Origin of the sequence: Methanolobus sp. ZRKC4 (assembly GCF_045291305.1) — an archaeon.
GTDB lineage: Archaea > Halobacteriota > Methanosarcinia > Methanosarcinales > Methanosarcinaceae > Methanolobus.
The window spans coordinates 748,040-804,756 of record NZ_CP146983.1 but is presented as its reverse complement, the minus strand read 5'-3'; the positions used below and the strand labels follow the sequence as shown (position 1 = coordinate 804,756).

The 56,717-nt window shown below is 42.0% G+C and carries 62 protein-coding genes (1 of these 62 cut by a window edge); 30 read left to right on the top strand and 32 right to left on the bottom strand.

What is annotated here, in order from left to right:
* Positions 1–265: 265 nt before the first annotated feature.
* From V7O67_RS04205 to V7O67_RS04190, 4 genes are all read right to left on the bottom strand, one after another.
* Complete coding sequence (locus V7O67_RS04205) at positions 266–1,378, bottom strand: ORC1-type DNA replication protein (protein WP_342306060.1); 1,113 nt, start codon at positions 1,376–1,378, stop codon at positions 266–268.
* Between the two features lie 174 nt (positions 1,379–1,552).
* Positions 1,553–2,731, bottom strand: coding sequence for a cysteine desulfurase (locus V7O67_RS04200; RefSeq protein ID WP_342306061.1), 1,179 nt, complete (start codon positions 2,729–2,731; stop codon positions 1,553–1,555).
* Between the two features lie 41 nt (positions 2,732–2,772).
* Positions 2,773–2,916, bottom strand: a complete 144-nt coding sequence (locus V7O67_RS04195) for a hypothetical protein (RefSeq protein WP_342306062.1) — start codon at positions 2,914–2,916, stop codon at positions 2,773–2,775.
* A 200-nt stretch (positions 2,917–3,116) separates the two neighbouring features.
* Entirely contained in the window at positions 3,117–3,674 is a 558-nt protein-coding gene (locus V7O67_RS04190) for a cytochrome P460 family protein (RefSeq protein WP_342306063.1), read from the bottom strand.
* A 105-nt stretch (positions 3,675–3,779) separates the two neighbouring features.
* On the opposite strand from V7O67_RS04190, the gene V7O67_RS04185 reads away from it, so the two are divergent.
* Together V7O67_RS04185 and V7O67_RS04180 are read left to right on the top strand one after the other, a co-directional pair.
* Positions 3,780–5,057: a YcaO-related McrA-glycine thioamidation protein gene (locus tag V7O67_RS04185; RefSeq protein ID WP_406670991.1), complete on the top strand. Its 1,278-nt coding sequence runs from the start codon at positions 3,780–3,782 to the stop codon at positions 5,055–5,057.
* Positions 5,054–5,728, top strand: coding sequence for a TfuA-related McrA-glycine thioamidation protein (locus V7O67_RS04180; protein WP_406670989.1), 675 nt, complete (start codon positions 5,054–5,056; stop codon positions 5,726–5,728). The genes V7O67_RS04185 and V7O67_RS04180 overlap by 4 nt, the downstream gene beginning before the upstream one ends.
* On the opposite strand, the gene V7O67_RS04175 is transcribed toward V7O67_RS04180, so the two are convergent.
* From V7O67_RS04175 to V7O67_RS04160, 4 genes are all read right to left on the bottom strand, one after another.
* The gene (locus tag V7O67_RS04175; protein WP_406670988.1) at positions 5,729–6,544 is read right to left on the bottom strand and encodes a metal ABC transporter permease; all 816 of its coding nucleotides are present in this window, start codon (positions 6,542–6,544) and stop codon (positions 5,729–5,731) included.
* A gap of 12 nt (positions 6,545–6,556) precedes the next feature.
* The gene (locus V7O67_RS04170) at positions 6,557–7,306 is read right to left on the bottom strand and encodes a metal ABC transporter ATP-binding protein (protein WP_406656501.1); all 750 of its coding nucleotides are present in this window, start codon (positions 7,304–7,306) and stop codon (positions 6,557–6,559) included.
* A gap of 1 nt (position 7,307) precedes the next feature.
* Positions 7,308–8,264, bottom strand: a complete 957-nt coding sequence (locus V7O67_RS04165) for a metal ABC transporter solute-binding protein, Zn/Mn family (RefSeq protein WP_406670987.1) — start codon at positions 8,262–8,264, stop codon at positions 7,308–7,310.
* A 77-nt stretch (positions 8,265–8,341) separates the two neighbouring features.
* Positions 8,342–8,773 (bottom strand): metal-dependent transcriptional regulator, encoded by a 432-nt coding sequence (locus tag V7O67_RS04160; protein ID WP_406670985.1) that lies wholly within the window; start codon positions 8,771–8,773, stop codon positions 8,342–8,344.
* 189 nt (positions 8,774–8,962) lie between these two features.
* Here V7O67_RS04160 and V7O67_RS04155 point away from each other — a divergent pair, with 189 nt between their 5' ends.
* Positions 8,963–10,372 (top strand): MBL fold metallo-hydrolase, encoded by a 1,410-nt coding sequence (locus tag V7O67_RS04155; protein ID WP_342306069.1) that lies wholly within the window; start codon positions 8,963–8,965, stop codon positions 10,370–10,372.
* A 2-nt stretch (positions 10,373–10,374) separates the two neighbouring features.
* Here the strand turns inward: V7O67_RS04155 and V7O67_RS04150 are convergent, their stop codons facing one another.
* The 5 genes from V7O67_RS04150 to V7O67_RS04130 form a co-directional block, all read right to left on the bottom strand.
* Positions 10,375–10,560, bottom strand: coding sequence for a hypothetical protein (locus V7O67_RS04150; RefSeq protein WP_342306070.1), 186 nt, complete (start codon positions 10,558–10,560; stop codon positions 10,375–10,377).
* 152 nt (positions 10,561–10,712) lie between these two features.
* Positions 10,713–11,579: an ATP-binding protein gene (locus V7O67_RS04145; protein WP_342306071.1), complete on the bottom strand. Its 867-nt coding sequence runs from the start codon at positions 11,577–11,579 to the stop codon at positions 10,713–10,715.
* Positions 11,573–12,433: an ATP-binding protein gene (locus V7O67_RS04140; protein ID WP_342306072.1), complete on the bottom strand. Its 861-nt coding sequence runs from the start codon at positions 12,431–12,433 to the stop codon at positions 11,573–11,575. The genes V7O67_RS04145 and V7O67_RS04140 overlap by 7 nt, the downstream gene beginning before the upstream one ends.
* Positions 12,434–12,455: 22 nt before the next feature.
* The gene (locus V7O67_RS04135; protein ID WP_342306073.1) at positions 12,456–12,839 is read right to left on the bottom strand and encodes a NifB/NifX family molybdenum-iron cluster-binding protein; all 384 of its coding nucleotides are present in this window, start codon (positions 12,837–12,839) and stop codon (positions 12,456–12,458) included.
* 76 nt (positions 12,840–12,915) lie between these two features.
* Positions 12,916–13,278: a NifB/NifX family molybdenum-iron cluster-binding protein gene (locus V7O67_RS04130; protein ID WP_342306074.1), complete on the bottom strand. Its 363-nt coding sequence runs from the start codon at positions 13,276–13,278 to the stop codon at positions 12,916–12,918.
* A 155-nt stretch (positions 13,279–13,433) separates the two neighbouring features.
* Between V7O67_RS04130 and V7O67_RS04125 the strand changes: the two genes are divergently transcribed.
* The 4 genes from V7O67_RS04125 (at position 13,434) to V7O67_RS04110 (ending at position 16,430) form a co-directional block, all read left to right on the top strand.
* The gene (locus V7O67_RS04125) at positions 13,434–14,231 is read left to right on the top strand and encodes an undecaprenyl-diphosphate phosphatase (protein WP_342306076.1); all 798 of its coding nucleotides are present in this window, start codon (positions 13,434–13,436) and stop codon (positions 14,229–14,231) included.
* Between the two features lie 87 nt (positions 14,232–14,318).
* Complete coding sequence (locus tag V7O67_RS04120; RefSeq protein WP_342306407.1) at positions 14,319–14,627, top strand: DUF134 domain-containing protein; 309 nt, start codon at positions 14,319–14,321, stop codon at positions 14,625–14,627.
* Between the two features lie 67 nt (positions 14,628–14,694).
* The gene (locus V7O67_RS04115) at positions 14,695–15,528 is read left to right on the top strand and encodes an Mrp/NBP35 family ATP-binding protein (protein WP_342306077.1); all 834 of its coding nucleotides are present in this window, start codon (positions 14,695–14,697) and stop codon (positions 15,526–15,528) included.
* A 203-nt stretch (positions 15,529–15,731) separates the two neighbouring features.
* The gene (locus V7O67_RS04110) at positions 15,732–16,430 is read left to right on the top strand and encodes a hypothetical protein (protein WP_342306078.1); all 699 of its coding nucleotides are present in this window, start codon (positions 15,732–15,734) and stop codon (positions 16,428–16,430) included.
* A 4-nt stretch (positions 16,431–16,434) separates the two neighbouring features.
* Here the strand turns inward: V7O67_RS04110 and V7O67_RS04105 are convergent, their stop codons facing one another.
* On the bottom strand, positions 16,435–18,423 hold the full coding sequence (locus V7O67_RS04105) for a PAS domain S-box protein (protein ID WP_406670982.1): 1,989 nt from the start codon (positions 18,421–18,423) through the stop codon (positions 16,435–16,437).
* A gap of 243 nt (positions 18,424–18,666) precedes the next feature.
* Here V7O67_RS04105 and V7O67_RS04100 point away from each other — a divergent pair, with 243 nt between their 5' ends.
* A complete protein-coding gene (locus tag V7O67_RS04100; protein ID WP_342306080.1) occupies positions 18,667–19,098 on the top strand; it encodes a polymer-forming cytoskeletal protein in 432 nt (143 codons plus the stop codon).
* A gap of 12 nt (positions 19,099–19,110) precedes the next feature.
* On the opposite strand, the gene V7O67_RS04095 is transcribed toward V7O67_RS04100, so the two are convergent.
* The 3 genes from V7O67_RS04095 to V7O67_RS04085 all read right to left on the bottom strand — a co-directional run bounded on the left by V7O67_RS04095 (position 19,111) and on the right by V7O67_RS04085 (position 21,810).
* The gene (locus tag V7O67_RS04095) at positions 19,111–19,869 is read right to left on the bottom strand and encodes an ABC transporter ATP-binding protein (protein ID WP_342306408.1); all 759 of its coding nucleotides are present in this window, start codon (positions 19,867–19,869) and stop codon (positions 19,111–19,113) included.
* Positions 19,869–20,696 carry an ABC transporter permease gene (locus V7O67_RS04090; RefSeq protein WP_342306081.1) on the bottom strand — a complete coding sequence of 276 codons (828 nt, stop codon included), beginning with the start codon at positions 20,694–20,696 and terminating at the stop codon, positions 19,869–19,871. The genes V7O67_RS04095 and V7O67_RS04090 overlap by 1 nt, the downstream gene beginning before the upstream one ends.
* Positions 20,697–20,787: 91 nt before the next feature.
* The gene (locus tag V7O67_RS04085) at positions 20,788–21,810 is read right to left on the bottom strand and encodes an ABC transporter substrate-binding protein (RefSeq protein ID WP_406670980.1); all 1,023 of its coding nucleotides are present in this window, start codon (positions 21,808–21,810) and stop codon (positions 20,788–20,790) included.
* Positions 21,811–21,961: 151 nt separating this feature from the next.
* On the opposite strand from V7O67_RS04085, the gene V7O67_RS04080 reads away from it, so the two are divergent.
* Positions 21,962–22,483: a helix-turn-helix domain-containing protein gene (locus tag V7O67_RS04080; protein WP_342306083.1), complete on the top strand. Its 522-nt coding sequence runs from the start codon at positions 21,962–21,964 to the stop codon at positions 22,481–22,483.
* Between the two features lie 17 nt (positions 22,484–22,500).
* Here the strand turns inward: V7O67_RS04080 and V7O67_RS04075 are convergent, their stop codons facing one another.
* The 6 genes from V7O67_RS04075 to V7O67_RS04050 all read right to left on the bottom strand — a co-directional run bounded on the left by V7O67_RS04075 (position 22,501) and on the right by V7O67_RS04050 (position 31,825).
* Positions 22,501–26,172 (bottom strand): S-layer protein domain-containing protein, encoded by a 3,672-nt coding sequence (locus tag V7O67_RS04075; RefSeq protein WP_406670978.1) that lies wholly within the window; start codon positions 26,170–26,172, stop codon positions 22,501–22,503.
* A 106-nt stretch (positions 26,173–26,278) separates the two neighbouring features.
* A complete protein-coding gene (gene thiL, locus V7O67_RS04070; RefSeq protein WP_406670977.1) occupies positions 26,279–27,271 on the bottom strand; it encodes a thiamine-phosphate kinase in 993 nt (330 codons plus the stop codon).
* Between the two features lie 157 nt (positions 27,272–27,428).
* Positions 27,429–28,289 (bottom strand): DUF4349 domain-containing protein, encoded by an 861-nt coding sequence (locus tag V7O67_RS04065; RefSeq protein WP_342306086.1) that lies wholly within the window; start codon positions 28,287–28,289, stop codon positions 27,429–27,431.
* Between the two features lie 66 nt (positions 28,290–28,355).
* Entirely contained in the window at positions 28,356–29,144 is a 789-nt protein-coding gene (locus tag V7O67_RS04060; RefSeq protein ID WP_406670975.1) for an anaerobic ribonucleoside-triphosphate reductase activating protein, read from the bottom strand.
* 4 nt (positions 29,145–29,148) lie between these two features.
* A complete protein-coding gene (gene nrdD, locus V7O67_RS04055) occupies positions 29,149–31,548 on the bottom strand; it encodes an anaerobic ribonucleoside-triphosphate reductase (protein WP_406671420.1) in 2,400 nt (799 codons plus the stop codon).
* Positions 31,549–31,573: 25 nt separating this feature from the next.
* Positions 31,574–31,825 (bottom strand): glutaredoxin family protein, encoded by a 252-nt coding sequence (locus V7O67_RS04050; RefSeq protein ID WP_406670973.1) that lies wholly within the window; start codon positions 31,823–31,825, stop codon positions 31,574–31,576.
* 418 nt (positions 31,826–32,243) lie between these two features.
* Between V7O67_RS04050 and radB the strand changes: the two genes are divergently transcribed.
* Entirely contained in the window at positions 32,244–32,912 is a 669-nt protein-coding gene (gene radB / locus V7O67_RS04045) for a DNA repair and recombination protein RadB (protein ID WP_406658293.1), read from the top strand.
* 8 nt (positions 32,913–32,920) lie between these two features.
* Here the strand turns inward: radB and V7O67_RS04040 are convergent, their stop codons facing one another.
* Positions 32,921–33,652 (bottom strand): tRNA (adenine-N1)-methyltransferase, encoded by a 732-nt coding sequence (locus V7O67_RS04040; RefSeq protein WP_406670971.1) that lies wholly within the window; start codon positions 33,650–33,652, stop codon positions 32,921–32,923.
* Between the two features lie 21 nt (positions 33,653–33,673).
* Positions 33,674–35,518: an HD domain-containing protein gene (locus V7O67_RS04035; RefSeq protein ID WP_406670969.1), complete on the bottom strand. Its 1,845-nt coding sequence runs from the start codon at positions 35,516–35,518 to the stop codon at positions 33,674–33,676.
* Positions 35,519–35,811: 293 nt separating this feature from the next.
* Here V7O67_RS04035 and V7O67_RS04030 point away from each other — a divergent pair, with 293 nt between their 5' ends.
* From V7O67_RS04030 to V7O67_RS04020, 3 genes are all read left to right on the top strand, one after another.
* On the top strand, positions 35,812–36,543 hold the full coding sequence (locus V7O67_RS04030) for a restriction endonuclease (RefSeq protein WP_406670967.1): 732 nt from the start codon (positions 35,812–35,814) through the stop codon (positions 36,541–36,543).
* A 49-nt stretch (positions 36,544–36,592) separates the two neighbouring features.
* Entirely contained in the window at positions 36,593–37,636 is a 1,044-nt protein-coding gene (locus V7O67_RS04025; RefSeq protein WP_406670966.1) for an S-methyl-5-thioribose-1-phosphate isomerase, read from the top strand.
* 94 nt (positions 37,637–37,730) lie between these two features.
* Positions 37,731–37,910 carry a preprotein translocase subunit Sec61beta gene (locus V7O67_RS04020; RefSeq protein WP_406670964.1) on the top strand — a complete coding sequence of 60 codons (180 nt, stop codon included), beginning with the start codon at positions 37,731–37,733 and terminating at the stop codon, positions 37,908–37,910.
* A gap of 44 nt (positions 37,911–37,954) precedes the next feature.
* Here V7O67_RS04020 and V7O67_RS04015 read toward each other — a convergent pair whose 3' ends face one another.
* A complete protein-coding gene (locus V7O67_RS04015; protein WP_342306094.1) occupies positions 37,955–38,266 on the bottom strand; it encodes a signal recognition particle protein Srp19 in 312 nt (103 codons plus the stop codon).
* Between the two features lie 318 nt (positions 38,267–38,584).
* On the opposite strand from V7O67_RS04015, the gene V7O67_RS04010 reads away from it, so the two are divergent.
* Together V7O67_RS04010 and V7O67_RS04005 are read left to right on the top strand one after the other, a co-directional pair.
* Positions 38,585–39,267 (top strand): IS1 family transposase gene (locus V7O67_RS04010; RefSeq protein WP_406669886.1). Its coding sequence is split into 2 segments (ribosomal slippage): positions 38,585–38,945 and positions 38,945–39,267, totalling 684 coding nucleotides; the frame shifts between segments, so codons are not numbered across the junction.
* Positions 39,268–39,478: 211 nt separating this feature from the next.
* The gene (locus V7O67_RS04005) at positions 39,479–39,754 is read left to right on the top strand and encodes a hypothetical protein (RefSeq protein WP_342306095.1); all 276 of its coding nucleotides are present in this window, start codon (positions 39,479–39,481) and stop codon (positions 39,752–39,754) included.
* Here V7O67_RS04005 and V7O67_RS04000 read toward each other — a convergent pair.
* On the bottom strand, positions 39,751–40,218 hold the full coding sequence (locus V7O67_RS04000) for a DUF5806 family protein (RefSeq protein ID WP_342306096.1): 468 nt from the start codon (positions 40,216–40,218) through the stop codon (positions 39,751–39,753). The two genes, V7O67_RS04005 and V7O67_RS04000, sit on opposite strands and share 4 nt — an antisense overlap.
* Positions 40,219–40,325: 107 nt before the next feature.
* Between V7O67_RS04000 and V7O67_RS03995 the strand changes: the two genes are divergently transcribed.
* Positions 40,326–40,736, top strand: a complete 411-nt coding sequence (locus V7O67_RS03995) for a universal stress protein (protein ID WP_342306097.1) — start codon at positions 40,326–40,328, stop codon at positions 40,734–40,736.
* Positions 40,737–40,789: 53 nt separating this feature from the next.
* Here V7O67_RS03995 and V7O67_RS03990 read toward each other — a convergent pair whose 3' ends face one another.
* A complete protein-coding gene (locus V7O67_RS03990) occupies positions 40,790–41,602 on the bottom strand; it encodes a sugar phosphate isomerase/epimerase family protein (RefSeq protein ID WP_406670962.1) in 813 nt (270 codons plus the stop codon).
* 86 nt (positions 41,603–41,688) lie between these two features.
* Between V7O67_RS03990 and V7O67_RS03985 the strand changes: the two genes are divergently transcribed.
* The 11 genes from V7O67_RS03985 (at position 41,689) to V7O67_RS03935 (ending at position 49,081) form a co-directional block, all read left to right on the top strand.
* A complete protein-coding gene (locus V7O67_RS03985) occupies positions 41,689–42,720 on the top strand; it encodes a U32 family peptidase (protein ID WP_406670960.1) in 1,032 nt (343 codons plus the stop codon).
* On the top strand, positions 42,720–43,106 hold the full coding sequence (locus V7O67_RS03980) for a DUF5402 family protein (protein ID WP_406670959.1): 387 nt from the start codon (positions 42,720–42,722) through the stop codon (positions 43,104–43,106). Before V7O67_RS03985 ends, V7O67_RS03980 begins: the two co-directional genes overlap by 1 nt.
* A gap of 256 nt (positions 43,107–43,362) precedes the next feature.
* A complete protein-coding gene (gene mtrE, locus V7O67_RS03975; protein ID WP_406656445.1) occupies positions 43,363–44,274 on the top strand; it encodes a tetrahydromethanopterin S-methyltransferase subunit E in 912 nt (303 codons plus the stop codon).
* A 5-nt stretch (positions 44,275–44,279) separates the two neighbouring features.
* Positions 44,280–44,990 (top strand): tetrahydromethanopterin S-methyltransferase subunit D, encoded by a 711-nt coding sequence (mtrD, locus tag V7O67_RS03970; RefSeq protein ID WP_406658291.1) that lies wholly within the window; start codon positions 44,280–44,282, stop codon positions 44,988–44,990.
* 1 nt (position 44,991) lies between these two features.
* Positions 44,992–45,804 (top strand): tetrahydromethanopterin S-methyltransferase subunit MtrC, encoded by an 813-nt coding sequence (mtrC, locus tag V7O67_RS03965; protein ID WP_406670957.1) that lies wholly within the window; start codon positions 44,992–44,994, stop codon positions 45,802–45,804.
* A complete protein-coding gene (locus V7O67_RS03960; RefSeq protein ID WP_406656443.1) occupies positions 45,801–46,115 on the top strand; it encodes a tetrahydromethanopterin S-methyltransferase subunit B in 315 nt (104 codons plus the stop codon). Before mtrC ends, V7O67_RS03960 begins: the two co-directional genes overlap by 4 nt.
* A gap of 1 nt (position 46,116) precedes the next feature.
* Positions 46,117–46,845: a tetrahydromethanopterin S-methyltransferase subunit A gene (mtrA, locus tag V7O67_RS03955; RefSeq protein ID WP_406656442.1), complete on the top strand. Its 729-nt coding sequence runs from the start codon at positions 46,117–46,119 to the stop codon at positions 46,843–46,845.
* Between the two features lies 1 nt (position 46,846).
* Entirely contained in the window at positions 46,847–47,074 is a 228-nt protein-coding gene (locus V7O67_RS03950) for a tetrahydromethanopterin S-methyltransferase subunit F (protein WP_406656441.1), read from the top strand.
* A 1-nt stretch (position 47,075) separates the two neighbouring features.
* A complete protein-coding gene (gene mtrG, locus V7O67_RS03945; protein ID WP_406656440.1) occupies positions 47,076–47,306 on the top strand; it encodes a tetrahydromethanopterin S-methyltransferase subunit MtrG in 231 nt (76 codons plus the stop codon).
* A gap of 15 nt (positions 47,307–47,321) precedes the next feature.
* A complete protein-coding gene (gene mtrH, locus V7O67_RS03940) occupies positions 47,322–48,278 on the top strand; it encodes a tetrahydromethanopterin S-methyltransferase subunit H (protein WP_406656439.1) in 957 nt (318 codons plus the stop codon).
* 233 nt (positions 48,279–48,511) lie between these two features.
* Positions 48,512–49,081, top strand: a complete 570-nt coding sequence (locus tag V7O67_RS03935) for a hypothetical protein (RefSeq protein ID WP_342306109.1) — start codon at positions 48,512–48,514, stop codon at positions 49,079–49,081.
* On the opposite strand, the gene V7O67_RS03930 is transcribed toward V7O67_RS03935, so the two are convergent.
* The 4 genes from V7O67_RS03930 to V7O67_RS03915 all read right to left on the bottom strand — a co-directional run bounded on the left by V7O67_RS03930 (position 49,082) and on the right by V7O67_RS03915 (position 53,118).
* Positions 49,082–49,360 carry a DUF1894 domain-containing protein gene (locus V7O67_RS03930; protein ID WP_342306110.1) on the bottom strand — a complete coding sequence of 93 codons (279 nt, stop codon included), beginning with the start codon at positions 49,358–49,360 and terminating at the stop codon, positions 49,082–49,084.
* 16 nt (positions 49,361–49,376) lie between these two features.
* Entirely contained in the window at positions 49,377–50,381 is a 1,005-nt protein-coding gene (purM, locus tag V7O67_RS03925; RefSeq protein ID WP_406670955.1) for a phosphoribosylformylglycinamidine cyclo-ligase, read from the bottom strand.
* Between the two features lie 13 nt (positions 50,382–50,394).
* Positions 50,395–51,789: an aspartate kinase gene (locus V7O67_RS03920; protein WP_406656434.1), complete on the bottom strand. Its 1,395-nt coding sequence runs from the start codon at positions 51,787–51,789 to the stop codon at positions 50,395–50,397.
* Between the two features lie 108 nt (positions 51,790–51,897).
* Complete coding sequence (locus V7O67_RS03915) at positions 51,898–53,118, bottom strand: hypothetical protein (RefSeq protein ID WP_406670954.1); 1,221 nt, start codon at positions 53,116–53,118, stop codon at positions 51,898–51,900.
* Positions 53,119–53,228: 110 nt separating this feature from the next.
* On the opposite strand from V7O67_RS03915, the gene V7O67_RS03910 reads away from it, so the two are divergent.
* The 3 genes from V7O67_RS03910 to V7O67_RS03900 form a co-directional block, all read left to right on the top strand.
* Positions 53,229–54,425 (top strand): cofactor-independent phosphoglycerate mutase, encoded by a 1,197-nt coding sequence (locus V7O67_RS03910; RefSeq protein WP_406670952.1) that lies wholly within the window; start codon positions 53,229–53,231, stop codon positions 54,423–54,425.
* 560 nt (positions 54,426–54,985) lie between these two features.
* The gene (locus V7O67_RS03905) at positions 54,986–55,771 is read left to right on the top strand and encodes a winged helix-turn-helix domain-containing protein (RefSeq protein ID WP_342306115.1); all 786 of its coding nucleotides are present in this window, start codon (positions 54,986–54,988) and stop codon (positions 55,769–55,771) included.
* 270 nt (positions 55,772–56,041) lie between these two features.
* On the top strand, positions 56,042–56,717 hold the 5' portion of the coding sequence (locus V7O67_RS03900; protein ID WP_406670950.1) for a coenzyme F420-0:L-glutamate ligase. It continues 83 nt past the right edge of the window; the window shows 676 of its 759 coding nt (coding positions 1–676); the start codon lies at positions 56,042–56,044; the stop codon falls past the right edge of the window.

Genomic DNA, 56,717 nt, shown 5'->3' with positions numbered 1-56,717 from the left:
AAATACAAACACTTGCGCAGATTTGTTTCTGCGCAAAACTTCTTTTTTTGTAACTATTCAGCCTGGCACGATTTGCCTATTGGTACTGATTTCATCGAAATAGAGATGTCTGCTCACTAACAATCAAAAAAGCAATCAATAGCAACAATCAAAATAAATGATTCTAATGAAATTTACGTTTCAACTTTTTGTCAAGATTGTTATTGATAGCGTTTTTATCAGGCTGAATAGTTACCCTTTTTTTAATCAAATTTAAGATAAAAGCTTACTCAAGACATTTGAGTATGTCCTTAGAATTATAAGCAGGTGCTACATACCGTGTTCTTCCACGCATACCCTTGCCGGAGAAATCTGCATCAATAAGTCTTGACGCATGCATTTTCTCAATAATTTCATAAAATCGGGTGTATCCAAGTCCGGTTATTTCATGGAATGATTTATAGAGCTCACCTGTCTGAATACTACTATCCTTTGCAATAAGCCCGAGCAATGTTTTTTCATTATCAGAAAGTGACTTTATATTCCGACATAAATGCAAAAGCCGGGAAGCCTCATAAGCCTTCTCAACATCTTCAGCAGCAACTGTCTTGCTAGCCCTGCGTTCTGCATTAAGACCAGAACGCTTCAGAAGATCAATACCTATCCTGAGATCACCTGTCATATCCACATAAGTGACAACCCTGTCCAAGGCCTCATCTGACACCACATCCTGATAAAAAGCATGTTTCACACGGCTGGCAATTATATCTGCGATCTCACCTATCTCATACCGCGGGAAAGCTACCTCTTCAGGTAAAAATACAGAACCGACCCGCGGGTCGAAACTGTATGGAATTCCCACATCGCTGATTATGGCTATTACAGAAATTCGGGCTCCAGGGTATTGTTCATGAGCCCTCAGCAAAGAATACATAACTTCATCTGCATGTCCTTCGGGAAAAAGATAATTGATATCATCAAGAGCTACAACCAGAGTCTTGTTAGCATCCAAAAGATACTTAATTACCTTTTCAAAAAGTCTCCTGAATGACACACCGGATGAAGGTGGAGTGATATGAACAAGTTGCTCATATATTCTTGAAACAACAGCAAACCGTGTGGAATCCATCTGACAGTTGACCTTCACAAAGACCACATTATCAGTGTATTCTTTCATCTCATTGAAAACTTTCATAACGGCAGTTGTCTTCCCTGTCCCAGGTGGACCTTTCACAAGACAATTAACCGGCCGCATACCCCTTAATGCAGGTTTCAAACTGAAGCGCAAGGCCTGCATCTGAGAGTCACGGTGTGCAAAATAGTCAGGGAGGTAATCAAATTCAAGTATCTCCCCTTTATAAAAAAGAGTCTCATCCCACAGAAGCATGTCCTTGCTCACTTTAAATTCCCCTTTTGATGATACCTAATGATAATTAGCTAAAATTATTGATGAACGATAATTGACATATGATATTCGCTGAAAGCATTCAGCCTGCAAGACTAATATAATTATCTGCGCATAATAACCTTTTGCTTTTATCTCCAAATGTAAAAATTAATTATAAGAAACCTGTTAAACAAGCGAAGTAATATCTGAAACCGTTTTAACCAGAGTTTCAACTTCAGCCTCAGTGTTGTAAAGAGCAAACGACGCCCTCACTGTGCCATTGACCCCCAGATGATCTATGCTCGGCATTGCACAATGATAACCACTCCTCACGCAGATACTGTGCGTCTGGTCAAGTATCATAGCTACATCATGAGCATTCATCCCAACTACATTGAAAGATACCACTCCAGCCCTTTCCTTTGGCCCATAGACGTCAACACCATCTATCTCACCAAGACGCAAAGCAGTTTCCCTTGCAAGAGAAAGTTCATGTTTTTCAATTGATCCCACACCAATGTTATCCACATATTCAACAGCACGTCCAAGGCCTATTATACCAGGAATATTAGGTGTTCCGGCTTCAAACTTTGCAGGGCTTGGCTCCATTTTAAAACTATCAGGAGTTACGGAACTCACCATACCACCACCTAGGTACAAAGGTTCGATAGTATCCGGCTCCTTTATGTACAATATACCAGTCCCTTGAGGTCCAAGCAAACCCTTATGCCCAGGGCATACAAAATAATCCGGGTCAACCGACTTAATATCCATTGGCATATTTCCAGCAGACTGGGAACCATCCACCAGTACCTTCACACTATTCTGCCTTGCCATGTTAATTATCCCTTCTATATCCTGTATTGAACCGAACACATTGGAAACATGGTTCACTGCTATAAGTCGAGTCCTGTCATTGATAACAGACCTGATATCTGCAGGGTCGACAACTCCATGAATATCGGGTTTGACAACAGAGAGTTCAACACCCAGCTCCTTTAATCGCATCCATGGAAGCAAATTGGAATGATGCTCAACAAGAGTCACTATGACGTGATCGCCTTTTTGCCATGGAAAACCTCGGGAAACTATATTGATACTTTCTGTTGCATTCTTTGTAAAAATGGTATTTTCAACATCCATATTAAAAAAAGATGCCACTATTTCCCGGGAATCTTCATAGTGGTTTGTGGTTTCCCTTGCAAGCCGATGGGCCCCTCGTCCATGATTTGCCGCATATTTATAGAAATAATCCAACATTGATGATATCGCCTGAACAGGCGTCTGCGTTGTAGCGGCGTTGTCCAGATATATAACATCATTTAATACGGGAAAGTCTTCCCTGATGGTAAGAACATCATACATAGGAACCAGTATGCAAAGAATATAAAAATAGGTTTTGCAGGCTATTTTGCCTGCACCCCGCCTACCATAAAGCGATAAAGCTCCATTTCCTCGGCGTCGAGTTTATCTGTTGACACTCCGCCAACTACCGTGTGGCAGCTTTTGAAGATGTCGACTCCATTTCTTTTTCTAGTTAGGTCTCTCATATTTTGCCTCCTGTCTCTCACTAATGTTTTCTTCGCCTGGCAAATTATTGTATTTTTATACACATTATGATTTTATACATATTGTAATTTTATATACATCCCAATAATATTTATTGTACTGCACAAGCTAAACTTTGATATAGTAACCCATCATATAAAAGAGTATCGATTCCTAACAGAAAAAAAAAAATAAGAAGAAATCAAGCATTCACAAAGATATAATCAGCATCTTCCTTACCTTCATGGCAACTGATACAACCGCCCACCTTTCCGTCTGCTTTAATAGCACCTTCCGAAGAGTAGGCTGCCCAGAACCAATCATTATTGTCGGGATCAAATCCTTCTGCCTTGTACATAAGATAAATCCCCGTTAGCTCTTCATCGGAATTAAAACCTTCTTTTACAACCATTGTCCCATATGGCATTGTTGCCCCACCGACTTCTACTGAAGACAGCGCATTGTCTGACACGTATATAGAAACGTAATCACCATGCACCCCAGTACCTTCCATCATTGCTTCTTTACCGGGCCATATGGACCATTCTTTATAAGTATCATTTTCAGCAAATGCGGAGAACAAAGATGATGCATCAGGTTCTGTTTCCGGCATGTCCACCTCATCAGTCACTGTTTCTTCAGACAGGATGTCATCTTCAATATCCGATGGCATCTGGTCATCCCCAGTAGGTGAATCAGTACAACCGGAAATCCCAACTATACAAATCACAATAAAAATCATTAATGCTTTAACTTTCATATAAAACCCCATTTACACACTTGCACTGCACTATATAAGATTTACTTAAGCACAGAGAACCTTTGTCGCAAGAAATATAATACATGCAAGAGACTTTGGCTAAACATGCCAGAGATAATAATCGACAGATCACTTTCATACATTGAAGGCACCCAACGTGTTTTTGACGAAGCCGAAACTCTTGAGAAAGCAAAGGAGAGCCTCAAGAAAATAGGAGTCACCAGGGTTGCCGGCATCACTGACCTTGACAGATTAGGCATACCTGTTTTTTCAACAATACGGCCAAGTGCGGCAGAAGGAGCCATTTCCGTATATTCCGGCAAGGGCATTACAGAGAACCAGGCAAGAATCTCTGCCATGATGGAGAGTTATGAAAGATGCCTTGCAGAAAGAAGCGGACTAAACAGCGATGTGGCAGAAGATATCAAAGCCCAGCATATCATTGAGAGCTTTGTAACAATGGAAGAAAGCCACCGCATAATTGATCCTAAACTCCTGCTTCTGGCTGAAAGCTACAGCCCCCAGGAATTAGTAGAGTGGATAAGCGGATGGGACCTCTTCAAAAACGAGGAGACCTTTGTCCCTGCCAATGCAGTGTATCACCCATACGATGCCCCAGGCAGAGCATTGAAGTTATTTAGAAGTAATACTAACGGACTTGCAGCAGGAAACACCATAGAAGAAGCAATACTGCACGGGCTGCTGGAAGTTATCGAGAGAGATGCCCTGAGCACAGTAGAATTCAACAGGAATCCTGAAAAAGAGATAATCCTATCTGAAGAAGATGGAGAGAACTATGAATTGCTTCGAAGGTTCATTGATAACGATGTTGATATCAAGCTCTGGCTTCTTCCACATGACACGGACATAACGACTGTTGTTGCTACTACCGACGATACCAAGCTGAAGGATCCGGCACTGCTTGTTATGGGAGCAGGATCACACCTGAAACCAGAGATAGCAATCAAGAGAGCGCTCACAGAAGCAGCACAGTCACGAGTGGTGCAGATACACGGAGCCAGGGAAGATACAGAGCGTGAAAAATTTGTCAGGGAAATCGGATATGACCGTATAAAGCGTATGAACAAGTACTGGTATGAGGATGGAGAACAAGCATCCATGCGTGACCTCAGAGACATGTCAAGGAACACACCTGCCGAAAGTATCGACATCGTACTGGAACAATTGAAGGATATTGCAGAATGCGCAATAGTGGTGGACCTTTCAAGAAAAAGTATACCAGTCCCGGTAATAAGAGTAGTCATCCCAACATTTGAAATGTACACGCTTGACAGGGAGCGTCTTGGGAACAGGGCAAAAGCAGGGAAGAAAAGAAAACTGGCACCAAAGGACAGACCATGGAGAACCGGACGCAGAAAATGAGTGACAATACAGGAACTCGCTCCAAAGTCCTTGTATTTGCAGGTACAAGCATAAGTCACGAGGATGCTGCAGAGGTCCTTGATGCAACATACTGGCCACCTATATCCAGAGGTGATATCGAGAAGGCCATGAATCAGGGATACACTGTTATAGGTATAATTGATGGCATATTTTTTAGCAGGTCGGCTGTAACTCATAAGGAAATAGTCAGGGCTATGGAAGCAGGAGTTACAGTAGTGGGAGGGTGCAGCATGGGCGCCCTGCGTGCTTCAGAGCTTGACATCCATGGCATGATAGGAGTCGGGAAGATCTATGAATGGTACCGGAGCGGAGAGATTGAAGATGATGATGAGGTAGCCGTGGCGACTAATCCGGATACTTTCGAACCGGTCTCATCACCCATGGTGAATATACGCGAGACATTCAACGCCGCGTTCGATGAAGGTATCATTGATAAAGAAAGTTGCAGGTTGCTGACAGATCTTGCTAAAAAGACACATTATGGAGAAAGAAGTTATTTCGGTATAACAAGAGAAGCTTCCAGGGAAGGGATAATTTCCGGGGAAAAAGCAAGTAAACTCCTCAAATTCTGCGCAAAGAACGAATGTGATTTAAAAAGAGAAGATGCACTCCTTGTTCTTGAAAAAATAAAACAGGTCTTAACAGAATAGTTAAGCTGCTATTTTTGGTTTCAGCCCATCATACAGAAAATGCAACATGTATACTGTTGCCATCACAAGAATGATTGTTGCACCTGAAGGAACGTCGAACAAATAGGATAATGATAATCCTACGATGCTGAAAATTATACCGAAGAATATTGCAAGGTACATCATCTTCCCAAGATCATTGGTGTAATGTCTACTCAGGGATGCTGGCATAGTAAGCAGTGCGATGATAAGAATAATACCTACTATCTTGATCAATAGTACGATTGTTAGTGCTATCATACAAAGCAGGAGCAAGTAAAGTTTCTCTACGGACAAGCCTGCAACTGTTGTAAACTCTTCGTCAAAACAAAGTGCCATGAATTGTTTATAGAAAGCATATACAACAAAGATTATAACAGCATCAAGACCCAGCATAAGGTAAATATCAGACATTGGTACCGTGAGTATGTTTCCAAAAAGATAGGACATAAGATCAGGTGCATATCCCGGAGTAAGATAAATCAGAATGATACCTATTGCCATCCCCAGCGACCATAGAATACCAATGATGGTGTCTTCAGCAACCTTAGCTCTTTTGCTGACGAGACCCATCACAATAGCTGAGAGCAGACTGAAAGGTATCAACCCGTAAAGCGGGTTTACACCAAGGTAATAGCCAATGCCGATTCCACCGAATGAGGCATGAGAGATACCACCGCTTATGAATACTATTTTCTTGACAACAACATACACACCAATGATTCCACATGCGATACTTGCAAGAATTGCCGCTATTATGGCATTCTGCATAAAACCGTACTGAAGTATTTCAAGCATCCCTAGCACCGCTCAGTGTATTTTTAAAACCCTGTGTGGTACACCGTGTGCTATAAGCTCGACAGGACACTGATATGTGGCTTCAAGATCTTCGGCACTGACTTCTTTGGAGTTGTGATAGTGCAATTTCCTGTTAAGACATGCAATCTTATCCACATAGACCGAGAGAGCACTCATATCATGAGTGACCATCAATATGGCAATCTCTGATTTAAGCCTGTTTAGAAGTTCATAGAACTCTCTCTGCCTCTTAGAATCAATACCGGTTGATGGTTCATCCAGGATAAGCAGTTTGGGCCGGGTCACAAGTGACCTTGCAATAAAAACCCTCTGTTTCTGGCCACCGGATAGTTCACCTATCTGCCGGTCCCTGAATTCAAGCATGTCTACCGTTTTAAGAGCTTCTGCTGCTGCTTTTTTGTCATCTTCATCGAATGATCTCAAAGGACCTTTATGGCTCAGGCGGCCCATTAGGACCACATCCCATACACTTATGGGAAATTCAAGATTAGAAGAAATGTACTGGGGCACATACCCCACATACTTCCGGGTCTTTCGGGGATCCTCATTAAGGAGTTTCACCGAACCCCGGTTAGGTTTGATCAATCCCAGGATAACCTTAAGAAGAGTGCTTTTGCCTCCTCCGTTAGGACCAATGATTGCAAGGAAATCCTTATCCTCAACGGCAAGATTCACTTCTTCGAGCACGGGAATATTGTCATAACTTACCCAGATATCCTTGAGATTGATCACTTCAACCATTTTAAGCCAGTCCTTTTTCAAATGCTGCTGTTACGTTTGCAAGATTGCCTATATAATCTTTTGCAAGCGGATCGACCTCTACAACCTCACCGTCGATCTCATTGGCTATTGTTTGCGCACTTGTAGTACTGAAACCTGACTGTACGAAAATTACCTTTATATTTTTCTCTTTTGCCGTATCTATCAGGCGCTGCATGTCCTGGACACTCGGCTCTTTGCCTTCTATTTCCACGGAGATTTGCTCAAGACTATACTCGTCTGCAAAATAACCCCACGCAGGGTGATAAACGATAAAACTGCTACCTTCCTTGCCTGAAAGAGTGGTCTTTATTTGTTCATCCAATGCATCGAGCTCTGCAAGATACGCATTCTTATTCTCAAAATAAGTTGCTTCATTTTCAGGATCAAGCTCTACAAGCCCTCCATAGATATTTTCGACCATTAACTTAACGTTTGCAGGAGAGGTCCATATATGAGGGTCCATACCGGTTTCTTCACCATGTTCATCCTCAGCATCATGTTCATCCTCAACATCATGTTCATCTTCATCCTCATGAGCATGAGCCTCCATTTCACTCATTGTGATACCTTCCGAACAGTCAATTATCACCATTTCAGGATTTAAATCAGCGATCTTACCAATCATATTATCTTCAATGGTTATTCCTGAGCCTACCATTGCATACAGTTTTGCATTGCTCAGATCCCTAAGCTGCCCGGGAGTAGGCTCATATGAGTGAGGATCTGCCCCTGGAGGAACCATAACAATTACTTTTACACTATCTCCTGCTATCTTTTCCACAAATTCTGCCTGTGGAAGCACACTTACAGCTACAATCATGCCACCTGAATCCGAATCAGATATCCCAGCGGAAGAATTTTGTTCGTCAACGCATCCTGCAGTCAAAACGATACAAATAGAAAAGAGCATCATCAGAGCTATCATATTTTTCTTCATATTATTACACCACATTAATTTGCACTATAACCAAATTGTTTGGTATGCACCCAACAATTAATCAGTAAAAAATCAAATCAAAGATTACCAGCAGAACCACAAGAATTATGATTAATCATGCCACAACCACTCACAGTAGGATGACCCATTGCATTACAAATAACGTCAATTGCAGGTTTGGAAACGAATGATTCAAAACGAGAAACCTCATCGCATGCTTCCTCAGATGACAGGCCATAATGACTCAACATTAGACTCAGTATATTATGCCTGTTTACAAGAAATTCAGCATACCTCCTGCCTTTTTCAGTAAGGAGTACACCACGATAAGGAACATGATCCACATAACCGGATTTTGAAAGATCGTTTATTGTCTTTGTAGTTGTGGAGGGATCAACGTTAAGCTCTGAAGATATATCCGTCGTCCTTACAAGTTCCCCCTTTTTGGAGAGGAACTTAAGATACTCCACTTTTTTAGGAGACAGTTCAAGCCCTGTGATTTCCTGCATGCTAATACATAATCAAGAAGACATATATATTTTTTTGAACATAAGTCAACTTTTAGTGTTATTTGTGGTATGCACCCAATAATTAAACTTATTTCATCAGTCCGTTGCCGCCAATATCCACAAACAAAATAGAGAAATAATCAGAAAAATATTTGTACGCATAATCAAGATATAATCAGGGGATTAAAAATGCTAATACAACAGATATTCACTGAGAAAATTGCCCATAGTTCTTACATATTGGCAGGAGATAGAACCTGTGCAGTCATCGATCCAAGAAGAGACATAGAGATATATCTGGAGCTAACAAGAGAACTTGGAGTCAAGATCACGCATATCCTTGAAACTCATTTACATGCCGATTTTATTTCAGGCCACATAGACCTTGCGCAGAGAACAGGAGCTGCAATTTATGCACCATTGTCAGCAAATTGTGATTTTGAATATGTAGCCCTCTCAGAAGGAGATTCTTTTTCCATAGAGAACATTAAGCTGGATATTCTGGAGACACCGGGGCACACACCCGAGCATATATCATACGTAGTCACTGACGCTTCAAGAGGTGAAGAACCAGTTGCACTTTTCTGTGGAGATACCATGTTTGTAGGGGATGTTGGCAGGCCGGATCTCTTCCCGGGAAAAGCAGAGGAACTTGCATCAAAATTGTATGATACTTTGCATGAGAAAATCCTTAAATTGCCCGATTTCTGTGAAATATATCCGGCACACGGAGCAGGGTCCCTTTGTGGAAGAGCCATGGCAGCCAAGAGAAGCAGCACCCTTGGCTACGAAAAGAAATACAACTATGCACTAAATATCAATGAAAGGGCAGACTTTATAAAGTCACTTACAAACAACATGCCTGATGCACCAGACCATTTCAGCCGATGCACAAACGTAAATCGTACAGGACCTGAAAGAGTGAAAGAACTTCCTATCCCCGAAGCATTGAACAATGTCCAATTCAGGGAAAAAATGAAAGATGCAATCATTCTTGACGTACGTAATTTTGAATCCTTTGGCGGACAACATATACCACAAGCTTATAATATAGACAGCAACTCGAATTTTCCCACTTACTCTGGATGGTTACTGCCCCCTGAAAAAGACATACTGATAGTTTCAGACAATTATTCACGGGCATTTGATGCATGCACTCATCTGCATAGAGTAGGACAGGACAGGATAGCAGGCTACCTTGAAGATGGCATGTACGGATGGGTAACGGATGGACTACCTACAAAACATGTCCCACAGATATCTTCTTCTGAACTGCACAGCCGAATAAATAACGGAAAAAAAATGACCCTGCTGGACGTAAGAGCTGTCTCTGAATATGATGAGTTCCACATTGATGGAGCTGTAAATATACCCGTACACGAACTGAGAGAGCGGCATGCCGAGATTAACGATGATGCTGAAACCATTCTTATATGCGGCTCAGGTCAAAGATCGAGCATGGGATGTAGCATCCTTCTACAAAATGAATTCACCAAAGTACAAAATGCCGCAGGCGGCATGACCGGATATGCGACTGCAGGATATGGGCCTGAATGTCCCATGTGTGTTCTTCCCTGGGCACCTTTCAAGAATAAGTAAAATTAACTGAAAGGCATATTCCTGAAAGTGAAAAGTTCCCTCACCATGTAGAGAAAGTCTACAATTTCATCCACAGAGACCAACAGCAGGATCAATATCAATAGTGCTATGAGCAACTCTGAGTAATCCGGCAAGGACTGTAGTATATGAGCAAATGTGCCCACATTACCGTTTGTAGCGTGAACCATAATAACACCCAAATAGAAATCTGGTGCTATGTAATAAAAACATATCCATTATTGCTAATGATTTTTTATTATAATAAGTAAAAACCATCATTCAAGTTCTAATATGAAAATAAAAAGGATTTTCTGCTACTTAGTTTTTTTTAATATGATATTCACTTTGACAGACTTGAATTGACTTCTGTCCATAAAGACCGGACCTTAGAGGAAAAATCATTATCAAAACACTCCACAACAGATTTCCCATAAATCATTGCATCAACAGGACTTTTGTCATATGGAAGCATCCCTGCAACATTTATTTCATTATTTTTACAATAAATAGAGATTGACTGTGACAAATCCATATTGATATCACATTTGTTGATACAGACTACAACAGGAATCCTGAAATGTTGTGCTACCTGAACCACCCTCTCAAGATCATGTATCCCCGATATCGTTGGCTCCGTAACAACAAGAACAAGATCAGCCCCTGTTATTGCAGCAATCACAGAGCATCCAGTCCCCGGCGGACCATCGATGATAACCACATCCTTCCCACATTCCAATGCAAGCTCTGAGGCCCTTCGCCTCACATCTGAGACTAACTTGCCACTGGCTTCCTCTCCGGCTCCGAGCTTTGCATGAACCAATGGACCGAAACGTGTGTTGGAACAGTAGTATTCACCAGCTTTTTTCTCAACCATGCATATAGCATTTTCAGGACAAACAAATTCACAGACCGCACAGCCTTCGCATTTGCACGTGTCAATAACATTAAACTTATCAATGGCATCGAACCTGCATGAACTGGCGCAGGCACCACAATCCGTGCATAATTCTTTGTTGATGTGTGCAACTTTCAGCCCATAGAAATCAGTCGTTTCAAATGTTTCAGGCTGTAAAATCAGGTGCATGTCTGCAGCATCAACGTCACAATCTGCAATTATCGCATTTTCAGCGAGTGCGGCGAAAGAAGATGTAATGGTGGTCTTACCTGTGCCACCTTTACCACTGATAACCGTGAGATGTTTTAGCATTGAGACAAACCCCTGTATGGAATAAACTCACATATATCCCGGCACATTTCCCGGAAATTTTCTTTCCATGCGGGCATATGCTCCACAAAAGGAATACCTTTTGAGTAGAGAACAGCTATTTCCCGAATGTAGGGGATCTTCATCAGGACCGGTATACTTTCAACACGGCAATATTCCTCAACCCTGTTATCCCCCAGGCCATGTCTGTTTATAATAACCCCGAAAGGAATGCCCAGTTGCCTGATAACATCCACTGCAAGAACAAGGTCATTAAGACCAAAGGGTGTTGGCTCTGTTACAAGCACACAATAATCCATGTCTGCAACAGATGCTATGACAGGACAGGCTGTTCCCGGAGGGGAATCAACAACTGCAACCGTGCTTTCATCCATGTGTGTTTGCAACTGCCTGATAACAGGCGAGGCCATGGCTTCACCAATATTAAGCGTACCTTGCAAAAGTTCAATATTAAACTGCTCGTTCGTACCTTTTTCAATAACACCTATTGAACGCTTTTTCTCCGTAATGGCTTTTTCAGGACAAACAAGGACACAGCCACCACAGCCATGGCATAATTTTGGAAAAAGCATGACACTATCAGACAATTTAGCTATCGCATTGTACTGGCAGAACTCTGCGCATTTACCGCAAAGGGAACACTTCCCGGAGTCCACCTGAGGAACTGTTATAGTAACATCTTCCTGCTTTTTAAGATCAAATCCAAGAAAAAGATTGCAATTGGGCTCTTCCACATCGCAATCCAGCAGTTGTGCATTCCCAAGAGAAAGCGCAAGATTGACGGCCACCGTCGTCTTTCCAGTCCCGCCCTTACCACTTGCGATAGCTATTTTCATGTATCATACACCTATGGAAAAATTAATGGCAGTGCACGTGGTCATCATCGTGACCATGTCCGCTGCATGAATTATCCCGTGTGGCCTTTGCAAGCTTAGAAGATTCCCAGGCATCAATAGCATTCTGAACCGTGCCAGTGGCACCACTGAATACATCAATACCAGCCTGCTCGAACATATCTACAGCTTTTTTACCAAGACCGCCACAAAGCATAATGTCTACGCCTTCCTTTGCCATGAGTTCAGGAGGCAGACCTATGCCACCGTTATGCTCACTTGTGTTTGGAAGAACTGAAGCTTCTTTTGTTTCTGTGTCGTACAAAGTGTAAAAAGGCACCTTTCCAAAGTGCTGGCCAACTGTCTCTTCAATTCCTTTCTGTCCCATTGATGGTATACATAATTTCATCTTCATACCTCTGATATCATTAACTTTAAAATGTTATAATGGTGTTATTAAAAATGATAAACACCTAAATCAGAACTTATCTTCCTTTTTTACCAGGAGAATTTGCAGCTTCGATACTATCCAGTGAATCTGATTTATAGGACTTAATAGCTTCAAGAACTGAGCCGGAAGAGAATATTTTCATTTCAACATTCTCAGATGATAGCAATGAAAAAGCATTCGGACCAACACTACCGGTGATCAATGTGTCTATACCTTTGCTAATCACCTGCTGTGCTGCCTGAACGCCTGCGCCACCGGTAGCAGAACCGTTTCCATTTTCGATAGATTCAGATTTCATTGAGTCAGAATCAACTATCACGAAGTATTTGCACCTGCCAAAATGAGGGGTAACTGATGCTTCCAAACCAGAATCGTTTGCTGTCACACATATTTTCATTGATATTCTCCTATATACCCAATCACCGAATATACACACATATGAGTACAAATATATAAAGATGACCAGTTAATTTTATATATTTACTCCCATTGGAGAAATAAAACACAAAATGACCACCCTTTATATATACAACAAAGACAAAGTGGCATTGAATGTTAACAATTTTTGAGGCAATCATACTTGGAATAGTTCAGGGAGTAGCGGAATGGCTTCCAATAAGCAGTGAGGGAATGACAACCCTTGTTATGATTAACGTGTTTAACAGAACACTTGCAGATGCCCTGCCTATAGCCATATGGTTACACACAGGAACCCTTCTTTCAGCTGCTGTCTATTTCAGGACTGATGTCAAAGAGATAATAAACGAAATACCACATTATCTTAAAAACAGGGATGTTCAGGAAAAAAAGAACAGCATAATAACATTCCTGTTAATAGCAACAGCCATAACCGGAATAATAGGATTGCCACTTATCCTCTTTGCAACTGGAATGGAAGAATTCTCCGGTAAACTTGCAACCGCTTTTATCGGAGGACTTCTTATAATCACAGGCTTGTTGCAGATATCTGCCTCAAAGAGAACAAAGAAGAGAGAACAAACGGTCATCATGGATTCTATTATTGCAGGAATTGCGCAGGGATTTGCCGCACTTCCGGGAGTAAGCAGATCAGGCATAACCGTATCAACACTGCTCCTGCGGGACATAGAAGCTTCACAGGCTCTGAGACTCAGTTTTCTAATGAGCATACCTGCAGTCCTTGCTGCAGATGTAGGAATCGGAGCAATGGGACTTCTAAGCTTTGACCTAAACTCATTACTGGCATTGTTCTTCGCATTCTTATTTGGGATACTAACCATCGATCTTTTCATTAAAGCAGCCAAAAAGTATGATTTCTCCAAATTCTGCATTGCTCTTGGAATTCTCAGTATCCTGGCATATTTCGTATGAGAATATTTCGTATTTTACCACAAACGAGAATAAATATATAAGATTTACCAGTAACGTATAAATACTACATTACTTAATGAGTGCATAATAATGACTTGCAGAGGAAGACCAAAATCACCCAGAAGAGTTGAATGTTCACCAGATGTACTCTTTTTTAAACCACGAGGAGTACCACTCAAAGAACTCGAAACAGTATCACTTGCAATAGAGGAGCTTGAAGCTCTGCGACTGGCAGACCTAGAAGGATTGCAGCAGGAAGAGGCTGCGATCAGCATGGGTATTTCGAGACGGGCTTTCTGGCAGGATCTTCAGAATGCAAGAAAAAAAGTGGCTTCTGCCCTTATTGAAGGTAAAGCCATAGAAATCGTCGGCAAAGACCCTAAAAATATAGGATAATTGCTACACCACATTTGTTAGTTCAATAAAATTGCTCAAAAGAGAATATTGCTAAAGGCGAAACAACATGACACAAAATATCCAGAGTGCAGAAGACCTTTTAAAAAAGCCAGAAGAACCAAAGCTCGTTAAGAACATGAGAGCCATCAAAAAGAAGATAATGGTTATGAGCGGCAAAGGTGGAGTCGGCAAAAGCACAGTGGCAGCAAATCTGGCTGCAAGGCTTGCAGAACGCGGACAGAAAGTAGGACTTCTGGATGCTGATATTCACGGACCAAGTATCCCAAAGATGTTTGGTATTGAAAATGAGAAACCTACGGTTGATGAGAATGGCATTGTGCCCATAAATGTCGCAGAAAACCTTACTGTGATGTCAGTAGCACTTCTTCTTGAGGATAAGGATGCACCTGTGATATGGAGAGGTCCGGCAAAGATGGCAGCCATCAAGCAGTTCCTTGAAGACGTTTCGTGGGGAAAACTCGACTATCTTATCGTAGATCTGCCACCTGGCACTGGTGATGAACCACTCAGTATTGCACAGTTGATAGAGAAAATGGAAGGTGCTGTTGTTGTAACAACCCCACAGGATGTGGCACTTATTAGTGTGAGGAAATCCATCAAATTCGCAGAGATACTCAAAATACCCGTAATTGGCATTGTTGAGAATATGAGCGGTATCGTTTGCCCCCACTGTGACGAGATAATAGACCTATTCGGTAAAGGCGGCGTCGAGAAAGCAGCATCTGACTTTAATGTTCCTGTTCTTGGCGAACTCCCTATGGACCCGAAAATTGCAGAGATAGAGGACAATGGAAAAGTTTACACAGACATCAACGAAGAGATACTCTGGGGTAAGAATTTTGCTGCAATTGTTGATTCTGTAGAACAATTCAAAAAATGATTTAAAAGACTCATAAAAAGGAAGAGAACTTCTCTTCCATTTTTTGTTTTCTTTTTTACTATATCATTTCCTTCTTTTCAATTTGCAGGAACGGACATGACTCCAGAGGAATCCAGGAAAATAAAAGAATACGAGGAACGTCACAGGTATAAGATGGATGGCATGCAGAAAGATAAATAAACGTCCGGGCCATCAGGAACAATATGGATTTTAAGAGTGAAACGTCATTCAAATGGCTGTATTCACAGAAGATATCAAAAGTAAAAGATCTTGCACGTATCGTTCAGGCAAGTTTCCTCTGGAATGAGGAAAATGACTACAAGGAGAAACTTGTAAGCTCAAAAACAGGAGATTCATGGGACTGCGACCTGCGGGATACCGCACGTGCCGCTTCAGTCCTTGCGCTTACAGGCATCGTTTTTCCAGATGTTAAAAGATGGATGCTCTCAAAACAATCCGACATATCGTGGAATAATGATGTCTATGACTCCGTATACGCACTGATATCACTTGCAGATATGGGATCATATAATCAGAAAGGATGTCAGTGGCTTGTTGATAATTACGGACCAAAATGGGAACATCCCGGAACCACTGCCCTCATAATCACTGCCCTCTTAAAACAGGTAAAACTTGAAGGTGAAGATGGCTTCAGTAATTTCATAGATGAACGTGCCAGTTGGATAATCTCGCAAAGGGAAAGTGAGGCTGCCTGGAAAACACTGGCTACAAGCAACCTTGTAATTCAATCACTTCTTCTTGCCGGGAATAAGGATGAGACAGTTGTGCCTGTCAAATGGATATTGTCACATATGAACGGCAATGGTTCATGGGGAAAAGAAGGGGGAGATATCAATACGACATCCCTGTCGCTCATTACTCTGTGGGAATACTTTAAATAAAATATTATTTTACAGGCAAGAGTATGTGAATATCCGTTCCTACTCCCTCTTTGCTCTCAGCCCACATCTGCCCATTGTGAGCCACAATTATCTTCTTGCAAATGTAGAGACCAAGGCCGTTCCCGCCATACTTGCGAGTTGATGAACCATCCACCTGATAGAATCGGTTAAATATCAGAGGAAGGTTTTCTTCAGAAATGCCTATGCCATTATCACTAACTTTTATGTGTAGCTTTTTATCTTCCTGAAGAACAACAGATACCTCTATCTTCCCATCTTCCTGCGTAAACTTTACTGAATTATCAATTACGTTTACAAATACTTCTTGAAGATATTCCAAATCGCCCTCTATTAGCGGTATGTCAGATGGAATGGACCTTTCAATTTCGTGCCTCTTACTGGCAATCTCAGGGGATCTGTCACGTATCGCTGAATCTATTACTTCAGACATCCTCAGAGGGAGGAAAGTGTAATCTACGCTGCCGCCTTCCGTTATACTTACATAAAGAAGCGAATCGATCAGTCTTTTAAGCCTTTCAGAACTAAGCATAATCTTTTCCATGGCATCATGTTGTTTTTCGCTCAGTTCTCCCAGAGCTCCGTCAAACATCAGTTCACTGTAACCTTTAATCGGAATCAGTGGTGTAGTTAGTTCATGCCTGAGATTTGAGAGGAACTCATCTTTCATCCGGTCAAGGGACTTAAGTTCCTCATTAGCCCTTGCAAGTTCCTCTGCGTACTTGTTCAGGGCTTCTTCTGCAGCCTTACGCTCGGTGAAGTCTTCGACAACGCATACACCACCCATTAATTTGCCTTCTTCGGATATCACCGGACTAAATTCAGCTTTGATGGGAATGACCTTATTTGAAAATGGAGAGTCGAAATTATCCTCGTACCTGGCAGGAATACCCGCAAGGACCTGCTGTATAGCCTTTTTGATAGATTCGTCCTTGAAGGACTCGAGCATATTGAAGCCCATTATAGCGGAGATCACTGTTTCTTCAGGAGCACCTACAATCTTCACAAAGTTCTCATTGCACTGTGTGATTACACCCCTCTCGTCAAAATGGAAAATACCAAGAGGTGATTTCTCGAATATCATACGATACTTGTTTTTGGAGATGGTCATCAGACGCTCTTTCATCTTACGTTTGGAGATGTCATTTATAAAAGCGCCGTGGAAAATCTCACCTTTTACTCTTGTTGTTGTGATTGCTAATTCTATAGGGAATTCCGTACCGTTTTTACGTAAACCGGTAACTTCAATTATTTTACCCACCACAGGTGATTTACCAATAGAGATAAGTTCATCCCAGCCTTCGTGTGCCTTACGATATCGTTTTGGCATTATAAGACTTATCGGTTTTCCGAGTACCTCACTCTTCTCATATCCAAAGAGTATGCTTGCATTCCGATTCCAGAAAGTGATCATTCCCCTATAATCTGAAAGTATCAGTGAATAAGGAATGGAATCCAGATGAGTAAATATATTAGCGACAGCAGGGAGAGAGTGTGATTCAGGCTCTTTTTGCTTTGAAATAGCCGCACAGGATAAAAGAAATGCCTTTTCAGAAGAAAAGGTATCTTTCAACAAACTTGTGTTTATACTAAAACTCTTTGAAGTTCCATCAAGACCAATTATTGATGTTTCTAAAACCTGAGATTCAACTTTACCATCAGATAAAATAGAAGAGAAAAATGAAAGGACATTTTCTTTTTCATCTTCTGGAATACATATCTCTGGAAAATTGATATTAGCGACTTCTTTATCCTCAAAGCCTAAAAAATTTCGTGCTTTTTTGTTTGCCAGAATTATGTGGCTATTTTCATCAATAAGAAGTATAAAGGAATCCAGAAGGTCAAAAAAAGTTTGTGAACGCTCAATATCTTTAAAAGGAATTTTATTGGCGAGTCCTTGTACCGAATTTTCTACATTTAGAGAGTTAACACTCCCCTCATCCGAAAAATCGAGTCTTTCTTTTTTTGTGGCCATCTATACACCTATGAACCTGGCAAACACATTGTAGAAAATCTACATTAATGGTAACCAGATACATGCAATTATATTGAATATATAATATATTATATCTAGTATTTGGTATTTTATTGTATATAAACCCTATTAAAAAAATAACAGTAAAAACTGAATTCAGACTCATAATTAAAATAGAATATTGACATTTTGGGTAGCATTTATAATCAGAAAAAACTATTGAAGTAGACAGAGTGACCCAAGATGAGTGAAAATGCGATCAAATATCATGAGGATTCTAATACTTATATTGCCGGCAAAAAGACCTTTTTTGAAGGAGACGTCAACATTGACGGAAACTTTATAGTTGGAGCAGGTTCCAATTTCTGGAAGGATTTAAATGTGAAGGGTATCCTGAAACTTGGAAAAGGAACTTTTGTGAAAGGGAATATAAAAGCAGATGAAATGATCATAGGTTCAAAATCAGAGATCAATGGCAATGTTGAAGCGTCAGGCGAACTTAGAATATTAGACTCTGTAGAAATCAACGGTTCCGCAATTGCAGGAAAAGAGATGCTTGTGCGCCCCGGTTGCAAAATCAAATTTGCAAAAGCAAACAGCACAATGGAACTTGTTGGAAAAGTCAGCATAAAAGAAATAGAATCAGGAACAAAAGTAATTGTGCGTTCCGAATGAACGCAAAAATGATTATTTTGTTTGTTCCTTCAGGAGAGATTTCAAAATCCTGTCACGAAGCACATTTGCTTCAAGACTTGTTCTGTCACGTGGCCTTGGCAAATCTACATTGATTATTTCCTTTATTTTACCGGGACGTGCACTCATCAATACGATTTTATCAGCAAGGAACACTGCCTCATCAACACTATGTGTGACAAAAAGAACAGTAATATGTTTTTTTTGCCATATATCCAAAAGTTCCTGCTGAAGAATATTGCGCGTCTGAGCATCCAGTGCACCGAAAGGTTCGTCCATAAGCAGAACTGAAGGTTCGTTTGCAAGAGCTCTTGCAATGGCTACTCTCTGCTTCATACCGCCTGACAACTCATAGGGATAACTGTCCCTGAATTGCTGGAGTCCAACCAGTTCCAGATATTTTTCAGCATCCTTAAGTGCATCTTTCTTTTTTATCCCACTCATCTGAGGACCGAATATAATATTATCGATAACTGATTTCCATGGGAACAGGGAATATTCCTGGAAAACCATTCCCCTGTCAGGACCAGGAGATTCTATTTTTTTGCCATCCAGATATACTTCACCTTCATCCGGCTTATCAAGCCCGGATATTATTCTGAGGAATGTGGTTTTTCCACAACCTGATGGACCTATGAAACATACAAAATCCTTATCGTTTACTTCAAGATTGACATTTTCCAGTGCAAGTGTAGACGTATCTTCATCTTTTGTAAATCTGCGAAAAACATTGTTTACTTTTACCTTTCCCATCATATCACAACCCCTTTACGCCATTTGAGGAGCTTTCCATCGATATAATAACGCAGCAATCTGTCAATGAATAATCCAAGGAAACCAAGTATTAACATGTAAACAAGCACAAAGTCCATGTTATGTAGATAGTAATGATGCCATATCTTGTAACCAAGTCCGTTCCTGCTCACACCGAACATTTCTGCAGCAACGAGACACATCCAGCCAACTCCCATGGCAATCCGAATACCTGCAGCAACTGAAGGAAGTGCATAGGGAAGAGCCACATATCTGATCAATTCACGATTGGTATTACAGCCCAGCACCTTTGCTGCTTCAACATAAACACGGGAAACGCTCTTAAAACCTGTAAAAGTATTTATTATAATTGGAAAGACTGCTCCGATAAATATCAGAAAGCCTGCAGCCAGTGGGTTAAGTCCAATCCATATGATAGCAAAAGGAATCCAGGCAAGTGGTGGAATAGGACGTACGAGTTCAATTAAAGGATCAACTATACGATCAACTGTACGGAACCAGCCCATTACCATTCCCAGAGGAATGCCAATTGCAAGTGCAGAAAACATACCAATCCAGAAATACAGAAGACTGTAAAGAAGGTCTACTATCAAAACCGGAAGTTGAAGATCCAAACCTATAATACTTAACTTAGCATCTTTTGCCATTATGGATATGAACGCAAGAGTCACATCCGTAAAACTTGGCAGGTAGAACTTATTCTGCACAATATAAACAGCCACAAGCTGCCAAAGAATAATTGCAGAACATATAGAGGCTATTTCCACTTTTTTTTCACTCAGGATCTGAAGATGTTTTTTTACCATGAATCCTCCGGTAACTGGAGATAAAGACCTCCGGACAGACAGTAGAAATGTCTACTTATTATTTAAATTATTATCAAAAAAGAAAAAAGGATTATTGATCTTGAGCTTCATAGAAGCTCAGATCGAATATGTCATCTTCTTCAAGTTCAGTACTGATATAACCTAATTCATACTGTACCTGGGCATAGTCCACTGTTGAATTGACTACAAGAGATGGATCAGAAACCCAGCTACCATCCCAATCAGAAATGGACGCTTTAACTACTTCAATATCCCAGTCCTGGTCATCGGCAAATACCTGTGCAGCCTCGTCCGTGTTCTCAGAAACGTACTCTGTTGAACGTGTATGGGTTTCTACGATCTGCTGTACGACCTCAGGATTCTCACGGATAAGTTCACCACTCACAGCGACAACACAGCAGGCATGATCCTCCTGTACCTCTCCAGAGGATACAACAGATCTTCCGACACCTTCCTCCTCAATGAGAGTAGGTGCGGGATGTGGCAGGAAAACTGCATCAACCTGATTGGCTGAGATTGCTGTCATTGCATCTCCGGGACCCATTGGCACAATGGTTACATCAGCATCAGGATCAACATTATTTTCTGCAAGCCAGTTCCTCAGAAGAGTATCCTGGATAGTGCCCGGGGGGAAAGTGGCGATCTTCAGACCCTTAAGGTCCTCGGGACTCTCGTATGGAAGCTCGGTGCGCAGTACGACATCAGAACCCTGTGTCTGCACTGCCGCAACTATCTTTGCATCTAGGCCACTTGCCAGTGCAGATATAACAGGAGCTGCTCCTACATATGCAACATCGATCTCACCGGAAAGCATTGCCTGCATTTCAGGAGCACCTGTGGGGAACACTTTATCATCGATGGTCTCAATTCCCAGGGGACCGAGGTCCTCAGCCCACCATCCTTTATCTTTTGCCATCAGATAAGCTACCTGATGGGTACTTGGCTGGTAGCCAAATGTGAGTTCTGTAATGGTTTCTGCTTGCTCGTCCTGCTCTGTTGTTTGCTCAGCACATCCTGAGATGAATACTGCTGCTATCAGAGCAATAACAAAAAATAAAGTGGAAGTTACTTTGATTGTCTGTTTGTAATTCACATTATCACCCTAAGTAATAATTAGATAATTTGAAGTCAGATTCCAATATATTATATATATTTCTACATTTCATGAGTTCGATTGCCTAAAAGTATTAATTATAGGTACACCTTATCCTTTATAGGATATTAAAAACTACAGGTGTATGGAGATGAGTGCTGCTGATAAAATAATAGATGCTGTTTTTGAATCTGATGATGATTTCAGGAAGATCCTTTCAAGTACCATAAAGGAAGAGCTGAATATGAATATGGCAGAATTTGCCGAAAATGCAGGCATTCCTGCAAGTACCCTTTATAAGATAATGTCTGGAAAAAGGGAACCGAATGTCAAAACATTGAGGCAGATAATAAAAACGATAAAAAAACTTGAGGGTTCAGAAAAAGGAGAGTTCATTGCCGTAATTGCTGCCAGACCGGTACTTGACAATATCAGTGAAACAAAAAGAAAGATATGTGGAAGTCTTTGCACAATAAGGGAATACTCTGCGACCTCCATGGAAGAAGCCATAATCGCTGCAATCAGGGCTGAAAGAGATGGTGCAAAAGCTCTGGTATGTGCACCAATAGTAAGTCCCACTGTTGAGAAAATATTAAGAATACCGGTTGCCACAATAATGCCAAAGAACAGTCTTTTAGAAGCTATAGAACTTGTGGCAAAAAAAATAAGTTAAAAATGTTTAAAAAGAGTTTATCGGATATTCCCGACCAACTCTTTTATTGATTCTATTGCTTCAGCTACTTTTGCCTGTGCTATTTCTACAGTCCATCCACCTGCTGTGAATAAGTAAGCAATTCCCCCTACTGCTGCCAGTGCTATTGCTCCAAGTACATAGAACAGGGTACCGGATTTTTCAAACACCTCATATGTAGTTGTAAGGTCACCAACTTTCACCTCATAGATCCCTGGCTCTTCTTCCACATGAGAGAACTCAATGGTAGTGGAATTACCAACGGAGAGGCTGATAAACTGTGAATCAAGAACCACATCATCGACCTTAAGGTCCACAGTGTAATCGCCTGCATCAGTACCAGTATTGACAACATCGACACTTATAGTAGCTTCCTTACCCTGCTTTATTTCAAGTGGAGTTATCGCAAGGTTGCTGAATTCAAATTTAGCTGCAAGTTCGTCTACCCTAAGATCGAGTTCTGCCTCAAGAAGACCTGATTTACTAGCAATGATCTTGTGTGTTCCGGCCTCTGTTGCAGTATAGCTTATAGTACCATCATTATCAGTTGTACCAATAGACTTTCCATCAAATGTGACATCTGCACCTGAAATACCATCGCCGCCAATTGCCTTTAGAACAAATATAGTCATTGATGTACCTTCATAGACTTCATCCGGTGACACCTCAACACTCATCTTTTTGGTCTCATCGTTCTTATCAATAACTTCAAGATCTTCTGAACCTGAGGCATAATCGTCCTTTTCAGCCGTTACCTCAAAAGTACCTGCTTCTGAAGGAGTGTAAGCCAGAGTACCATCAGCAGCAGTTGTTCCAATTGTTGTACCTTCTACCTTAATGGTGGCATCACCAATTGATGCGCCACGTGCATTTACGGTGATAGTTAGTTCTTCCCCTTCCACAATAGTGGACTGGCTCAGTTCAACATCCAGAGTTTCGGAAGCTGCTGTTTTTACTTCGACAAATGGATAGTATCTGAGTGTATCAGAGTCTGCTACCTTTATCCTAACATTATCCATTAGCTCGATTTCATTGTCCTTGTTAAGGGAAATCGAATTATCGTTTGACATCACAATTGAAGTACCGAAGCTATCGATTTCCATGTCTCCATAGTTATCACCACTTTCCAAGGTGATGTAATCTTCAGATATCTGGAACATTCCCTCTACAAACACGGCATTGCTTTCGCTTCCTCTGAAAACTTCATTGAAGTGTATTATGATTATAGGTACGTCATCTGCATCTCCAAGGTCCTTCTCGAACACATAATCAGCATCAGAGGACACAATATCAGTATCTACTTCATCTCCATCTTTATATAGTTCGATGAGGACACTTTCACCGTTCACGTCAACTTCCACTATCTCCAAAGTGTAACCTTCTTCAAGAACAAGTTCAGACCCAGAGAAGACTGAAGCTTTAGAATCCTCATCCACCAGTACCTTAGATAACTGACCATCGGAAATGAGATTTAATGTACTGACACCATCAATATCTGTAGCACCGGTGTACCCTGTAAAGTACTTCTCAGCCAGGAAACCGACCACGTTGAACTTACCCCAGTCAGAGTGTTCAAATTCAACGGATGCAGGAGTACTTGTGTATACAAGTTTCCCTGATGAAATTGTCCTACCTGAAATGGACTCTATTTCGAGAGTCTCAGTCTGGATGCCCTCATCGATATCATAGTAGAAGCCTTCAAAATTCAGAGGTGTCCATGTAAATGGAGTGTCCCCTACAACTACCGTACTACGCAGTTCATATGTACCCGGATCGGTCATATCGACGAACGGAGCAAACCTAAGATCATCGCTGTCGGCAACAAGGAGCTTTATCTTACCCATAAGAGTTACGGACTTTCCTTTGGAAAGGGAAACTGAACCATCATTTTCCATTTCGATAAGATCATCATCGATTCTGGTAATCTCCATATCGCCATAGGATTCACCGTCGTCAACTTCAATGTACTCATCCGATATCTGGAAAATACCTTCCACGAAAACAGCATTTGACTCGCTACCACTGAATATTTGATCAAAGTGAACGGCGAGTATTATAACATCATCAGCGTCGCCAAGATCTTCCTTATAGGTATAATCGTCGCCACCTGAGATTACAGAACTGTCAAGTTCATCCCCATCTTTGGTGAGTGTGACAAATACCTTGTCACCATCCTTATCAACCTCAACGATATTGAGCCTGTAATCCTCCTCAAGTATGATCGATGACCCTGAGTACGCAGACTCTTTTTCATCATCGTCAATAAGGATCTTTGACAACTGCCCTGAAGAAATCATACTTACTACATCAACACCATCAATTGTAGTGTTAACAGTATATCCTGCAAAGTATTTCTCTGCCATGAAACCAATAACCTGATATGAACCCCAGCCGCTATGATCAAAATCAGTATCAACTGGTGCTGTCTGATAGAGAATATCACCGTCACCAAGTGTGCGATCAATGTTGAAAATTGTCAGGTTCTCGGAACTCAGCCCTGATTCGAGGTCATAGAAGAATCCTGAGAAACTATTTGCATTCCAGGTATACTTGTCAGGTGACTGAACGGCATTCTCATCCCAGATACGGTCTCCTGTGAAGTAGGTTTTTGAGTACACATTTATCGTTTTCGTGGCTACGTCTGAACCATCACCATTGGTTGCTGTCAAAGTAACATTGAAAGCACCTGTGGAAGTATAAGTATGCACAGGATGCTGTGCAATGGAAGAACCACCATCTCCAAAGTCCCAGGACCAGGATGTTGGAGTATTACTTGAAGTGTCATTGAACGTTACTGCAAGAGAAACTGTCCCTTCAGTGACATTTGTAGTGAAAGATGCATCTGGAATAGTTGAAGCAGGAGTACTGACAGTTATGTAAGCAGCTCTTGTTTTCACGTCACTTGCAGTTCCATTTACTGCAGTGAGGACAACAGTATATGTACCGTCAGAAGTATAGTTGAAAATTGGATTCTGTTCTGTGGAATCATTAGTGCCATCATTATCAAAGTCCCAGTACCACTCTGTAGCATTTGTAGAACTATCAGTGAATAAAACAGTAAGAGGATTGTCACCAGAAGTTATGTTTGCTGTGAAATCTGCAACCGGTTCAATATCAGAACTTACTGCATTAACTGTTATGTAGTCAGCTCTTGTTTTCACGTTACTTGCAGTTCCATTTACTGCAGTGAGGACAACAGTATATGTACCGTCAGAAGTATAGTTGAAAATTGGATTCTGCTCTGTGGAATCATTAGTGCCATCATTATCAAAGTCCCAGTACCACTCTGTAGCATTTGTAGAGCTATCAGTGAATAAGACAGTAAGAGGATTGTCACCAGAAGTTATGTTTGCTGTGAAATCTGCAACCGGTTCAATATCAGAACTTACTGCATTAACTACTATATAGTCCATTTTTGTTTCCACGGCACTTTCAGTTCCATTTACTGCAAAGAGAACAACAGTATAGGTACCGTCAGAAGTGTAAGTGTAAATCGGATTTTGTTCTGAGGAATCATTAGTACCATCATTATTAAAATCCCAGGACCAAGAAGTCGCATTGAGAGAGTTGTTTGTGAATTGCACAACCAACGGAACGTCACCTGAAGTTACATTTGATGTAAAATCAGCAGTAACATTTGCGGCCGAGCCTACAGTGCTGCAGAAAAGCATTAATGAAAATGCGATTAAAATAAATTGAAATTTCTTTTGCATTATAAAACTTCCTTAAACTATAAACAACTAAATTGTAAACAACGTAAACTAATCATGCCTAATCTTAATCCCCCAATTGTAGATAACCTTTTCGATTTATCGACAGGTCTGTGCCTTCCTTTCGCTCAATGCGAATACCAACTGTTTGTTCAACTACTTCACCTATAATACTTAAGTTACATGCAGCACGTGCTTCTTCCAGTTTATCCGGGGAAACCGTGAAAAGCAGTTCAAAGTCTCCGCCTGTGTAAAGTGCAAAGTCCGTCTGCTCATCCGGATCGGAGGTTACATAATTCCCGAGGTCCTCATGCACAGGCAGCATGGACTCATATATCCTGAACCCGACACCATTAATATCAGCAAGGTCGTGCAAAGACATTGCAAGGCCATCACTTGTGTCCATCATACATGTTACAGCACCGGAACTCGCAAGTTTCATCGCTTCGTTAACACAAGGAATAGGCGTAAGCAGTTTATTGAGAAGACTACCAGGAATTGTAATATTTTTTTCAATCGCATGAAGTGCTGCACCTGCGGAACCCGCAAAACCTGTCACACAGACCTTATCACCGATCCTTACACCTTTTCGGGTCAACAGTTCAGATTTTTTGACTTTGCCAAGTGCAGTACCAGTAATAGTTAGTTCATCGTGGGTGTCAATATCCCCACCTATGACTGAAGTGCCACAGAATTTGGCACAATCATCCATTCCTCTGGAAATTTCCTCAACAAAGGAAATATCCGTGTCTTTGGAAAAACCCATGGCAGAAAGAAAACCTATTGGACGTGCACCCATGGACGCCACATCGCTCAAATTAACTGCCGCAGACATCCAGCCTATCTGCCAGGGAGTCATCTGTAAGGGAAAATCGGTTTTCCTGTGCAGCATATCCGTAGTTACCACCAGATATTCATCACCAGAGATGTCAACAACTGCACAATCATCAGTTCCAGATCCGATGCGAACATCAGGGTTGCAACCATTATTGAAAATACCGGATAAACGCTTTATAAGTGAACGCTCACCTATTTCAGATACAGGAGTAGAGCCAGTCATATTTTACCTGCTATTTTGATGTGACTATATATAATTACTTAGCACGAAGTGATAAACAGCAAATGAATAACTAATAGAACTTAGTTAAAATAAATAAATTTTGCTGATATGAAAACATCAACAAAATTTATACAACCCTGGTCTGCAGGGAAATAATTTACCTACGCACCCTTCTTCTCAATGCTACAAAAGCTCCACCGAAGACTGCTACAATAATAACCAATGGCAGAACATATCCCACAAGCACTATCAAGGCATTTACCATTGAGATGAATCCGTTGACAGATTCGGATAGTGCATCCCTGATTCCCCATGAACGAGTAATTGGCCTTGGTTCTGTGACACGTATATTTATGGTTGAAAACTCGATCCGGTCTTCTAGGTAATTCAACCTTCCCGTAAGGCTTTCAATCTCACCGCGCACCCTGCCAAGTTCCTTTTCCACACTGAGAACCTCTTCAACCGTTACGGTCATATTGAGTATTTCCTGAAGGCGGGTTTCCTGTATTTTAAGATTATCCAGACGTGCAGTCACATCGATGTATTCTTCCGTTACATCCTGTGCATTTACACTTTTAGATGTTACTTCCCCCAAGTCCTCCACATTATCGAGGAACGAAGAATATTCGGATTCGGGAACCCTGACCGTAACATAGCCCTCTTTACCGGCATCAGATTCATAATATGAATCGTAGACAGAAGAACTGGAAACATATCCACCTGAAGCAAGCGCCATTTTTGAGATCTCATCCAGACTTGCTGCGGCATCATTGACCCTTAATGTCATGTCAACAGTTGTTATTGTCTTACGATCCACAAAACCATTTGAGGCGCCACCATAATCACCATCATATTCAGCTTCACCCACAGCCGCATTTCTTGCAAAGGAATCATCATAATCTTCAACCACGAGATAATCAGCTGATTGCGAAGAAGTTTTTTCATTGACTCCCATACAACCAGAGATCAGAGTAGCCACAAGTAAAAAAATAATTACTGAGAAGTATTTGATTTTCATTTAATCATACCCATTTTAAGCATGATTAAATGAAGGACTGGGAAGTATTAAAAAATTGCTTAAGGTTCAAACTGATTCGAAGTTAACCTTTTCGTTACCCTTCTCTTTTGTCCGTACATATATATTGTCAAGGAACTCGTGGGTAAGGTCAGCAAGTTCAAGCATTTCATCCCTGCTCAATGGTTTTATGTCCCTGAGAGATTCAAGCATGGCATTTTCAGCAAATCCCTGCTGGAGGACATAAACAACATCCTTTCTGCCTGTTAATTCACTAATGGACCTTGCAATATTGCAGACATCATCAGAACTTCCCATGAAATCCCTGATTATGGTCGTCCTTAACTCAAGTTCAACATTGTTCCCCAGAACCAGATTAATGGATTCTGTCACTTTTTCCATTACAAGCTGTGGGTCAATGTGAATATCAGTATAGTCCTTGCAGCCAATTGCCTTTGCATAATCCTCGGCATTATCCAGAGGAGCTTTTACATCGATAAAGAATTTGTCCACAAGGCCTTCTTCCATCAATTCGGCCATTACGTGAGGATAATAGCCGTTGGTATGAATACCGACGAGCAAACCTATTTTCTTTGCAAAACCTGCAAGGTGCTTCACAGCATCCTTCTGCATCAGGGGTTCGCCCCCTGAGAAAACCACGTTACTTACAAATGGTCTGGACTTCTTTATTTCTGCTTCAAGTACTGACGTATCCACTACGTTGCTTTCAAAAAGAAGTGAATGGTTCTGGCAATAAGGACACCTGAATGGACATCCTCTTAAAAAAAAGACGACTGACACATGCCCGTGCCAGTCTATGGTAGAGATCGGAACAGAACTACCGTAATTGAGCTTCATGCGATCAGATCATATCACTTGAACTGTAACGCATCCTGTCTTCAAGCTCCTGTTTCTTGGCATTGTTCCAGCCGTTCACAGCCTGCACATATCCGGTTACCCTTGAAAGCTGCTCAACATCGTTTGAACCGCAGTTCTCACAGGAGCATTTCAGGCCGGACATTATGTGGAAGTCATTGAGACAGACAGTCATATCCTTGGTGAAAGCGAAATAGCCAATCTGGGTGTTCCTTGCAATGTTCATTGCAAATTCCTTGAGTCCCTTCGCATCAGGCGCACCTTCACCCATCCAGATATGGCAGATGTTACCGCCGTCAACTATTGGGAAGAATACGTGTTCGATATTGATCCTGTCGATCAGGGATACATTGGCACCTGGTGGTACATGCGTACCATTGGTGTAATAGACCGGAAGGTCATGAGCCTTTCCGAGTTTTGCAAGGGCTGCTTCCTTGTCACCCTTGACAACCTCAAGTACGGACTCCTTGTACTCATCATGCAGCAGGTCGGATACTGCAAACCTCTGACCTGTTGTCTCTGCCGGAGTACGTGCAAGTGCTATTTCCAGACCGTGTTTCTGGCTGAGCTCATGTGCGTACATCTCCATCTCGGTCATCACCCTGATAGCGAACTTGAAAGCATCCTTTGACTCATGTATCTGGGAACCTGTGTGATACTGAACCATTTCGTTTATGCCGATTACACCGATAGTGCAGACCAGCGCATCAATATCAACAGCTATTGCACCTTTCTTGCCGGTGACCGGGTCTTTTGGCCTCTGGGTCGCAAAGGGCATCCTGTTGCTCTCTATAATGCTCTCCATCCAGCTGCGCTTTGTCTTGAACAGTTTTATACACTGATCCATGAGAACCTTCAGATCTGTAAACAGGGCACTGTCATCCCCGTTAGCTCTGTATGCAGCTCTCGGACAATTAAGGGACACGACCTGCCAGGAACCCATGGAAAAGTGTTTTCCGTCCTTGAACAGGAGCTTATCCTCAAAACTGTCATCAGCATCAGCATTGGCTGAGAACTGGTATGCACAGCACTGATAGCAGGATATACCTTCGCCTGCACCTCTGTATTCAGGTAACTGATTATCGAAATAAGGTGTACCGAACTTTGCAGCCAACTCAAAAGTCATGTCGTATAGTTCTTCGTAACTTGGCAGGTCAGGATGTGCCCTGTTGAAGAACTCATCCTCTTCCATGAAATCAGGCTCGATTGAGATTTCCGGCTTGGGGAAGTTAAATGGCTTGCCCCAGTTGTCGCCTTCTATCATTACATCCATAAGAGCCTTGAAAGCCAGGCGCACTTCGCGCTCGAACTCACCATAGGTACGCTTCTGTGTACCGTTGTCACCGTCATGGACCCTGCCCTTGAAAACTGCAGGTTTATCTCTCCAAAGCTTTGGTACACCGGGGGACAGTTGAACGGAGGAGAATACAACCTGTCCACCGCGGGCTACCATCATCTGGGTCATCTCATATACGAACATCTGCATGAGCTGCTTTATGTCATTGTAGCTCTTGCTTTCGAAGTAAGGAGCCATGAAAGTAAGGAAGTTGTAAAAGCCCTGTCCACCTGCGAAATTAGTCTGGGCACTTCCGAGTGCCTTCACAGCATGCAGTATGGCTACTTCAGCCTTCATGGCAGGACCGGCTACACTTGCCTTTGCACCTGAGCCGTCCGGCATGAGTCCATAATAAAAGAAATACCTGAGATCCCAGTCCTGACAGAATGCACGGGTACCGAGATATTCCAGGTCATGTATGTGAAGATCACCGTTAAGATGCAAATCTGCAGTTTCCGGAGGCAGCAAAAGCAAATACTGCTCCTTGGATATTTTATCTGCTTTTTTCTTGTGAGAGGTCTCAGCGTTTTCCTGCAGGTTCGCATTGTCCTTGGCCTCAAAACCACTTCCAAGGTCAATCTCGCATGCATCGTATACAGGAGTACCTACCCTTGTAGAGATATTCCTCCACTCAACATGTCCCCTCTCAAGAAGTACTATATTTACTATTTCCCTGATAAGAGGACCTGAAAGGAACTTCAGATCAAGACTTCTGATACGGCGCTCAACTTCCTTTGCAATATCCTGAGCCTCTTCCTTTTCCATACCAGGTTTTCCATGGAACCTCTCAGCAAGTTTAGTCTCTTTTATTAACTGGTTGATAATGATATTGCGGTCCCATTCAACCATATGCCCCACTGTGGTACGCACCTTGGGCATTATGGAGATCGTGTGACCATCAAGTGTCTTTTGAATAGCATTTGGTTTTGTAAGCGGTGTCATACTGATATCTATCCTCTCATCTTCCTCTGCGCGAACCTGTTTGCCAGTTCCCAAGTCTGACCTGTCAAGTTCTATTTTTCCTTTTGTATTAGTAGCACATACGTCCATCATTCCCACCTCAATTTGATTGCATTTAGATTATACTACCCAATACTTCCAGGTTAACATCAGGACCCTTGAAAAGGTCTTTATGAGTTAAAAACTCGTCGTTTATCTGAAGGACCGGTGCGGTCATGGTGAACACACCATTGAATTTCAATTCAGTGAGGGCTTCTGGAGTTGACATGTCGGCTGTTTCGAAAGGAATACCCTTTGATTCAAGTACCGTTTTCAGCTGTTCACATTTCGGGCATGTTTTTGTAGTATATATAATAACTTCAGCCATGTTTCTCGCGTCCCTTCTTATTTATAAAGCAATATTTATATAACTGACCTCCTGGAGAGAAACAACAATGCCAACCGCAAAAGCATATACGAGTGGCATTGTTTTTAACTTAATCTTCTTCACCGTGAGGTAAATTATACAAATGAGCTTTAGCTTAATAATGCTTTTTCAAACTCCATTTGAATATACAAGAAACAATATTAATACCATATATGAAACATGTTTGATAACATATATGACACAGTATTGGTGTTATATGTATTTTATAATAATAAATATACGCAGACCAAGATTTGCCCCCAACAAAAAAAAAGCAAGCAAAAAGAAAGACACATAAAGAGAACTGCAATAACATTGACAAAAGATGTATATTATAAATTCTATTATAGCACGTAGTTCAGAACAAGAGGTGTAAAAGATAACCAAACAGCTATCATCCGGCAGCCAGTCCATAGACAAACTCCTTGAAGGAGGTTTTGAAACCGGTATCGTGACACAGATATTCGGAGAAGCTGGAAGCGGTAAAACGAACCTGTGCATGCAGCTGGCCATTGAGTGTGTCAAAAAAGGAAAAAAAGTCATATATATCGATACAGAAGCCATCTCACCCCAGAGATTCAAGCAGATAGCCGGAGAAGATGCAAAAGAAATAGCCCGGGAAATTATCATCTTCGAGCCGACCAGCTTTGAAGAACAGTATGCTGCAGTGAAAGAAATAGAGAAGCTTGCGTCAGACAGGATAGGCCTGATAGTAGTCGATTCCGCAACCGCCTTCTACAGGTTTGAACTTGACCAGGAAGAATCAAGCATAAGGTCAAGGCGGGAACTTGCAAACCAGATAGGATTCCTACATAGTATCGCACGCAAACACAAGCTCGCTGTTGTCATTACCAACCAGGTCTACAGCGATGTGGTTACAGGTACACTGAAACCCATTGGAGGGAGCGGAATAGAACACATCTCCAAGACAATCTTCCAGCTGGAAAAAACAGGAGAAGGCACCAGACGTGCCAAGCTCTGGAAACACCGCTCAATACGTGAAGGCAGCACCTGCAACTTCGAAATCACCAATGAAGGTATAAGATAAAAAATAATTCAGACCCTTGCTATAGTAATGAAGCCTGTATGACCGACCCTTGAAGTTGCCGGCCTGGTACCTCTTTCTGAAAAGGATATCTCACGCTCGGAAAATTCCATAGTCCTGACATCGTAGAAACCTGCGACATCAATTGCCTTCCTGATATCCTTTGTTTGCTCAAAAAATGGAGAATATGTAACCAGGAAACCACCAGGATTCAATACTTTCCTGACATGGGGGATGACATCCTTTGAATCCTGGGTATCCAGAGTAACTACATCAAAACTATCTTCAATGGAAGATATCTCATCGACGATATTGCCGCATCTTATTTCCACATTATCAAGCCCTGCATTCAGGACATTCTGCTTGGCAACATCCACGAAATCCTCACGCACCTCATAACTGAGGACATGTTTTGCTATAGACCCCAGATACATTGCAAGTATCCCTGAGCCGGTTCCGGCATCAAGTACAGCATCATCCTTATTGAGTCCGGTATATGCAATTACAGTGCCAATGTCCTTGGGCATCATAGGAGCACCGGTTCTTTTCGCATGATTGAAAAAATCAGGCATTCTCGGACGCTGCAACGTAAATTCCTGACCCATATGTGATGTCACACTGTCACCAGGTGACTTTTCCAGCAGAACCGAAAGATCGATTATCCCGAAATCCGTATGGAACTCATCATCGGATACTTTTACAATAAACTCCCTGACCTTACCCCTGTAGGAGGTCTTAAGCATAACCAATTCACCTGATTGCATTTAATTTACACCTTTCTGGCGTTTTCGTGATGCATACCTGCTAAGCGGAATAGTGACAATATCCCTTGGAACCGAATGCTTATTCATCACAAGATAATCCATTATCTCTTCGAACTCCTGCCTGTAGGCATCTGCAAGCGCCCTTGCATACTCGACTCCATCCCATGTCAGCACATATTCATAACTCTGCCGGAACCTTCCACCCTTTTCATAGTAACGCAGGTCTTCATCAACAATCCCCATAGCCACAAGTATCTGTATATCCTCAAAGAGCCGATCACTGTAGGGGAAACCGTATCTTTCATGGAAAGAGTAATCGAAAAGGTTCTTCAATTTAGGGAAGCCACTTAGTTCACGGATGGTACGATAAAGCCAGGTAATATGCCGAAGACGCGGGATTGAAATATAACCCGGTTTCTCTTCTGTGAAGAGACTGTGCACTGCATAGAACAACAGGATTATGCCTTCTATTGGAAGATACTGATCTTCACGAGTGAAATTAAGCAGCCGGGGTGAAAGGTCATCGACCACCTTGCGTAACTCTGAGAGAACAGCATTTGAATCTTTATCCGTTACCACGTCCGGGTGAGAGAAAGCAGTAAGTGATAACTGTCTTGAGATTGCTCGCACAAGACCGTTGGCAAGTGCCGATTCATCGTAAAAGAAAGCATCCTCCTCCCCGATGGCTATGCGCATACTCTTCGGGACGCCGGAAGCCACCGTAAGGTCCACAAGTACATCTCCAAATTCCTGAGTAAGTCTCGCCTCAAGCCTTTTTGTAGCCACCCCATGACGAGCAATAGTGGAGAGTGCCATCCTTGTTGATGGCCTGATAATTTTCTGACTTAGTCGGGCTACCGGCACATATAACCTGCCATCACGCAGGTCATCCAGTAACTTACATGATTTTTCAGATGCACTTGATCGGATAAAATTGAGCAGCTCGTTGTCATTATATTCAGTGAAGAAACGAACGACCTCATCCTTTGCAATATCCACCCCTGATGCATCCTTGAAATGTTCGAGTGCATCCTCAAGCGCATAGAGTATCATCACCCTGGCAGCCTGAGTCTTCGGGTTGTGTATGATCGCAGTATAATGATGAGCCCTGGATATCAGCAAAGATTCAGCAGCCGTCAGAGCCATATCGCTTCCATAGCTTGAGCCGTCAGAGCTTCCCAGCACGACATTTTCATCCTTGATGATGAGACTGCCGATTATCTGGTCAACATCTATGAGCCCGAAGGAAACACCCGTGTGATACGAGTCACGCAGGAGAAAATCAATCCTGTCGGCATCCACATCACCTGCGATTATTTGAGCAAGATACGGTTTTGAAATGGACTGAGCATCCCCGGTAGCTATCTTTGAGATCTCATCAAAGAATTGGAACGGGTCTGTACCAAATTCTGATTCCACATACTGTGCGATATAATTATCCTGCGGGAGCAATCTGGAAATAATGTCCTTCGAGAATGCCTCATGTTTGATGAATTTCTTACCCTCGATAACTGGTTGCAATAGAGGATTACGTTTGAGCACATTCTCAACTGCATGGGAGAATGCAGAGTGACCCACATCATGCAGGAGTCCGGCAAGACGTATCTTGCGTATGTCCTCGTCCTCAAGTGACAGGGACTGACCTATTACGGATGCCATGTGCATGGTTCCGATGCTGTGCTCAAAACGCGTGTGGTTGGCACCAGGATAAACATGATCAACTAACCCAAGTTGCTGTATATGACGCAGGCGCTGCACGTGCTTTGTGCTCAGGAGCATCTGTTCGAACTCATCAAGTATGATGGTCTTGTGAACAGGATCATGGATTATCAGGGGTTTTTGCATTGGAAAATAATAAGGACTATTGGAATAAATAAAGTTTGAACAATAACAGTAATATTGTTATACATGAAAGAGAAAACATATCATTATCCACCGGAATTACTAAAGACCTTGATTGATGTGATTCCAAAACTTTGCAAATCAAAACCAGATTTGCTCTTGTTTTTTAAAGGAGCAGGAGTTCCAAAACAAATCACAAACCCTTCGAAGATTTATTGCAAACTAATAGAAACGATTTCAATAAATATCATGTTTCACGCGAAATCCTATCTGCGGTTAATGAACAAGGAGATAGATTGCTTGCGGCAAGAAGGGAAATAATAAAACGGGTAACAGAATTTGAAGATTTCAGCGTTTGTTGGGATAATGATCGAGCAGCTGCGAGAGGATTAGTTGCACAAGTACGCGACATGGTAAATGTTAAAGATAGCTTTACAAAAATGAAAATTGAAAAGGATGAAGAAAAACGTAGGCGTTTGGAGCAACAAAAAAAGTTAGGTGCCGAAAAACAAAACAAAGCAATTAAACTCCAAAGTGTTAAAACTGAACTTTTTTCACTATTTGGACAACAAAATGCTCAAAAACGTGGTAAATCTCTTGAAAAAGTCTTAAACGATTTATTTGCATGTTACAACATTTCGGTTCGTGAGACATTTACTATAAAAGGCAAATGTGCCGAAGGGATTATTGAACAAATTGATGGACTTATTGAACTTGAAGGACACCTCTATTTAGTTGAAATGAAATGGTGGAATACACCCATCGGCACGGCAGACATATCCCAACACTTAGTACGCTTGTTTAATAGAGGGGGGCATGCAAGAAGATTTTTCATATCCTATTCCGAATTTACAGAACCGGCAATATCTAATTGCAGAGACGCGCTAAGTGCAGGAGCCATAATAGCACTATCTACTCTTAAAGAGATAGTTGCTTTATTGGAAGAAGAAGGCGATTTAAAAATTTGGCTTAAAAGAAAAGTAAACGCCGCAATAGTTGATAGAGAACCATATTTTATTGCTGAGTGATATATACCGAACATAAAGTTAAAGTATCCTTCACATTTTTATTCCAGGCATGACTTTTAATCGGGTAGATATCATGAGAACTATTGACTGGAATGACGAATCAAATTCAATTATAATGATAGACCAGACACTCCTCCCTGTGGATTACAAAGTCATCGAGTGTAAAACACTTGCCTCTCTCTGCGAGGCAATCAAGTCCCTGCGTGTCAGAGGTGCGCCTGCCCTCGGAGCTGCCGGAGCATTTGGTATCGCTCTTGCAGCAACCCTGAGCAGTGCTGATGATATGGATGGTCTTACAAAGGATCTGAAAGTTGCGGCAAATACCATCAAGGCCACACGCCCGACAGCAGTCAACCTTGGATGGGGTGTGGACAGGGTAATCGATGCAATTTCGGATGCATACGACCTTGACAGTATAAAGGATATCGTGCTGGCCGAAGCAAAAAACATCGCAGATGAGGATGTTGAAACGAATAGAAAACTGGGAAAATACGGTGCCAAACTGCTTGATGATGGTGACACGGTCATGACACATTGCAATGCAGGGAAGATGGCCTGTGTTGACTGGGGAACCGCACTTGGTGTAATACGCTCAGCCGTAGAGGAAGGAAAGGAGATCAAAGTCATTGCATGTGAAACAAGACCCCTGAACCAGGGTGGAAGGATCACCACGTGGGAACTCATGCAGGACAACATAGATGTAACACTTATAGCCGATTCCATGTCAGGCCATGTAATGAGCAAGGGTATGGTTGACAAGGTCATCGTAGGCGCCGACAGGATTACAGGAGATGCTGTCTTCAATAAAATAGGGACCTATACCCACTCGGTACTTGCAAAAGAACATGAAATACCATTCTACGTAGCTGCTCCCATATCCACTCTTGATCCTGAAAACTGGGAGGATACTGTTACCATCGAGGAGAGAGATTCCGATGAGTTGCGTTTCTTCAAGGATGTGCAGATAGCACCTGCTGATGTGAAGGTATACAACCCGGCATTCGATGCGACACCTATGGAGAATGTGACTGCTGTGATAACGGAAAAAGGTGTTTTTTATCCACCGTTCTTGCTGGACGAAATAATTGTATGAGAGCACAATCTTTTAAACGATTAGTTACATGAAGGACAATAAATAACAACAAAAACATCATTAATACTGCTAGTAACATTTACACGGAGATAACATGACAAAAAAGAAATCAAGCGGCGCCGGGCTGATGTCATCTGCAGGTCTTATGCGCTATTATGAGGCTGACAAAAAAGCGATACACATAGATCCGAAAACCGTGATTACGATTGGCATAGTTATCGGAATTATTATCCTTATACTTGATGCAAACTTCGGAATGTGGCCAATAGCATAAGCCATATCCCAATCATTCTTTTTTTGAAATAAAATAGTAAACTATCAGGAACGCATTTCCTTGATAGCGGAGCATATCCTTCTGGACAGATGAGTCTTTGGTGCAGTATTATCTATAAGCACCCTACCACTAGTTTCCCACCAGCTGCGAGGATAAGCCTTGTCTGCCTCCACCTCAGGATTGAGTCCCAGCTTTTGTGCCGCCTGATTTATTTCATTGATAGTTGGGGACTCCACCGAAGTCTTTCTGGAGACAATGCGGCCGTCACGCCTTGATTTAGTCTTATCGATGTACGCAGGCCATATGACCAGTTTACCCCTGTCTTTCATCAACATGAGTCTAACAATACAACTCATTGAATTTAAATTTGCCCTGAAAATGAAACTTGCACAAACCCTCATTTAAATGAGAAAAATAAACTGGACATACATTACAATGTAATGCACTAGTTATTTGAAGTCGAACACATGGAAGGATTATTTCGTGCTTTTGAAAAGAGCAAATGAATTGATGAAGCAAAAGGTTGCATATGAGGAGACTGTGAAATTTATAAAGAAAATGAGCTTAAAAATATGTACTATTGTCTTGAAACCAATGAGGAATAATCTTAAAATATAAATTTTTGGCTTTGGTAATTAAACATCGTTATATAATATGATGGCCTCTTTTTATATATGAATTGTCCAAAGTGTAAGAGTTCCAGTCATAAGAAGAACGGTAGGATTGATGGTCGACAACGCTACAAATGCCATGATTGTGGATACAACTATTCAGTAGATATAAAATCCACCGCTAGCCCCGTATCTGTTAAGCGACAGGCTTTACAACTCTATCTGGAGGGGTTGGGATTTCGTTCAATTGGACGTTTTTTGGGCGTTAGTCATGTTTCTGTTCAAAAATGGATTCGAAAATTTGGTAGTGAATTAGAGGATCTAAAAAGTGAAAATGAGATTTCTGTTGTGGAATTGGACGAGATGCATACTTATATTGGGAATAAAAAAACTACTGCTGGATATGGATTGCTGTTGATAGATATGGGAAGAAATTCATCGATTGCTCTTTTGGCAGCAGAGGAACAAAAACAGGACAAAAACTCTGGAAAAAGTTAAAGACAAAAGAGGTTGGGGAAGTAATGACGGATTATTGGAGGGCATATGCCAAGTTAGTCCCCAGAAACATCCATACTCGATCAAAAGCAGAAACATATACTGTTGAAGGATACAACAGCATATTTAGGCATTTCCTGGCAAGACTAAGGAGAAAGTCAAAGTGTTATACTAAAAGTCTTGAAATGCTAAAAATCTCCGTTTTGCTCTTGATGAAATATAGGAATAAAGAACTAGCTATGTTTAATTAACAATGCCAAATTTTTAACTCACTATGTACAAAGCTGCGATGACTAATTTATTCACTATTTTTTTAAGATCATAGGACCGCATCTTGCAGATCTTTAGTATAATACATTGCTACTTCAAACTTTAATATCATTTTTCTCAGGAGCCTGCAAATCGACAGATTGTTGGTGACAATGGATAAGACTTAAGTATACAGAATACTGCCTTGTACCAATGATAGACACACCCCGGGAAATAAAAGTTGAAACTGAAGTTGAAGACTTTATCCGTAATTCTAAAAAGGACTACCGCCTGTGCACTACCTGCGGCGGGCCTGCTATAGTCTCTGCAGACATGAGTGTGCCCAAAGATTCAGACATAAAGCTAAAAATGGGAGACAACACTTTGCATGTATCCAAAGTACAGGCAAGGTATATCAGGCAGATTGAGATGAGAATGTTACTTGGGTATTTAAACTACTGTAAAAGAAATGGGCTTGAAGAGTGCTAATACTCTTCATCCAGTGATTCATTTATATTTCTCAGTACCTCGGCAACGAGTAACTGAACCTCTGTGGCATGCTCTTCAGGAACCTCGCTTCCTTCTGTGTCCATGAGTTTTTTTATATCCGCTACCATCTGGTGGATCATCGATAGCATTTCTTCCTGTGTTATAAGGCCTGCATAATATGCATAAAAGAACGTAGTACCGCTGCGCTGAATTTTTTTCTTGAAAGATGCCCTAGCATTTGAAACTTCCTGTCTTGAATAAGACTCATCCATGAACGGAACAAGCTCCGGCAGGTTCTCGCCTATCCATGTCATTTCCGACTGATTGGAGAGATTCTTAAAATCAGCACACATCCTGGAGATGACCCATTCCCTTGCCGTAAGATGTGTTGTCTCTTTCAAAAACCGGGTTACATCGGAATAACTTTTGTTATTCATCTTTTTGAATTTGCGGTATTTGTTCATGGTCATTCACCAATTATCAGACTGACACACATTTGGTATTGCAGCCATTGTATTACACAATAGTATTCCAACATATTTAAGAATAACTTGCACAGTTCAGAAATAGAATGAAAATACTCATCCCTACAGATGGTTCAATTTATTCTTCAAATGCAGCCAAAGTTGCAGGAAAGATAGCTCTAAAACATGACTATGAGCTAATTATCCTCCATGTCGTCCCGGATAAGGGATTCTCAAGAAAGACATGGCAAAAAAAAGGTGCGGATCAGGTTATTTCCACAATCGTAGACATTCTTTTGGAAACAGGATGCGACAGGGAAAAAATAAAAACCATCATAGAAGATGGTAGCGCTCCTGAAAAAATAGTAGAGGTTGCTGAAGATATGCGTGTTGATCGCATAGTCATTGGCACACAGGGCAAGAATGGCCTGAAAAAACTAGTCGGATCTGTCACCGAAAAAGTACTGCAGATATCTGACGTACTGGTACTGGTGGTGCCACCTAACTATACCATTTAAGATTTGAAGCCAGAAATGGATAATAAAAAATAAAGCTGGACATCAAATTGCTATTACAGAATACCAAACGCCTTTTTTATTGTTTCTTTTCCTGAACGGACATCCTCAATTGAGAAAACTTCCATATTGTAGATGCCTTTGTAATTCTTCAGCTCTTTCAAGGCAGTATAATCAATAGTACCTGCACCAGGAGCCAGATGCTCATCCCCGTCATACTCACCAGTCCAGACCCCGCTATTGTCATGAACATGCACGTGAACCACATGTGGAGCAAGGGTCTTTGCAAATTCATGAAGCTTTGCAGAGTCACCACCACAGGTGAGGTTAGCATGACCTATATCGAAGGTTGCACCAAGATTATCAGAATTAACTTCACTCACAGCTCGAACAAGTCCTTCGACATTGCAACACATGTTACCAGTTGAAGTGCCTTCTTTGTTCTCAAGCCCTAGCATAACTCCGCATTCCCCTGCATAAGCAGCAAGGATTTTCAGGTTAGATACCATTTTTTTGAAACTGGCTTCATAATCACTGCCAAATCTACCAGGATGCAGTACAATAGCCTTTGATCCAAGTCTTGAAGCAAGTTCGATAGATTCCCGGATTAGACGAAACTCCCTGTCATCCATTTTCGCAGTGTCTACTACAACATCCTTGGGATATGTAGGAACATCTGCAAAATAAGGTGCATGCAGTGAAGTATGAACGTCAAGTGTGGATAGTTCATCAAGAATGCTATCCAATAACCCTTGCTGGAGTTCTGAATTTTTGTAAATGCCCAGTTTTGGCATGTAAAGTTCAACTGACTGCACTTCGGATGCAATCTCGGGCAGACTGCCGGCAAAGGATGAGGCACCTAGTATCATGTATAGGACTGAGATAAGTTCGACATAATATACTTTTGGTTTGCTTCACCAAAATGCTTATCTTAATTAAAGAGTACCAGCAAACGATGAAACTTTACGTACCGCACGTGGGACACATGGAAGGACTGGAGGACCTGTTATCCGGCTCTGAAGACATCTATGCAGTATACATGGCAGGAACTCCCGACTATGTGGGAACCGGAAGGACAAACCTGAGTGCACCTGGGCTAGAGGAAATACGGGAACAGACAGAGTATGCACACGATAAAGGTGTGAAGATGGAGATAGTACTCAATAGCTCGTGCATGGGCGGTCAGCATCTCACACCCCAAGGCTTCAATAAGATTAACTGGTACTTTGACAGGCTCAACGATATCGGTATAGATTCGATAACGATTGCAGAGCCATATTTTGTGGAAATGCTGACAAAAGACTATGATATGGAAGTAGTTGTATCCGTCCTTTCCTTTGTTGATTCTCCTCAGAAGGCCGAGTTCTATGAGGAACTGGGTGCGGATACCATCGTTGTGGACCCGGTTGTAAACAGGGATTTCACAAGACTGGAAGCCATCAAAGACTCAGTTTCATGTGACCTTAAACTACTGGTGAACGAAGGTTGTCTTTATCAGTGTCCTTTCAGATATGCACATTTCAATTTCTTTTCACATGCCAATGGTCCGGGCCCAAAATTGAACGTGCTTGACGATTATTATTACTACAAGTGTTTGTCACTAAGGATAAATGATCCTCAGCAACTGATCAAATCACCGTGGATACGACCCGAGGATCTTAAGGATTACGAGCATATCACGGACACCTTCAAGATAGGCGGAAGAACTCATTTCACTAACTGGATACTGAACAATGTCCGTGCATATACTGACAGAAGTTACGACGGAAACCTGATGGATCTGCTGGATTGTCCCAGGGACATAAGAGACCTGTTCTTCATACCGAACAAAGAGCTTGAGGGTGCAATATCCCAGTGGAAACAATGTACTAAGGTCTGCAATAAATGCGGGTACTGTAAAAAACTGGCAGAAAAGATTATCAAGGTATATTCCACTGAAGGCTGCGAAAATATACTCAAGCCCCTGAAAGAAAATGGAGGGCAATAATGACAATTACAGAAACATTAGCAAATAACCGCGGTGATCTTGAGACAAAATTGCGAAACCTGCTTGCAAAACCTGTTTTTCTCATAGAGGCAGATGCTTTTGCCCTGCCCTGCGGATGCAAAGGAACTACCATAAACACCAGAGGTTTGCAATACGATGACCTTGAGATATTTGAGGGACACATCAACGAATATTTGAAAACGACATCAGAGAGTCTGGAGATAGAACCGTCTTTCCTTTTTGCAAGAGTTGTGCCAGGTACATCTGAAATAGCCTCACTCAACAGTCGTGTACTTTGCAATAGATGTTACATGGATTTTGCCCGAGGTACTGGCAAAAGACCAAGACCTGACATATATATACTTAGCTTTACACGCCGGGATTAAAAAATAGCTCACTCATATAAACCAAAATATATATTTATACCGTTGGCTGCTCTTCAATTTTTTTTATTATATACTCATAAAAGACCTCTTTTTTAATCGAATCTATTCGAAAGGTTTAATAAGTATTTAATATAATGTAAACCACCTGACGTTAGTCTACGCCATATCAATTATGATAAAAAACATCGAATCGAAAAGCGATTATTATAATTTTGGCACGATTTACGCGCATATAATAAAAAAGGAGGAAATGTGAATGGAACCGCTCACAGGCATGGGCGTAATGGCACTTATCGGAGCAGCTGCAACTATTGCAGGGGCATCTGAAGACCTCGAATCAGATATAGGGTCTCAGAGTAACCCAAACTCCCAGGTGCAATTAGCGCCCCAGATGATGTATCCACACAGGATATATAACAAAGCCGTATCTGGTGAACCACCATCAAACGCACTTATGTGTGCAATCGGTGGTACCATCGCTTCAGTTCTGATGGGCACCGGTGCATCCGTTGTTCTTGCATTGACAATTGGAGCTATTCTTGCAGCAGCAGTACATGGCACCTATTCAGTATCATCTTATTTCGGCAGATCGGCAAGTCAGAAACGTTTCAAACAACCAATTTATCTTGACATTTTAAGATCACACACTCCAGTTATTATGGGATATGCATTCATCACAACTTTCTGTATACTTGTGGTATCATATCTTATGATAGCTGTTCTAGGACACCCGTTCTCACTGCCACTACTGGCATTCATTTGGGGAATCACTGTTGGTGCGATAGGATCATCCACTGGTGATGTTCACTATGGTGCAGAACGTGAATTCCAGAATGTAGAATTCGGATCCGGACTCAACGCTGCAAACTCAGGTAACATCGTGAGAAAAGCAGAATCCGGAATCAGGAACGGTATTGACAATTCATGGTTCTGTGCCAAGTTTGGTGGACCGGTCACAGGAATTGCTTTTGGTATGACAGTATTCCTCAGCGGATGGATTACCGTGGTATTCGATGCCACTATGGGTAATGCAGTCGGCTGGGCATCAGTTATTGCAGGAGTAATTATCGTACTGGTACTCATAATCTGGAACAGGAACATTGAAGTCGCCGCCCGCAATGCATATGGTCCATATAAACAAGACGAAGAAGCAGAGGTGGCAGCTTGATAGATATAGTCGGAATTTTAATAGCTAACATTTTGCATATAATACTTATCACACTTGGTGGAGTGCTTATTTCCTGGAGCGTTCACTTCGTTCCAGTAGGTGGTGCTCCAGCAGCTATGGCACAGGCAACAGGTATCGGAACAGGTACTGTTCAGCTTGCAGCTGGTGCTGGTCTTACAGGACTGGTCACTGCCGGTGCAATGATGAATGCTACAGACAGCATGGCACTTGTTCTTGCATCCGGTGCCGTAGGTGCCATGATAATGATATCGGTCACAATGATCGTAGGACAGTTGGTATACGTTTATGGTGTCGGTTGTCCACCAGCATCAGCAAAAGTCAAGTACGACCCAATAACAAAAGACAGGCAGGATCTTTACGTATCCCAAGGTACTGAAGGACATGCACTACCAACAGTATCCTTCGTAAGTGGTGTCATTGGTGGCGCACTTGGTGGATTGGGTGGAGCTCTTATATATTATACTCTACTCAGCATCAATAACGGACTTAGCACTTACGCTTTTGTAGGAATTGCAAGTATTTTCGCAGTTGGTATCTTCTTCGTCAATGCGGTAATCCCTTCATACAACATCGGCGGAACCATAGAAGGTTTCCATGATCCTAAGTTCAAGAAATTCCCAAAAGCTGTAATAGCATCCCTTATTGCAACATTCTTCTCAGCGATTATGGGCGTACTTGCCATAGGAGGTCTCTGAGATGTCAGCAGGAGGAGCTGGAGGAGAAGCCCATGGAGGAATCCCCCAGAACAATATAATAGCCTTTGGCGTTGTAGGCGGAATTATCGGAATATATGCAGCATATTTCCTTGTGGGCATGGTTGGACAGTACATGTCCTTCCTTGGTGGCCTTGCTGCCATTTGCGGTATCGTATGGGGTGCTGCAGCAGTTAGAAGAGTTGCAAGCTACGGTCTTGGTACAGGTGTACCTTCCATAGGTATGCTCGCACTCGGTATGGGTGTTGTAGCCTCTACATTCGGACTTGCAGTCGGTGGCATAGCAGGACCCATAGTTGCAGTGATCTCTGCAGCTATCATCGGACTTATAGTCGGTGTCCTTGCAAACAAAGTACTCAACATGGGTATACCCATCATGGAACAGTCCATGACAGAGATTGCTACAGCCGGTACCATCACTATCATTGGCCTCAGTACTGCCATGATTGGAACATTCATGTTCGATGAGGTACTTATCGGAGTCATCTCAACCGGATACATAGCAGTTATTTTCATTGCAGGCGGTCTTGCAATTCTGCACCCCTTCAATGCAAACCTCGGTCCCGATGAGACACAGGATCGTACACTTGCAACCGGTTTTGAGAAGGGTGCTATCGCAATGATTATTGCAGGAATTGTAGCAACCGTTAACGAAGGTGCATCAGGAACCCTTACAATCCTTATAGGATTGGCAATCTGGTACATCGCCTTTGCAGGATTCTATAAGCGTGTGAAAAGGGATGCATTCCTGGTAACAGGTTCAGGGCTCTTGCCTTCTAAGGAGGAATTGGAATGAGCATGATTCATGTAGCACCGGAAGCACATCTTGTACTGGATCCGCTTACCTCATTGCTCGCAGCAGAAAGAGAGGATATCATTGCTTATTCAATGGATCCGATCATGGAACAGCTTGACGAACTTGATAAAATAGCAGATGATCTTGTAAACTCTCTGGCACCTGACAAGCCGCTACTCAACTCATTCCCGGGACGTGAGAACGCCTCACAGAGTGCAGGTTTCTATGGAAACGCATTCTACGGCATAATTGTCGGTCTGGGAGTTGCAGGACTGATGCTTCTGGTAATGGGCGCATTAGGAGTGATGTAAGATGGCAACAAAGAGAGATGCAGCTCCTGGATGGCCAATACTCAAAGGAGAGTATGACGTTGGCGATATTCAGGACAGCGTAGCTGTTATTACATGTGGTTCACACCTTGCAGCCGGTCCTCAACTTGAAGCCGGCGCAGCAATTACAGGACCATGTAAAACAGAAAACCTCGGTATTGAGAAAGTCGTTGCACACATCATATCGAATCCGAATATCAGATACTTCATAGTTACCGGAGCTGAAGTTAAAGGACATATTACCGGAGAGGCATTCATAGCCCTTCACCAGAACGGTGTAAAAGATAACAGGATTATCGGTGCAACCGGTGCCATTCCGTATATTGAGAACCTCAACGATGAAGCTATCAAGAGATATCAGGATCAGGTAGAAATCATCGATTTAATCGGCACGGAAGATATGGATGCCATCGTTGCCAAGATCAAAGAATACGCATCTAAAGACACAGATGCCTTTGATGATGAGCCACTGGTCATTGAAGTAGGCGAAGGTGACGGTGAAGAAGGCGCAGAGGCCGGCGGACTCAAACCAATGGCTGCAGAGCTGGCAACCGTAAGAAGCAGGATACTTGAAATCAACAAGGAACTGATGTATATCGGTAACCTGAACAAGTTCCATTCAGGAATACATGCAGGCAAGGTCGAAGGAATAATGATAGGTCTTACTATCACCCTAACAGTGCTTGGAATGTTATTGTTCGGAGGTAACTGACATGGCAGAAGAAGAATATGGAAAAGGAGTTCCGATGGTGATCGAACCATCCATGGGACCCATTGAAGCCGTGGTAGAAGATATCCGTTACAGGGCTCAACTTATTGCAAGGAACCAGAAGCTTGATTCAGGAGTATCTGCAACCGGCATAAGCGGTTTTGTTGCAGGGTTTGTCTTCGTCATACTGATGGTAGTCATACTCCCGATGTTCATCTGGAGCGTGATATAAAATGAGTGAACAGGACAAAGTACCAAGCGTCGTCGTAGACCCTGCAGATTTCAACGAAGTACTTGACAAACTCAACAATATAGATGAGAAAATCGAGTTCGTAAACAGTGAAGTTGCTCAGCGCATTGGTAAAAAGGTAGGAAGAGACATAGGAATTCTTTACGGAGCAGTAGCTGGAATTATCATATTCCTGTTATACCTTATGTTCCTTGCACCTATGCTTAGTATCTAAAAAGAGGTTATTCATATGTTCAGATTTGATAAGAAACAAGAAGTATTCGATGTAGGCGGGGTCAAATTCGGTGGCCAGCCAGGAGAATACCCAACAGTACTCATAGGAACGATGTTCTACAACAGGCACAAGATCGTGACTGATGAGGACAAAGGTGTCTTTGATGTAGAAGCTGCAAACAAACTCTGGCAGAGCATCGTTGATATGGGAGAGGTCACAGGTAACCCCTATGTGAACCAGATCGTCGGTGAAACTCCAGAAGCAATCAAAAAGTATATCGACTGGTTTATTGAACTTGATGAGAAAACACCATTCCTCATTGACTCATCTGCAGGTGAAGTTCGTGCAGCTGCAGCAGAATATGTCACAGAGATCGGTGTAGCTGACAGAGCTATCTACAACTCAATCAATGCAAGTGTCCACGCAGACGAGATCGAAGCTATAAGAGACAGTGATATTGATGCTTCCATTGTACTCGCATTCAATGCAACAGACCCAAGCGTAAAGGGCAAGCTCGAAATTCTTGAAACCGGCGGTACCGGACAGGAAAAAGGTATGCTTGAAATCGCAAAGGAATGTGGAATCACAAAGCCATTGATCGATGTAGCAGCAACCCCACTGGGCGCAGGTTCCGGTGCATCCATGAGAGCAGTAATTGCTATCAAGGGACACCTTGGACTGCCTGTTGGCGGTGGATACCACAACATGGCATCTGCATGGGACTGGATGAAAGCATACAAAAAGCAGTTCGAGACAAAAGCAGAGAGGCAGGCAATCTACATGCCAGCTGATATCGGAACAAACCTTGTACCACAGATACTCGGATCAAACTTCCAGCTCTTCGGACCTATCGAGAACACTGACAAAGTATTCCCTGCAACAGCAATGGTTGACATTATGCTTGCAGAGACTGCAAAAGAACTTGGTCTCGAAGTTCAGGACGAGAACCACCCAATCAACAAGCTGGTTTAAACAAACCAGCCCTCTTTTTCTTTTTATTAACAATTTAGCAAGGAACCGCAGGTATTATTTAAAATCCCGCACCCTGTTTACCAACGTACATTTACAATTCACATACACACATACAATTATAGGCTGGACTGTATGACCTTCCAAATGTGGAGGAACTAAAACAGGAACTACCTATAATAAGCATAACATTTCCAAGAGCAAAATAATTAAAGCAACAAATACTATCATCTAGAATGACCGAGGCAATGCTGATATGGGACAATCCTTTGTTGTTTGAGAAACTGTTCAAAGAGCATGGCATAAAGTGCCAGAGAATTGTATCTGAATCAATTGGCACACCTTTTACCCCGGCATGCAAATGTGTGGTTATTCCAACCGGTTTTGCGAATAAGGAATACACGAAGATCTTGCCTGGAATTGAAAGGAACGTTAAAAACTTCGAGAAATTTGTAAGCAGAGGCGGCAACCTCGTAATATTCAGCCCCATGGTACCTCATTACAAATACAACTGGCTTCCAATGGAACTCGAATACGTACAGCAACAACAGCAAGTAACCCCCGTCTGCAAAACAAAAGACCATGAAGCACAGTGTCTTGTCGAAGACACCTGCACTGAAGTAGAATTTGATGGATATTTCTCAAAAACAGATGCGGAAGTAGTGTTCAGTGATGAAACAGGAAACCCACTTATGGTTGTAAAGGAATTGGGAGATGGCAAAATAATTGCCACGACCATTCACGAGTTTCCATCAGGAAAGTTCCTTAAATGGATCAATGAAACTGCAAAAATGAGCAAATTGTAACTATTCTTTAAAATCCTTCTCAAGCTGCTCTGCAATATCTGCGGCATCAGGCACCCTGAGTACAAAGAGTCCAAAACATGGCTTGATGAACTGGAAGAACACCTCGTCTCCTTTTACTCCAACCGGAACATTATCCCCCATAAGAGCCACACCACGCAACCGATAACCACCGGCAACGTGATACACCTTATCAGACTTTTCCTGGATGAGTTTATCGCACTGAGCCGGAGTAGCTCCCTTTAACAGGATTTCAAATGGAATGTCATTGATACAAGCCATGGTAACACCTTATAGATTATTCAACAATAACAAGTTCACCAGTCTTTATACTTTTTTCCACGATACGACCTACTATTTTTCCACCAGTCATACTGGCAGCTTTTTCAGCCTGATCAAGCGGAAGGATAATAACGAAACCCATGCCCATATTGAATGTACGGTACATTTCCAGGTCATCAACATTGCCTTCATCCTGGAGGAACTTGAAGATAGCATTCGGTTCAAGAGGATCGTAGAAATCAAATCCAAGTTCGGTCACACGCTTAAGTTTCAAAAGGCCACTGCCGGTTATATGTGCAAGCCCATGTACATCACATTCCCTGATAACATCAAGGACCTCCATATATATACGGGTGGGTATGAGTAGTTCATCCCCAATGGTCGTAGAAGTATCCAGAGGGAAAGGATCATGATAAGAAAAGGATGATTGCTCTATGATATTTCTTACCAGAGTGTAACCATTGCTGTGAACACCAGCCGCAGGAATACCTACAATTGCATCCCCTACGCTAACTTTCTCACCTGTGATAATGTTTTCTTTTCTGACCATTCCAAGACAGGTGCCTGCAAGGTCAAAACCTTTAATGATGTCAGGAAGTGTTGCAGTTTCACCTCCTACGATGGACATCCGGGAAATCTCTGCACCCTTTCTCAGCCCTTCACCGATCTGGGCGGCGAATTCTTCATCATGTTTCTCAAGGGCCAGATAATCTACAAAGGATATGGGCTCGGCACCAATTGCCAGCAGATCATTTACATTCATTGCAATACAATCGATCCCGACAGTGTTCCAGCGCCTCATCTCATTTGCTATAAGAACCTTGGAGCCTACACCATCTGTTGCCAGCGCAAGAGCATATTCCCCGAAGTCTATGAGACCTGCATAATGTCCGATGCCTGTCAATGGTGCACCAAGACCCGTACGTTCGTAGCTCATACCTTTTGTAAGAGCCTTGATGGTAGTTTCCTCTTCCTCGATGTCAACTCCTGATTCCGCATAGGTGAGATGTTTATCTTTCATTGTGATCCCTGCATTACTGATCCAGTTCGAATTCCCCGTGTAGTATCCTGACAGCTTCAATTGATTGGGTAGTGCTCACAACAAAGGAGATGTTGTGTTGTGAAGAACCCTGACTGATCATTATGACATTAATATCTGCATTTCCAAGGGCATAAAATACCTTACCGGAAACTCCTGGAATTCCATCCATCCCGGCACCCACCACAGCAACAACACACACATCCCTGTCGTATGCAACCTCACCAACTACATTGTTGCTGAACTCAGACCTTATTGCAGCAACTGCCTGCTCAAGATGTTCCTCATTGACAATAAGAGTCATATTAGCTTCAGAAGAGCCCTGGCTGATCATAATGATGTTGACCCCGGCACTCGCAAGTACAGAAAAAACCCTTGCGGCAGTACCTATAGCACCAACCATGCCCGCACCTGAAATATTGATAAGGGCAACCTTGGATATCAGGGTTACAGCCTTTACTACATCTTCTATCTGGTTCTGTTCGGCCACAATCAATGTGCCTTCGAAATCAGGCTCAAAGGTATTCTTCACGCGCACAGGTATCTTGTGTGTGATAGCAGGCTCAATTGTCCTGGGATGCAGAACCTTTGCACCGAAATAAGACAATTCCATGGCCTCAATATAGGATATCTGAGGAATCGACCTTGCCTCCGGTACGATTTTGGGATCGGTGGTCATTATGCCATGAACCTCCTTCCACAACCAGATCTCATCAGCCTTCACTGCAGCACCGAGAATCGATGCGGAGAAATCTGAGCCACTACGTCCAAGAGTCGTGATAATCTCCTGCCGGTTCTGGGCTATGAAGCCGGTAACAACTGAGATGCTTTTTCCCAGTTGAGGAGTCATTTTCTCGTATATTCGGGAATAACTCTCCTCAAGAGGTTTAGCGTTACCATAATTTGAATCTGTGATAATTCCTGCCTCTCCACCTGTAAAAGATCTTGAGTTGATCCCCAGGGAGCAGATGGAACAACTGACAATCGGAGCTGCAAGGCGTTCGCCATAAGATGATATGTAGTCGATGGAGCGTGGGGTCAATTCTCCCAGGTAGCAGATACCTATGAGAGCCTTCTCAAGTTCATCAACACGCTTATCGATAGATTCTATGCATTCAGACCTCAGGTCGTCATTATCAACTGCAACATGAATAGCATCGTAATGTTTCTTAGTCAGATCGGCTATAAACTCTTTAACATGGGATACTTTACCACTTACGGATACTTCATTTGCCGTGTTCAGTAAGCCGTCCGTTACACCGCCAAGTGCCGATGTTACAACAATAAGCTCATCACCATTTTCATGATAGCGCTTCAGGAGCTCAGCCACATGCCGGATCTTCTCTCCGTTGGCAACGGATGTGCCGCCGAATTTCATTACGATTCTCATATTTAACCACGTTTAGTTTGTCTGCTAATTTCGTCTATAAACAGTAAAGACTAATATAAAGATTATGAGTAAAGCAAACATGGTTCCAAGGCAGATAAAATAAAAAAATTACCTGAATTTCTTAAAGAACATTAAAAACACAACAAAAACTCCTGCTGTCACAATTAGAGATACCATATTCGAAACATTAGATGTGGAAGGCAACGATGGTAAGGAGAAATTAGCGGACTTGTCAGAAGCAGTTCCATTCCCAAAACCTTCTGCTGCCGAACTTGCAAATTCCACAATTGATTCCGTAATATTGTCTTTTATGTTAACAGATACAGAGAATTCTTCAGAATAATAAGAGGCATCATCGTCGTCATCAATTGTCATCAAAGTTGCTTTGTGAATGCCAGCATCAAGTTCCCCGGTTACCGCCTTGTAAGTTCCAGGACTTACCTGATTCCTGCTATCCATAACTTCTCCGTCAATCAGGATACGAACCTCAGAATAGGATTCATCTAGATAATAATTGATAATAGCAACACGCCCGGCCTTCAATCCGCCATCGACCGGAGATTCAACATCTATATCAATACTTTCAGGAACACCAGTATTACCGGATACCGTATCCTGTTGCAACAACACGTGATTGAGAAAAACCGTAATTCCTTCATCAGTCTCAAAAAAACCTTTTACATTTGCAAGGAAGATGGTCTGGGGTCCCGTATCAGAGTAAACAGAATAATGAAAGTATTCCCCTTCCTCAACTTTATCCTCTTTTAGCAATTTGCCATTTAGCCGAAGTTCCAGGGATAATTCATCATCATCCACATCAGTAGCTTCAATAGTATAAAGACCAGCCAGTTCGAGTTCATCACCTTTTTTCAGTGAATAGCTTTTATCCAGGATCAGATAATCATCAACATCTTCTACCGGATCAAGATATTGCTCGATATAAATGGTGGAATACAATTTCCCATCCGAGTTCTTAACAGACCCCTCGGGAGTTATCCTCAGTATGAAATAGTCGATCTCTGTTTCATCATCCTCATCTTCATCTACTATTACAGAACGGATGTATTCCAGAGAATCATCTTCTTTTGCAAAATTATCATCAAGCTCAATCTCTTCTCCGTTCAGGTACAAGCTGATCCAGACATCACCGCTCTTGCTATTCATATCAAGAACCCTAAGAGAATATCCCTGCTCCAGGAATATCTCGTCCCTGACACTTACATCAGGTTCCGAATAGTGTATCATTGTCTTTGTCTCTAAGCCTGCAACGGGAGAGACACACAGGAAAACTACACAGATGCATATAATTACAAAATGTATATATTTCATCGAAACCTCACATCATAGAACCGGATAAAAACGGCGTAATGATATCTTACTTTGCAGGCATATTACTATCTTATGGTTTTTATTGATTACTATAAATATAGGTGAAAATAATGAAATATGTAGTACTCATAGGAGATGGGATGGCAGATGAGCCACTTGAAGAAATCGAGGGCATGACGGTTCTTCAGAAAGCCAATACACCCAATATGGATTATATCACCGCAAACGGCCGTGCAGGACTTGCAAGGACGGTGCCCGAAGGCTTCCCTCCCGGCAGCGATGTTGCCAATATGTCCATTATAGGTTATGATCCAGAAAAGTACTACTCAGGCAGGGCACCCCTTGAAGCTGCAAGCATGGGAGTCGAACTTGAAAAGGATGACGTTGCTTTCCGATGCAACCTTATTACGATCAAAGATGATATTATCGCGGACTACAGTTCCGGGCACATCACCAGTGAAGAAGCAAGGGAACTTATCGAAAGTATCGACTCTGAACTTGGTGATAACAGGTTCACTTTCTACCCGGGAATCAGCTACCGCCACCTTATGATAGCAAAAAACAGCCTTGGAGCAAATACCGAATGTACTCCCCCTCACGATGTAATTGATGAGAACAGGTACGAGCATATGCCAATGGGTGAGGACAGTGAGATCATAAGCGAGCTAACAGAAAGATCCATGGAAGTGCTAAAAGATCATCCTGTAAATAAAAAAAGAATTGAGAACGGGAAGAACCCGGGCAATTCAATCTGGTTATGGGGACAGGGATTTGCGCCTGCGTTTGTTCCGTTCAATGAGCTCTATGGACTTGAAGGTGCCATAATCTCGGCAGTCGACCTTGTTAAGGGAATAGGAATCTACGCAGGACTCGATGTGATTGAGGTTCCCGGAGCTACAGGATATCTTGATACCAATTATCTGGGTAAAGCGGAATATGCTATTGAAGCCCTCAAAGATCACGATTTTGTCTTCATTCATGTGGAAGCACCGGATGAGGCAGGCCACATGGGAGATATGAAAGCAAAGATACAGGCCATTGAGGATTTCGATGAAAAGGTCGTGGGAACCGTTCTTAAGAGTGCCATTGATATGGCAGAGGATGTAACAATAATGGTATTGCCTGACCATCCCACCCCTGTTGCACTCAGGACCCACACATCAGTGCCAATCCCCGTAGCTATATACTGCACCTCAGAAGAAGCGCCGGACAGTGCAGATGCCTTTGACGAGGATTCTGTTCAGAAAGGCTCACTCGGAACAGTATATGCACCTGACCTGGTGGGAATGTTAATCAATATGAAGTGAGCGGGACAATTACAAACCACACCGCTTGATGTCTTTTTCATGAGCCACTCCATGGCTCACCTTTTAGATGTAGAACTACGAGCATAATCATTTTTAGTGAGACTTACAATAAATGAAGCAGATAGTCCTCACCATAAATAGATGAATAAGCCCCCATAAGAATATGGGGCTTTCACTTTTTAATAACCCTGAATTTTGCGGCATCAGTTAGAAATATCATCATCCTTTGCTCAGTCGGGGTAACTGTCATCATCGCCGCAGAAAATACAATGCACATATAGTATATTATTCTTCTTGAAAGGTCTTTGAACAGACATACAAAAAAGAGAGAATATGATACAAAGTCATGTCTGAAACTCTTTAATATTGAGCAAATGAAAAGCGATTTCTTTATATAGCAGAGGATTAAACCTTTTAAAAGGTTGGTCATTCAGCATATTTGTACTCTGGAAAAAACAAGTAAAATATACTTTACTTTTTTCCACAAAGCCAGATGCCAATAGATAGCTTTGGCTTTTTCAAGTCAGGAAGAAATATGACTAGCATGAAGGAGTAAGGGCATGAGACGGGCATTAATTGAAACGATTAGCAGATCGGAAAAACGTAAAGATGTACTAATGCTGCTGCAGAACGGACCTGTGGAGATGCAAATTATCCTGAAGACCCTTAACGAAAGCAGGCCTGCTTTACTTCCCCAAATGAAAATACTTGAAGAAGGGCAGCTTGTGGTCAAAGAAAAAGATGCTTATACGCTCTCAAAGTTTGGAAAATTAATCGTCAATGATCTGCAACCACTTCTTAGTACTCTGGACATTCTCGAAGGTAAACTGGATTACTGGACAAAACACAACACCGATTGTATACCCAATGACCTTTTCAACAGATTGCGTGAACTGGAAAGTTGCGAACTTGTCGAGCCGGAATTGTGCGAGGCACTTGAACTTAGCAGAAAAGCGATTTACATGTGCATGAAATCAAAAAGTATTGATACTGTCACTTCATTCTATCATTCGGAATACCCATCATTGTTCATGAAATATGCAGAAAATGGAACAAACTTCAGGTGCATCTTTACAAATGAAGTCCTGTCCAGATTCACATTAGAAAATAAACAGCAATTACATGAACTAATACAATACCCAAATATGAAATTCTACATATACCCGGATAATCTAAACTTATCAGCCCTTATGGTAACACCTGATTTTATGCTGTTACGCCTGCTAACCGTAAGTGGCATCTATGATCCAAGATACATAATGGCATACAAGCAGAGTGCTGTTAATTGGAGTGAAGAGTTTTTTCAGCACTTAATAAGCAAATCCACTGTACTTGAAACACTCTGATTTCCATACGATTACTTTTTTTCATTGAAGGGAAAAACGGAGGCGAGGCAAACACGTTAAAAACGAATCAATGCAAGCTTCAATTATCTGGTTGGTTGGTTGGTTTAGACGAATGAAACCCTATGTTTGCCTCAATAAACCCACTCTCAAATATTATATTGGAGTTCAGCATACTTAAGATAAACTTGTCTTAATTTAATATGTGAGCATAAATTAGCATAGCAACATTTTTTTAAATTAAATAGAATCCTACTATCCGGAGAGTCCTAATTGAAAATGCATGCATTTACTGTGGAAAACATCCCTATGATCAAAAGAGGGGATGACATTGCATCGATCATCTGCGAAAGAACAAGTATTGAAGACAATGATGTCATAATTATAGCATCCACCATTGTTGCAAAAGCTGAAGGCAGGCAATTCAGACTAGAAAATATCACTGCAGGAGAAGCGGCAAAAGGAATAGCAAACAAACATGACATTGATCCAAGATTTGTGCAGGCAGTCCTTGACCGCAGTCATGAGATACTGGTGGATTATCCAATATTTCTCGTAGAAACAGACAACGGACATGTTTGTATCAAAGCAGGAATAGATGAATCAAATGTAGAAAATGGCTATATGCTCGACCTTCCCCAAAATTCAGACCAGAGTGCGAAAGATATCGGCGAAGGTATTGAAAGCAAGGCAGAAAAAAAAGTAAGCGTTATAATTACTGACACCAACGGTAGGGCATTCAAGATAGGCCAGACAGGTATTGCAGTTGGAGTGTACAAAATACATCCGATAAAAAACTGGAAAGGGCAAAAGGATCTCTTTGGAAACACACTGGAAGTGACCGAGGAAGCCATAGCTGATGAGATTGCAGGTGCTGCCAATCTGCTGATGGGTGAAGGTGACGGAGGATACCCCGTAGTAATCCTGAGAGGACTGGAACTCAGGTCTG

Excerpts from the sequence above, each read along its gene's own strand:
- V7O67_RS04200 (WP_342306061.1), bottom strand. The coding sequence starts at position 2,731 with ATGTATGATGTTCTTACCATCAGGGAAGACTTTCCCGTATTAAATGAT.
- V7O67_RS04195 (WP_342306062.1), bottom strand. The coding sequence starts at position 2,916 with ATGAGAGACCTAACTAGAAAAAGAAATGGAGTCGACATCTTCAAAAGC.
- V7O67_RS04190 (WP_342306063.1), bottom strand. The coding sequence starts at position 3,674 with ATGAAAGTTAAAGCATTAATGATTTTTATTGTGATTTGTATAGTTGGG.
- V7O67_RS04185 (WP_406670991.1), top strand. The coding sequence starts at position 3,780 with ATGCCAGAGATAATAATCGACAGATCACTTTCATACATTGAAGGCACC.
- V7O67_RS04180 (WP_406670989.1), top strand. The coding sequence starts at position 5,054 with ATGAGTGACAATACAGGAACTCGCTCCAAAGTCCTTGTATTTGCAGGT.
- V7O67_RS04175 (WP_406670988.1), bottom strand. The coding sequence starts at position 6,544 with ATGCTTGAAATACTTCAGTACGGTTTTATGCAGAATGCCATAATAGCG.
- V7O67_RS04170 (WP_406656501.1), bottom strand. The coding sequence starts at position 7,306 with ATGGTTGAAGTGATCAATCTCAAGGATATCTGGGTAAGTTATGACAAT.
- V7O67_RS04165 (WP_406670987.1), bottom strand. The coding sequence starts at position 8,264 with ATGAAGAAAAATATGATAGCTCTGATGATGCTCTTTTCTATTTGTATC.
- V7O67_RS04160 (WP_406670985.1), bottom strand. The coding sequence starts at position 8,773 with ATGCAGGAAATCACAGGGCTTGAACTGTCTCCTAAAAAAGTGGAGTAT.
- V7O67_RS04155 (WP_342306069.1), top strand. The coding sequence starts at position 8,963 with ATGCTAATACAACAGATATTCACTGAGAAAATTGCCCATAGTTCTTAC.
- V7O67_RS04150 (WP_342306070.1), bottom strand. The coding sequence starts at position 10,560 with ATGGTTCACGCTACAAACGGTAATGTGGGCACATTTGCTCATATACTA.
- V7O67_RS04145 (WP_342306071.1), bottom strand. The coding sequence starts at position 11,579 with ATGCTAAAACATCTCACGGTTATCAGTGGTAAAGGTGGCACAGGTAAG.
- V7O67_RS04140 (WP_342306072.1), bottom strand. The coding sequence starts at position 12,433 with ATGAAAATAGCTATCGCAAGTGGTAAGGGCGGGACTGGAAAGACGACG.
- V7O67_RS04135 (WP_342306073.1), bottom strand. The coding sequence starts at position 12,839 with ATGAAATTATGTATACCATCAATGGGACAGAAAGGAATTGAAGAGACA.
- V7O67_RS04130 (WP_342306074.1), bottom strand. The coding sequence starts at position 13,278 with ATGAAAATATGTGTGACAGCAAACGATTCTGGTTTGGAAGCATCAGTT.
- V7O67_RS04125 (WP_342306076.1), top strand. The coding sequence starts at position 13,434 with ATGTTAACAATTTTTGAGGCAATCATACTTGGAATAGTTCAGGGAGTA.
- V7O67_RS04115 (WP_342306077.1), top strand. The coding sequence starts at position 14,695 with ATGACACAAAATATCCAGAGTGCAGAAGACCTTTTAAAAAAGCCAGAA.
- V7O67_RS04110 (WP_342306078.1), top strand. The coding sequence starts at position 15,732 with ATGGATTTTAAGAGTGAAACGTCATTCAAATGGCTGTATTCACAGAAG.
- V7O67_RS04105 (WP_406670982.1), bottom strand. The coding sequence starts at position 18,423 with ATGGCCACAAAAAAAGAAAGACTCGATTTTTCGGATGAGGGGAGTGTT.
- V7O67_RS04100 (WP_342306080.1), top strand. The coding sequence starts at position 18,667 with ATGAGTGAAAATGCGATCAAATATCATGAGGATTCTAATACTTATATT.
- V7O67_RS04095 (WP_342306408.1), bottom strand. The coding sequence starts at position 19,869 with ATGGGAAAGGTAAAAGTAAACAATGTTTTTCGCAGATTTACAAAAGAT.
- V7O67_RS04090 (WP_342306081.1), bottom strand. The coding sequence starts at position 20,696 with ATGGTAAAAAAACATCTTCAGATCCTGAGTGAAAAAAAAGTGGAAATA.
- V7O67_RS04080 (WP_342306083.1), top strand. The coding sequence starts at position 21,962 with ATGAGTGCTGCTGATAAAATAATAGATGCTGTTTTTGAATCTGATGAT.
- V7O67_RS04075 (WP_406670978.1), bottom strand. The coding sequence starts at position 26,172 with ATGCTTTTCTGCAGCACTGTAGGCTCGGCCGCAAATGTTACTGCTGAT.
- thiL (WP_406670977.1), bottom strand. The coding sequence starts at position 27,271 with ATGACTGGCTCTACTCCTGTATCTGAAATAGGTGAGCGTTCACTTATA.
- V7O67_RS04065 (WP_342306086.1), bottom strand. The coding sequence starts at position 28,289 with ATGAAAATCAAATACTTCTCAGTAATTATTTTTTTACTTGTGGCTACT.
- V7O67_RS04060 (WP_406670975.1), bottom strand. The coding sequence starts at position 29,144 with ATGAAGCTCAATTACGGTAGTTCTGTTCCGATCTCTACCATAGACTGG.
- nrdD (WP_406671420.1), bottom strand. The coding sequence starts at position 31,548 with ATGGACGTATGTGCTACTAATACAAAAGGAAAAATAGAACTTGACAGG.
- V7O67_RS04050 (WP_406670973.1), bottom strand. The coding sequence starts at position 31,825 with ATGGCTGAAGTTATTATATATACTACAAAAACATGCCCGAAATGTGAA.
- V7O67_RS04040 (WP_406670971.1), bottom strand. The coding sequence starts at position 33,652 with ATGCTTAAGACCTCCTACAGGGGTAAGGTCAGGGAGTTTATTGTAAAA.
- V7O67_RS04035 (WP_406670969.1), bottom strand. The coding sequence starts at position 35,518 with ATGCAAAAACCCCTGATAATCCATGATCCTGTTCACAAGACCATCATA.
- V7O67_RS04025 (WP_406670966.1), top strand. The coding sequence starts at position 36,593 with ATGACTTTTAATCGGGTAGATATCATGAGAACTATTGACTGGAATGAC.
- V7O67_RS04020 (WP_406670964.1), top strand. The coding sequence starts at position 37,731 with ATGACAAAAAAGAAATCAAGCGGCGCCGGGCTGATGTCATCTGCAGGT.
- V7O67_RS04015 (WP_342306094.1), bottom strand. The coding sequence starts at position 38,266 with ATGAGTTGTATTGTTAGACTCATGTTGATGAAAGACAGGGGTAAACTG.
- V7O67_RS04005 (WP_342306095.1), top strand. The coding sequence starts at position 39,479 with ATGATAGACACACCCCGGGAAATAAAAGTTGAAACTGAAGTTGAAGAC.
- V7O67_RS04000 (WP_342306096.1), bottom strand. The coding sequence starts at position 40,218 with ATGAACAAATACCGCAAATTCAAAAAGATGAATAACAAAAGTTATTCC.
- V7O67_RS03995 (WP_342306097.1), top strand. The coding sequence starts at position 40,326 with ATGAAAATACTCATCCCTACAGATGGTTCAATTTATTCTTCAAATGCA.
- V7O67_RS03990 (WP_406670962.1), bottom strand. The coding sequence starts at position 41,602 with ATGATACTAGGTGCCTCATCCTTTGCCGGCAGTCTGCCCGAGATTGCA.
- V7O67_RS03985 (WP_406670960.1), top strand. The coding sequence starts at position 41,689 with ATGAAACTTTACGTACCGCACGTGGGACACATGGAAGGACTGGAGGAC.
- V7O67_RS03980 (WP_406670959.1), top strand. The coding sequence starts at position 42,720 with ATGACAATTACAGAAACATTAGCAAATAACCGCGGTGATCTTGAGACA.
- mtrE (WP_406656445.1), top strand. The coding sequence starts at position 43,363 with ATGGAACCGCTCACAGGCATGGGCGTAATGGCACTTATCGGAGCAGCT.
- mtrC (WP_406670957.1), top strand. The coding sequence starts at position 44,992 with ATGTCAGCAGGAGGAGCTGGAGGAGAAGCCCATGGAGGAATCCCCCAG.
- V7O67_RS03960 (WP_406656443.1), top strand. The coding sequence starts at position 45,801 with ATGAGCATGATTCATGTAGCACCGGAAGCACATCTTGTACTGGATCCG.
- mtrA (WP_406656442.1), top strand. The coding sequence starts at position 46,117 with ATGGCAACAAAGAGAGATGCAGCTCCTGGATGGCCAATACTCAAAGGA.
- V7O67_RS03950 (WP_406656441.1), top strand. The coding sequence starts at position 46,847 with ATGGCAGAAGAAGAATATGGAAAAGGAGTTCCGATGGTGATCGAACCA.
- mtrG (WP_406656440.1), top strand. The coding sequence starts at position 47,076 with ATGAGTGAACAGGACAAAGTACCAAGCGTCGTCGTAGACCCTGCAGAT.
- mtrH (WP_406656439.1), top strand. The coding sequence starts at position 47,322 with ATGTTCAGATTTGATAAGAAACAAGAAGTATTCGATGTAGGCGGGGTC.
- V7O67_RS03935 (WP_342306109.1), top strand. The coding sequence starts at position 48,512 with ATGACCGAGGCAATGCTGATATGGGACAATCCTTTGTTGTTTGAGAAA.
- V7O67_RS03930 (WP_342306110.1), bottom strand. The coding sequence starts at position 49,360 with ATGGCTTGTATCAATGACATTCCATTTGAAATCCTGTTAAAGGGAGCT.
- purM (WP_406670955.1), bottom strand. The coding sequence starts at position 50,381 with ATGAAAGATAAACATCTCACCTATGCGGAATCAGGAGTTGACATCGAG.
- V7O67_RS03920 (WP_406656434.1), bottom strand. The coding sequence starts at position 51,789 with ATGAGAATCGTAATGAAATTCGGCGGCACATCCGTTGCCAACGGAGAG.
- V7O67_RS03915 (WP_406670954.1), bottom strand. The coding sequence starts at position 53,118 with ATGAAATATATACATTTTGTAATTATATGCATCTGTGTAGTTTTCCTG.
- V7O67_RS03910 (WP_406670952.1), top strand. The coding sequence starts at position 53,229 with ATGAAATATGTAGTACTCATAGGAGATGGGATGGCAGATGAGCCACTT.
- V7O67_RS03905 (WP_342306115.1), top strand. The coding sequence starts at position 54,986 with ATGAGACGGGCATTAATTGAAACGATTAGCAGATCGGAAAAACGTAAA.